This is a genomic window from Methanoculleus sp. (genome assembly GCF_036677455.1).
Classification (GTDB): domain Archaea; phylum Halobacteriota; class Methanomicrobia; order Methanomicrobiales; family Methanoculleaceae; genus Methanoculleus.
Genome location: NZ_JAVBWL010000022.1, coordinates 1 through 56,555, shown reverse-complemented (window position 1 = coordinate 56,555; position 56,555 = coordinate 1). Strand labels below are relative to the sequence as shown.

Annotated in this window: 58 protein-coding genes and 1 tRNA gene; 25 read left to right on the top strand and 34 right to left on the bottom strand. The window is 61.3% G+C overall.

Features of this window, described 5'->3' with window-relative positions:
* Positions 1-406 precede the first annotated feature (406 nt).
* Positions 407-1,000, bottom strand: a complete 594-nt coding sequence (locus tag V6K60_RS05600; protein WP_332449529.1) for a flagellin — start codon at positions 998-1,000, stop codon at positions 407-409.
* 10 nt (positions 1,001-1,010) lie between these two features.
* Positions 1,011-1,574, bottom strand: a complete 564-nt coding sequence (locus V6K60_RS05595) for an archaellin/type IV pilin N-terminal domain-containing protein (RefSeq protein ID WP_332449528.1) — start codon at positions 1,572-1,574, stop codon at positions 1,011-1,013.
* A 399-nt stretch (positions 1,575-1,973) separates the two neighbouring features.
* Here V6K60_RS05595 and V6K60_RS05590 point away from each other — a divergent pair, with 399 nt between their 5' ends.
* From V6K60_RS05590 to V6K60_RS05580, 3 genes are all read left to right on the top strand, one after another.
* Positions 1,974-2,645, top strand: a complete 672-nt coding sequence (locus tag V6K60_RS05590) for a hypothetical protein (protein WP_332449527.1) — start codon at positions 1,974-1,976, stop codon at positions 2,643-2,645.
* 518 nt (positions 2,646-3,163) lie between these two features.
* On the top strand, positions 3,164-3,442 hold the full coding sequence (locus V6K60_RS05585) for a type II toxin-antitoxin system RelE family toxin (RefSeq protein ID WP_332449526.1): 279 nt from the start codon (positions 3,164-3,166) through the stop codon (positions 3,440-3,442).
* 22 nt (positions 3,443-3,464) lie between these two features.
* A complete protein-coding gene (locus V6K60_RS05580) occupies positions 3,465-4,631 on the top strand; it encodes an RNA-guided endonuclease InsQ/TnpB family protein (RefSeq protein WP_332449525.1) in 1,167 nt (388 codons plus the stop codon).
* A gap of 121 nt (positions 4,632-4,752) precedes the next feature.
* Here V6K60_RS05580 and V6K60_RS05575 read toward each other — a convergent pair whose 3' ends face one another.
* The 14 genes from V6K60_RS05575 to V6K60_RS05510 form a co-directional block, all read right to left on the bottom strand.
* The gene (locus V6K60_RS05575) at positions 4,753-4,971 is read right to left on the bottom strand and encodes a hypothetical protein (protein ID WP_332449524.1); all 219 of its coding nucleotides are present in this window, start codon (positions 4,969-4,971) and stop codon (positions 4,753-4,755) included.
* 504 nt (positions 4,972-5,475) lie between these two features.
* Complete coding sequence (locus V6K60_RS05570; protein WP_332449523.1) at positions 5,476-5,679, bottom strand: hypothetical protein; 204 nt, start codon at positions 5,677-5,679, stop codon at positions 5,476-5,478.
* 156 nt (positions 5,680-5,835) lie between these two features.
* Positions 5,836-6,246, bottom strand: coding sequence for a HEPN domain-containing protein (locus V6K60_RS05565; protein WP_332449522.1), 411 nt, complete (start codon positions 6,244-6,246; stop codon positions 5,836-5,838).
* A gap of 3 nt (positions 6,247-6,249) precedes the next feature.
* Positions 6,250-6,567: a nucleotidyltransferase domain-containing protein gene (locus V6K60_RS05560; RefSeq protein ID WP_332449521.1), complete on the bottom strand. Its 318-nt coding sequence runs from the start codon at positions 6,565-6,567 to the stop codon at positions 6,250-6,252.
* A gap of 199 nt (positions 6,568-6,766) precedes the next feature.
* On the bottom strand, positions 6,767-8,554 hold the full coding sequence (locus tag V6K60_RS05555) for a Na(+)/H(+) antiporter subunit D (protein WP_332449520.1): 1,788 nt from the start codon (positions 8,552-8,554) through the stop codon (positions 6,767-6,769).
* Positions 8,551-10,032, bottom strand: coding sequence for a monovalent cation/H+ antiporter subunit D family protein (locus tag V6K60_RS05550; protein ID WP_332449519.1), 1,482 nt, complete (start codon positions 10,030-10,032; stop codon positions 8,551-8,553). Before V6K60_RS05550 ends, V6K60_RS05555 begins: the two co-directional genes overlap by 4 nt.
* 1 nt (position 10,033) lies before the next feature.
* Entirely contained in the window at positions 10,034-11,521 is a 1,488-nt protein-coding gene (locus tag V6K60_RS05545) for a monovalent cation/H+ antiporter subunit D family protein (RefSeq protein WP_332449518.1), read from the bottom strand.
* Positions 11,518-11,895, bottom strand: a complete 378-nt coding sequence (locus tag V6K60_RS05540; protein ID WP_332449517.1) for a cation:proton antiporter subunit C — start codon at positions 11,893-11,895, stop codon at positions 11,518-11,520. Before V6K60_RS05540 ends, V6K60_RS05545 begins: the two co-directional genes overlap by 4 nt.
* Positions 11,892-12,299 carry an MnhB domain-containing protein gene (locus V6K60_RS05535; protein WP_332449516.1) on the bottom strand — a complete coding sequence of 136 codons (408 nt, stop codon included), beginning with the start codon at positions 12,297-12,299 and terminating at the stop codon, positions 11,892-11,894. The genes V6K60_RS05540 and V6K60_RS05535 overlap by 4 nt, the downstream gene beginning before the upstream one ends.
* Positions 12,300-12,316: 17 nt before the next feature.
* Positions 12,317-12,592 carry a hydrogen gas-evolving membrane-bound hydrogenase subunit E gene (gene mbhE, locus V6K60_RS05530; RefSeq protein ID WP_332449515.1) on the bottom strand — a complete coding sequence of 92 codons (276 nt, stop codon included), beginning with the start codon at positions 12,590-12,592 and terminating at the stop codon, positions 12,317-12,319.
* Positions 12,589-12,834: a hydrogenase subunit MbhD domain-containing protein gene (locus V6K60_RS05525; RefSeq protein ID WP_332449514.1), complete on the bottom strand. Its 246-nt coding sequence runs from the start codon at positions 12,832-12,834 to the stop codon at positions 12,589-12,591. Before V6K60_RS05525 ends, mbhE begins: the two co-directional genes overlap by 4 nt.
* Positions 12,831-13,148 carry a monovalent cation/H(+) antiporter subunit G gene (gene mnhG, locus V6K60_RS05520; protein ID WP_332449513.1) on the bottom strand — a complete coding sequence of 106 codons (318 nt, stop codon included), beginning with the start codon at positions 13,146-13,148 and terminating at the stop codon, positions 12,831-12,833. Before mnhG ends, V6K60_RS05525 begins: the two co-directional genes overlap by 4 nt.
* Positions 13,148-13,411, bottom strand: a complete 264-nt coding sequence (locus V6K60_RS05515; RefSeq protein WP_332449512.1) for a monovalent cation/H+ antiporter complex subunit F — start codon at positions 13,409-13,411, stop codon at positions 13,148-13,150. The genes mnhG and V6K60_RS05515 overlap by 1 nt, the downstream gene beginning before the upstream one ends.
* The gene (locus V6K60_RS05510; protein ID WP_332449511.1) at positions 13,408-13,872 is read right to left on the bottom strand and encodes a Na+/H+ antiporter subunit E; all 465 of its coding nucleotides are present in this window, start codon (positions 13,870-13,872) and stop codon (positions 13,408-13,410) included. The genes V6K60_RS05515 and V6K60_RS05510 overlap by 4 nt, the downstream gene beginning before the upstream one ends.
* Before the next feature lie 869 nt (positions 13,873-14,741).
* Here V6K60_RS05510 and V6K60_RS05505 point away from each other — a divergent pair.
* Positions 14,742-15,170, top strand: coding sequence for a nucleotidyltransferase domain-containing protein (locus tag V6K60_RS05505; RefSeq protein WP_332449510.1), 429 nt, complete (start codon positions 14,742-14,744; stop codon positions 15,168-15,170).
* A gap of 87 nt (positions 15,171-15,257) precedes the next feature.
* Here the strand turns inward: V6K60_RS05505 and V6K60_RS05500 are convergent, their stop codons facing one another.
* The 4 genes from V6K60_RS05500 to V6K60_RS05485 all read right to left on the bottom strand — a co-directional run bounded on the left by V6K60_RS05500 (position 15,258) and on the right by V6K60_RS05485 (position 17,238).
* Positions 15,258-15,500 (bottom strand): type II toxin-antitoxin system HicA family toxin, encoded by a 243-nt coding sequence (locus V6K60_RS05500; protein WP_332449509.1) that lies wholly within the window; start codon positions 15,498-15,500, stop codon positions 15,258-15,260.
* Positions 15,478-15,774, bottom strand: a complete 297-nt coding sequence (locus tag V6K60_RS05495) for a type II toxin-antitoxin system HicB family antitoxin (RefSeq protein WP_299954713.1) — start codon at positions 15,772-15,774, stop codon at positions 15,478-15,480. Before V6K60_RS05495 ends, V6K60_RS05500 begins: the two co-directional genes overlap by 23 nt.
* 209 nt (positions 15,775-15,983) lie before the next feature.
* Positions 15,984-16,859, bottom strand: a complete 876-nt coding sequence (gene speB, locus V6K60_RS05490; RefSeq protein ID WP_332449545.1) for an agmatinase — start codon at positions 16,857-16,859, stop codon at positions 15,984-15,986.
* A gap of 1 nt (position 16,860) precedes the next feature.
* Complete coding sequence (locus V6K60_RS05485) at positions 16,861-17,238, bottom strand: translation initiation factor IF-5A (protein ID WP_332449508.1); 378 nt, start codon at positions 17,236-17,238, stop codon at positions 16,861-16,863.
* Between the two features lie 91 nt (positions 17,239-17,329).
* Here V6K60_RS05485 and V6K60_RS05480 point away from each other — a divergent pair, with 91 nt between their 5' ends.
* The 7 genes from V6K60_RS05480 to V6K60_RS05450 all read left to right on the top strand — a co-directional run bounded on the left by V6K60_RS05480 (position 17,330) and on the right by V6K60_RS05450 (position 23,195).
* Positions 17,330-18,106, top strand: coding sequence for a bifunctional fructose-bisphosphatase/inositol-phosphate phosphatase (locus V6K60_RS05480; RefSeq protein ID WP_332449507.1), 777 nt, complete (start codon positions 17,330-17,332; stop codon positions 18,104-18,106).
* Positions 18,107-18,113: 7 nt separating this feature from the next.
* Positions 18,114-18,929 (top strand): NAD(+)/NADH kinase, encoded by an 816-nt coding sequence (locus V6K60_RS05475; RefSeq protein WP_332449506.1) that lies wholly within the window; start codon positions 18,114-18,116, stop codon positions 18,927-18,929.
* 72 nt (positions 18,930-19,001) lie between these two features.
* On the top strand, positions 19,002-19,718 hold the full coding sequence (locus V6K60_RS05470) for a DUF169 domain-containing protein (RefSeq protein ID WP_332449544.1): 717 nt from the start codon (positions 19,002-19,004) through the stop codon (positions 19,716-19,718).
* A gap of 109 nt (positions 19,719-19,827) precedes the next feature.
* Entirely contained in the window at positions 19,828-20,316 is a 489-nt protein-coding gene (locus tag V6K60_RS05465) for an amino acid-binding protein (RefSeq protein ID WP_332449505.1), read from the top strand.
* Positions 20,316-21,302 carry a homoserine dehydrogenase gene (locus V6K60_RS05460; protein ID WP_332449543.1) on the top strand — a complete coding sequence of 329 codons (987 nt, stop codon included), beginning with the start codon at positions 20,316-20,318 and terminating at the stop codon, positions 21,300-21,302. The genes V6K60_RS05465 and V6K60_RS05460 overlap by 1 nt, the downstream gene beginning before the upstream one ends.
* On the top strand, positions 21,286-22,413 hold the full coding sequence (locus tag V6K60_RS05455; RefSeq protein ID WP_332449504.1) for a helix-turn-helix domain-containing protein: 1,128 nt from the start codon (positions 21,286-21,288) through the stop codon (positions 22,411-22,413). The genes V6K60_RS05460 and V6K60_RS05455 overlap by 17 nt, the downstream gene beginning before the upstream one ends.
* Before the next feature lie 134 nt (positions 22,414-22,547).
* A complete protein-coding gene (locus V6K60_RS05450) occupies positions 22,548-23,195 on the top strand; it encodes a DUF2284 domain-containing protein (protein WP_332449503.1) in 648 nt (215 codons plus the stop codon).
* An 11-nt stretch (positions 23,196-23,206) separates the two neighbouring features.
* On the opposite strand, the gene V6K60_RS05445 is transcribed toward V6K60_RS05450, so the two are convergent.
* Positions 23,207-24,349, bottom strand: a complete 1,143-nt coding sequence (locus tag V6K60_RS05445) for an inositol-3-phosphate synthase (protein ID WP_332449502.1) — start codon at positions 24,347-24,349, stop codon at positions 23,207-23,209.
* A 210-nt stretch (positions 24,350-24,559) separates the two neighbouring features.
* Positions 24,560-25,309, bottom strand: a complete 750-nt coding sequence (locus tag V6K60_RS05440; RefSeq protein ID WP_332449501.1) for a hypothetical protein — start codon at positions 25,307-25,309, stop codon at positions 24,560-24,562.
* Between the two features lie 76 nt (positions 25,310-25,385).
* Between V6K60_RS05440 and V6K60_RS05435 the strand changes: the two genes are divergently transcribed.
* Positions 25,386-27,203 carry a KUP/HAK/KT family potassium transporter gene (locus tag V6K60_RS05435; RefSeq protein ID WP_332449500.1) on the top strand — a complete coding sequence of 606 codons (1,818 nt, stop codon included), beginning with the start codon at positions 25,386-25,388 and terminating at the stop codon, positions 27,201-27,203.
* A 57-nt stretch (positions 27,204-27,260) separates the two neighbouring features.
* On the opposite strand, the gene V6K60_RS05430 is transcribed toward V6K60_RS05435, so the two are convergent.
* From V6K60_RS05430 to V6K60_RS05410, 5 genes are all read right to left on the bottom strand, one after another.
* Positions 27,261-28,691 (bottom strand): amino acid permease, encoded by a 1,431-nt coding sequence (locus tag V6K60_RS05430; protein ID WP_332449499.1) that lies wholly within the window; start codon positions 28,689-28,691, stop codon positions 27,261-27,263.
* A 254-nt stretch (positions 28,692-28,945) separates the two neighbouring features.
* The gene (locus tag V6K60_RS05425) at positions 28,946-29,506 is read right to left on the bottom strand and encodes a methyltransferase family protein (protein ID WP_332449498.1); all 561 of its coding nucleotides are present in this window, start codon (positions 29,504-29,506) and stop codon (positions 28,946-28,948) included.
* 340 nt (positions 29,507-29,846) lie between these two features.
* Positions 29,847-29,918 (bottom strand) — tRNA-Gly (locus V6K60_RS05420).
* 169 nt (positions 29,919-30,087) lie between these two features.
* The gene (locus V6K60_RS05415; RefSeq protein ID WP_332449497.1) at positions 30,088-30,780 is read right to left on the bottom strand and encodes a PrsW family intramembrane metalloprotease; all 693 of its coding nucleotides are present in this window, start codon (positions 30,778-30,780) and stop codon (positions 30,088-30,090) included.
* A 111-nt stretch (positions 30,781-30,891) separates the two neighbouring features.
* Entirely contained in the window at positions 30,892-31,827 is a 936-nt protein-coding gene (locus tag V6K60_RS05410; RefSeq protein ID WP_332449496.1) for a DUF7544 domain-containing protein, read from the bottom strand.
* Between the two features lie 152 nt (positions 31,828-31,979).
* Between V6K60_RS05410 and V6K60_RS05405 the strand changes: the two genes are divergently transcribed.
* From V6K60_RS05405 to V6K60_RS05370, 8 genes are all read left to right on the top strand, one after another.
* Positions 31,980-32,606: a precorrin-2 dehydrogenase/sirohydrochlorin ferrochelatase family protein gene (locus V6K60_RS05405; protein WP_332449495.1), complete on the top strand. Its 627-nt coding sequence runs from the start codon at positions 31,980-31,982 to the stop codon at positions 32,604-32,606.
* Positions 32,599-33,870: a glutamyl-tRNA reductase gene (gene hemA, locus V6K60_RS05400; protein ID WP_332449494.1), complete on the top strand. Its 1,272-nt coding sequence runs from the start codon at positions 32,599-32,601 to the stop codon at positions 33,868-33,870. Before V6K60_RS05405 ends, hemA begins: the two co-directional genes overlap by 8 nt.
* Positions 33,849-34,832 carry a porphobilinogen synthase gene (gene hemB, locus V6K60_RS05395; protein ID WP_332449493.1) on the top strand — a complete coding sequence of 328 codons (984 nt, stop codon included), beginning with the start codon at positions 33,849-33,851 and terminating at the stop codon, positions 34,830-34,832. The genes hemA and hemB overlap by 22 nt, the downstream gene beginning before the upstream one ends.
* Entirely contained in the window at positions 34,819-36,066 is a 1,248-nt protein-coding gene (gene hemL, locus V6K60_RS05390; protein WP_332449492.1) for a glutamate-1-semialdehyde 2,1-aminomutase, read from the top strand. The genes hemB and hemL overlap by 14 nt, the downstream gene beginning before the upstream one ends.
* Positions 36,051-36,935, top strand: coding sequence for a hydroxymethylbilane synthase (hemC, locus tag V6K60_RS05385; RefSeq protein ID WP_332449491.1), 885 nt, complete (start codon positions 36,051-36,053; stop codon positions 36,933-36,935). Before hemL ends, hemC begins: the two co-directional genes overlap by 16 nt.
* On the top strand, positions 36,932-37,681 hold the full coding sequence (gene cobA, locus V6K60_RS05380) for a uroporphyrinogen-III C-methyltransferase (RefSeq protein WP_332449490.1): 750 nt from the start codon (positions 36,932-36,934) through the stop codon (positions 37,679-37,681). The genes hemC and cobA overlap by 4 nt, the downstream gene beginning before the upstream one ends.
* A 664-nt stretch (positions 37,682-38,345) precedes the next feature.
* Entirely contained in the window at positions 38,346-39,989 is a 1,644-nt protein-coding gene (gene ilvD, locus V6K60_RS05375; RefSeq protein ID WP_332449489.1) for a dihydroxy-acid dehydratase, read from the top strand.
* A 419-nt stretch (positions 39,990-40,408) separates the two neighbouring features.
* A complete protein-coding gene (locus V6K60_RS05370; RefSeq protein WP_332449488.1) occupies positions 40,409-40,990 on the top strand; it encodes a carbonic anhydrase in 582 nt (193 codons plus the stop codon).
* Here V6K60_RS05370 and V6K60_RS05365 read toward each other — a convergent pair.
* Both V6K60_RS05365 and V6K60_RS05360 read right to left on the bottom strand, forming a co-directional pair.
* Positions 40,987-41,331 (bottom strand): hypothetical protein, encoded by a 345-nt coding sequence (locus V6K60_RS05365; protein WP_332449487.1) that lies wholly within the window; start codon positions 41,329-41,331, stop codon positions 40,987-40,989. The genes V6K60_RS05370 and V6K60_RS05365 overlap by 4 nt on opposite strands.
* A 29-nt stretch (positions 41,332-41,360) precedes the next feature.
* Positions 41,361-42,242, bottom strand: a complete 882-nt coding sequence (locus V6K60_RS05360) for a flavodoxin family protein (protein WP_332449486.1) — start codon at positions 42,240-42,242, stop codon at positions 41,361-41,363.
* Positions 42,243-42,593: 351 nt separating this feature from the next.
* Here V6K60_RS05360 and V6K60_RS05355 point away from each other — a divergent pair, with 351 nt between their 5' ends.
* From V6K60_RS05355 to carB, 3 genes are all read left to right on the top strand, one after another.
* A complete protein-coding gene (locus V6K60_RS05355) occupies positions 42,594-44,111 on the top strand; it encodes a hypothetical protein (RefSeq protein ID WP_332449485.1) in 1,518 nt (505 codons plus the stop codon).
* Between the two features lie 310 nt (positions 44,112-44,421).
* On the top strand, positions 44,422-45,477 hold the full coding sequence (gene carA / locus V6K60_RS05350; RefSeq protein WP_332449484.1) for a glutamine-hydrolyzing carbamoyl-phosphate synthase small subunit: 1,056 nt from the start codon (positions 44,422-44,424) through the stop codon (positions 45,475-45,477).
* Positions 45,477-48,647: a carbamoyl-phosphate synthase large subunit gene (carB, locus tag V6K60_RS05345; RefSeq protein WP_332449483.1), complete on the top strand. Its 3,171-nt coding sequence runs from the start codon at positions 45,477-45,479 to the stop codon at positions 48,645-48,647. Before carA ends, carB begins: the two co-directional genes overlap by 1 nt.
* Positions 48,648-48,978: 331 nt before the next feature.
* Here the strand turns inward: carB and V6K60_RS05340 are convergent, their stop codons facing one another.
* From V6K60_RS05340 to V6K60_RS05325, 4 genes are all read right to left on the bottom strand, one after another.
* Positions 48,979-49,224 carry a hypothetical protein gene (locus tag V6K60_RS05340; RefSeq protein ID WP_332449482.1) on the bottom strand — a complete coding sequence of 82 codons (246 nt, stop codon included), beginning with the start codon at positions 49,222-49,224 and terminating at the stop codon, positions 48,979-48,981.
* Positions 49,225-49,341: 117 nt separating this feature from the next.
* Entirely contained in the window at positions 49,342-50,205 is an 864-nt protein-coding gene (locus tag V6K60_RS05335; RefSeq protein ID WP_332449481.1) for a glycine betaine ABC transporter substrate-binding protein, read from the bottom strand.
* A 409-nt stretch (positions 50,206-50,614) separates the two neighbouring features.
* Positions 50,615-51,457, bottom strand: a complete 843-nt coding sequence (locus V6K60_RS05330) for an ABC transporter permease (RefSeq protein ID WP_332449480.1) — start codon at positions 51,455-51,457, stop codon at positions 50,615-50,617.
* The gene (locus tag V6K60_RS05325) at positions 51,444-52,703 is read right to left on the bottom strand and encodes a quaternary amine ABC transporter ATP-binding protein (protein ID WP_332449479.1); all 1,260 of its coding nucleotides are present in this window, start codon (positions 52,701-52,703) and stop codon (positions 51,444-51,446) included. The genes V6K60_RS05330 and V6K60_RS05325 overlap by 14 nt, the downstream gene beginning before the upstream one ends.
* 433 nt (positions 52,704-53,136) lie before the next feature.
* Here V6K60_RS05325 and V6K60_RS05320 point away from each other — a divergent pair, with 433 nt between their 5' ends.
* A complete protein-coding gene (locus V6K60_RS05320; protein WP_332449478.1) occupies positions 53,137-54,324 on the top strand; it encodes an argininosuccinate synthase in 1,188 nt (395 codons plus the stop codon).
* 8 nt (positions 54,325-54,332) lie between these two features.
* Here the strand turns inward: V6K60_RS05320 and V6K60_RS05315 are convergent, their stop codons facing one another.
* Positions 54,333-54,737 carry a pyridoxamine 5'-phosphate oxidase family protein gene (locus V6K60_RS05315; protein WP_332449477.1) on the bottom strand — a complete coding sequence of 135 codons (405 nt, stop codon included), beginning with the start codon at positions 54,735-54,737 and terminating at the stop codon, positions 54,333-54,335.
* A 315-nt stretch (positions 54,738-55,052) separates the two neighbouring features.
* On the opposite strand from V6K60_RS05315, the gene V6K60_RS05310 reads away from it, so the two are divergent.
* A complete protein-coding gene (locus tag V6K60_RS05310; RefSeq protein ID WP_332449476.1) occupies positions 55,053-56,549 on the top strand; it encodes a methanogenesis marker 14 protein in 1,497 nt (498 codons plus the stop codon).
* Positions 56,550-56,555: the final 6 nt, after the last annotated feature.

Genomic DNA, 56,555 nt, shown 5'->3' with positions numbered 1-56,555 from the left:
AAAAGCAGGCAGGCAAGAGGGGGGACCGTTCCGATCAACCAGAGCACTCAGTTTGTTTCCCCTTATCATTTTATAGCCATCATAGCTGATCTAACCCCCTTTTTTCGCCGGGATATCCTTGATATCCGTTGCGCAGTGCGAGGGATCAATTTTTTGAATCTCGTACCGGATTGGAGCAGGTCGAGGAAGATCGCCTGGTACACCCCCTTATATAGTTCAAGGTGGTGCCGGTGAACTGTCGATTTGGTGCCACAGTTCGCCGGAACATCGTACCAGGTGCAGCCGGTAGTCAGGACGTACAGGGTGCCGTTAAACGGTCTGTTACCCATACCCGGAAAGTAGCATGGGATTACTCGGCTTGAGAATATCATACCCTCCATGAGGGTTCCGGCGTTCAGAAAAAAGTTTAGTTGAGTATATTAATCACATCGATGGCAGGTGGGACCGTCCTCTGGATCGGGTAAACAGCACCGGCAGACGGCTGCAGGTTCACCGAGAACGCCCCGTTCGGAGCAGGGTCCACAACATGTATACCCAGCACAAACTGCTCTCCAGGTTCAAGGAGAGTATTTGCGGTTACGTTGTTGTAGAACTCAAGAATCTTCCAGTAGTTGCCGCTTTTCAGCTCTGCCTCAGTCTTAGCTGCGTCGTACGTCATTTCTTGACGGGTGTCCTCGTCGATATAGACGACCACCATCTGGGTAACATCAATCGGCGTGCCGCCGGCTGTGTTTCCTACTGCAAACTTGATGTAGCCTAGGCCCGGGGTCGCGTCTCCGACAACGGTACTATTGTTTACGCCATAGACGTTGCCGATGATCTCCATGCTGGAACTTGCCTGCGATACACCGGTGTGAACGACTTCCTGGCTCTTCTGTGTTGTGAAGAACCCGGCGCCAAGCACCACATACGAGAACACCGCGGCTACGACAACGAACGCGATCAGCACGATCGCCGCCTCAAGCCCGGTAAATGCATTTTCGTTAAAGTTCTTTCTCATTCTCGCCACCTCAGTAGACCTCATAGAACTTACCGTCTGCCATATCCGGCGGGGCTACGCGAGATATCGGGTAGGAAGCACCGATATCGGGTTTTATTTCTGCGGTGAACCTCACGTTCGGGCCAATGATTACGTCATTCCCGACAGGTACGTCGACGCGCACTGTCTCAAACTTATCCAGAAGAGCATTTGCCGTCTGGTTATTGAACCATGTCAGTGTAACATCGTTACCCTGATTATAGGTATACGTTGCCAGATCATCCTTTGTCGAGACAGTATACGTGACTTTTGACATGTCAACCGGGGATCCGCCCGCTGCGAGTTGCAGGTAGAACGAAATATTCTCAACCGCAGTCGAATTTGCTGCCTCGAGTATTACCGGTCCGGCTACCTCCATGTTCGAGCTCGCCTGATCTACACCCGTGTGCACAACCTCCTGGCTCTTCTGTGTTGTGAAGAACCCGGCGCCGAGCACCACGTACGAGAACACAGCCGCGACGACGACGAACGCGATCAATACGATCGCCGCCTCGAGGCCGGTAAATGCATCTTCGTTTCTCACGAATTTACTCATGAAACGTTTCCTCCTGTTACCGGAGCCCGAATGAATGCCTCACGAGTGAGTGCCCCATGAATGAGCGCCTCATCCGGGCTATTACGGTTCAGTGGAGACTATATGTAAACTAGCATATAAAAGTATCCTTATTATCCGGGATTCAAGAACTCCCTATTCTCTTAAATAATGATTATAATCCACTTTTTGCCGCACCGGGCCAGAATCAGCAAATATTTGTATCCGGAAGTGCAATAGTAAGGATAACGGAAAATATCGTGCGACGAGCCCCCGATTTCCCTGCGGATCGTTTCCGCGCAGGAAATATCCTGCACCGGCCCCGCTGCCGGGGAGGGGGCGGGCGGGGGTGCCGCACGGGCCGGTGAAGAGCACAGACTGTTCCGGGGAGAGGTCGAGGTCATGGTGGAGAAACAGGATTTCATGTATGTCGTTCTGGCGGTCGCGATCGTCCTCGTGATCGCACTCGTCATCAAACCGGTGGCGACCGGCGAGGTGCCCCCGTGGGCCGGGGAGCCGGAGCCGACGACGGTCACCCCGGCGTGGACACCCACCTTCGCCCCCACGACGGCAATCCCCACCCCCACCCCGGTCCCCACCTGGGACGGGAAGCCGCAGCCGATCGGGTTCGTCGACCCCGGGACCTACCGGGTTCCGGCCGGGGCGACGCCTCACCAGAACCTGACCAGCCCGCCGCCGGTGAACGCCTCCACCCCCGCCCGCTGGGTGACCTACGCGACGATCGAGGGGCAGTGGTCCGGGACCACCGGGATCGTCCGGGTCCCGTTCCCTCTCTGGCGGCTCGACTATTCTGATATCACGACCTCAAACGACGAGATCCCGTTCTTCAACTGCCAGATCGTGGATGCACAGGACCCGAACCGGTTCGTCAAGATCGTCACCCTCCGCCTCTCCGAGTTCCTCTCGGCAAAGGAGAACCCCGACCTCAAGAAGCAGCAGTGGGTGCACACCTTCTACGAGGGGAACCACGACTACTACTTCGTCATCAACACCCGGTGCATCGACGGCTACCACCTGAAGCTCCAGGTGCCGGAGACGTACGTGAGCGACTAAGATGGATCGGGGAGCGGTTCTTTCCGGCGCCGGCGGATGACGCCCGGCGGTTCCAGCACTACCTGGACCACCTCGCCGACGCCGATGACGGCCGCGATCTGATCCGCGAAACCACTGTTCTCGCCCGCGAGATGCGGTTGTGACCAAAAATTATCCTTCGATCGTCTTTTTATTCGCGATGGGGAGAGCCGTGCACAAGTGACAGGCGAGGTCGGTATGGAACACAAAGAGGTGCACTCGCCCGGCAAGCCTGCGAGATCGAATACCGGAGTGCCAGGGGCCGGGAGCCTCACCATCTCGCCTGTGTAACTGGCATTGCCCGGACCCACATGAGAGGCCGGATTATCCTCAGTGTGAGTCGCCGCAATCCGGGGGGGCCTACCATTGTCACCGCGTCGGTCGTCCTCGTCATTGTGGGGCTTCAAGGGCATTTTTCCAACTGCAAAACCGACGGTATTCTATGGCGGATGGGGGATACGGTAGTATACCAGTTACAAAGACATTCTGGAGAAAATACTATGAAAAAAATCGAGATAAAACGAGATGTGGAGAGATATCTTGAAAAGAACCTCTCAATTGAGGAAGATATTATCGATAAAATCAAAAAATGCCTTGGCGAATATCTGGTTGTGAATATAAATTCCTGCAATAAACACGAATTAAAAGGAAATTGTAAGGGATTCTGGCGTTTACAGATCTGGGGTTCAAGGGGTGCAAGAAAGCCCCCGGCTTTAGCCGTGGGGATGAATTGCACCCCTTGGTCTGTTCACTTTCACCCTGCACGAGATACCTTATAGACGGATGAGACCCCATTAACCTGTGGAGTTCTTCATGCGCCACGTCACCCGGTATCGGATCTACCCCTCGCAGAAGGTTGCAGGGCGGCTGTTCAACGGCTTTGCGAGGTGTGCCTTTGTCCGGAACTGGTGTCTTGAGAACAAGGTCTATCGGGACTCCTGTCTGCCGAAGCTGAAGGAAGAGCACCCCGAGCTGAAAGAGGTCCACAGCAAAGTGCTGCAGAACGTGGTTCAGCAGATCGTCCACAACCTGATTGCTCTGCGGAGACTGAAAGCGAAGGGGCGAAAGGTCGGCAAACTGCGGAAGAAGTGGGTCCACTCCATGATCTACGAGCAGACGGGGTTCAAGCTCACGGGCAACTGTCTCTGGCTGAGCAAGATCGGGGAGCTGCGGATCGAGCTCAGCCGCCCGGTGCCGGGCCGGATCAAGCAGATCGTGGTCAAGCATACCCCGGCCCACAGGTGGTTCGTGGCGATCATCTCCGAGACCCCGGATACCCCGGAGCCGACTGCCGGGACCCGGGCGGTCGGGATCGACCTGAACCTGGAGAACTTCTCCACTGACACCGACGGCACAGTCTTCCCGCACCCGCACAATGTCCAGAAGGCCGCGAAGCGGCTCCGCCGTGCTCAACGAAGACTCTCCCGGGCCGTGGACGGCAGCCGGAACCGCAGGAAGCAGCGGGTCCGGATTGCCCGGATCCACGAGCAGGTCGAGAACCGCCGCAACGATTTCCTGCACAAGTGGAGCCGATACTATGTTGATCACTACGACTACATCGCCCTGGAACACCTGAACATCAAACCGATGGTCGAGTCCTTAGAGTCGAAGATCCGCGGCAGATCCAAGTCTATTCTCGATGCCGCGTGGTACAAAGCAAGAGCGTTCATACAGTACAAAGCTGCGAATGCTGGTACGTATATCCATATTCTCGATCCGGCCTACACGACCCAGGACTGTTTCCTCTGCGGGCACCGTGAAAAGAAAGACCTCTCGCAGCGGACCCATGCCTGCCCGGTCTGTGGGTATACCGTCCCGAGAGATCTGAACACCGCACAAAATATCCTGAAACGAGCTTCCGTAGGGTGGGGCACACCCGAATCTACGCTTGCGGAGATCGGGGCCGCTACACCGCCAATCCCGGCGGTGCAAGTCCCGGTCGGTGAAGCAAGAATCTCCCGGCTTTAGCCGCGGGGAGTGTCAAATGTCCCTCATGATCACGTTGTGATTTATGTCATTGAAGGGACTGGGCCGAATAGGTATGCAGCAGTCCTAAAAATTATGACCGAAAAAAAGTATCACAATTGGATTAAATCCTGTTAGATGCCAATTTTATAGAAGCCAGTCTTTTTTCAACAACCGATATATCAGATCCCGGCTGTCTCCTTAACCTCTCCAGCTCATCAGCTGCCGCACATTTTTTGACAGGTTTTAACTCACGCTCAAGGGTCTTGCTTATTGATTCCCTCCCCTTTCTACGCGAGAGAATTTCCTGATAAATCGTATCGGATACTTCTATCGTCTGCATACACATGGTGTCTACTTTCCAAGGGGATATACTTTACGAGGTAGGTGCGAAATTTCCCCATTCCGGGGAGCATTCGCTCATCCCAGCATGTAACTTTCGCATGCCTCCATCTGCTCTGTTGACATTCTCCGGCTAAAGCCGGAGGCTTTCTTGCACCCCTCGAACCCCGGATCTGTAAGTTCCCCCGATTTTGTCCCGGTAGATGAAACAAAACACGTTCCAGACCAACTACAGGGTTAAAAACGTCCATACCGCTTGTGCGCCCGCTCTATCGGCATCACAGCGAGAACATGAACTTCTTTCTCCGATTCGTAGATGCGATAGAAAGCCGTGAATGTGCGGTTTATGTGAAGGCGATAGGTATCCTCCCGTCCCTGAACATATAGGCACTCTTTATCGCCCCCGCTGCCGGGGAACGGATCCTCCTGGAGAGTTTCCAGTTTATCCATGATGACCCGCCGGCTCTTCGGATGGATACTCTGGATGCTCTCAAGAGCCTTGCGGTTAATCAGTATCCGAAACGGCAAAGTCCAGCTCCACAAAATCCCCTTCCGCCTCGATACGATCCATCTCTTCAATGAACCGGCGCTTCTTCTCCTGCTCCACCATCTGTGCGAGAAGATCATCAAACGTCTGCCCCGGGCGCTTGAGATCGGAGATCTCTTCCCATACTTCCTCTGAGACTGGGATCCGCTTCGTTGCAGTCATGATAGCATTGTAAGTGTTTATCATATTTACACTATGTGAAGGATCTTCCGGTTCATGGGAACGTCGTTCCTGCGGTGCCCACTACGCTCGCGGTTCAAAACCGGCGGCGACCATCAGGCGGGAAGCCCCACCTTCAGGGCGGGGTAGTTGACGGAATCAGGAAGATGGCTCGTTCGTATAATCCTCTGCACAGATCTGTTCTGCACACGTAACGAAAGCCGTTGCCTTGCCAATGACCGACACCACCTCTTCCCGCATAATCTCCCGGCAGATCGTGTAGTCCACTTCTTCCCGGAGTTCTTCGATCAGGTTCAACGCCCGTCCGTGTTCTGGAGCAAGTTCCCCTGTCTTTACATAGAGGGAACCGATAGTCGAGATCAACCCGGCATGAGTCTTTGTTGTCTCCACACCTTTTCGGTACAAAAGAGCAAGAGCTGCAAGGTACATTGCATAGTAGGCCCTGTTGATCGAATCCTCATGGTGGCCCTGGGTGCAGAGGATGCGTGCTGCATCGAGGCGCTGATGCGATTTCCTGAGAAGCGCCGTTATTACTGGCCGGTCACTCATCCTCTAAACCGCCACGCCATCCTGGAGAACATGTTTGACAAAGGGATACTGCCGGTGCGCCGCAACATCGGCACGGGAGAGTACTTTGACCGAGAGCCGTTCACCCGTCTGGATCAGCAGATCAAAAGCAAGTCCCGTGAGGAATTCACGAAGACGGAAATCCTCCCCAGACGTAATGACGAGGATATCGATATCTGAGTCGGACCGATCATCTCCCCGGGCCACAGAGCCGAAGAGGATGATCTCGTCGATTGCGTCTCCGCACGCCTCTCGCGCCTTTGCCGCGAACTCATGGACGATCAGCCGCCTCACCGATGGCATACGACGGAGTAGTTGTGGATACGCGACTATAATGGTTACTGCTCCAGACATTCATCGGAACAGGGGGGCATAAGACGCCTCTCCTCAACGCCGGGACGGTGCAACCGGCCGGTGACCACCAGACAGGATGCTTTGGGTATGACCCGGGCGGAGCGTCTCCTCCTGAACCGGGCCTGGCTCCTCACGAACTGTGCCTTTCCTACCCGATCAGGGAGAGGACGACAAAGTAGAGGATGAGGAAGAGAGCGACGAGCAGGAGCCCGTACCCGGTCCCCCACATCCGTGCGGGGTTCCCGGGATACCTATCTTGCGCCCGCACGAGGCCCTCCTCGAAGGAGTCCGCCCGGGCACGAGGGAGGACGGCCCGCGCCACCGGCAGCAGGGCGGTCCCCGCGAGGATCGTTGTTGCCATGACCGGGTCCTGAGCAAACCAGCCGAGTCTCGCGATCGCGCCCCGCCGGGCGGCGGCGAGCGCATCGGAGACCCGGTTCACCGCCGTCGTGGAGAGTCCGAGAAGCCCCCTGCCGCCCAGCCGGTAGACCTCCATCAGGTCCGGGAACGGCTTCTCCTTCGGCTTGAAGAGATTCCACCCGGAGAGGAGGATCACGGCCGCGACGACGACGATCCCGCCGGTCTCGATGAGGTGGCCTGCGGTGAACGGGTGGTAATCGACGGGGATGGGGAGGATCGCAAAGAGCAGGCCCGGATACATCCCGAAGAGGATGCAGCAGAACGCGGTGACGACCATCGCGATCAGCATGGGAAGCGGCGCCTCCCTGGCCTCGATATCGTTGTTTTTCTTGAAGAAGACGTAGTACGTCAGTTTGGCGAAGGAGAGGAGCGTCCCTACCGCACCCAGGGTCAGGAGAAGCCCGAGGCCGGTCATCTCCATCGACGCGGCCGCATCGATCACCATGCCTTTGCTGATGTAGCCGTTGAACCCGGGGATTCCCGAGATGGACGCCGCGGCGATGACGCAGGCGATCATGGTCACCGGCATCCTGCGTGCGAGTCCCCCGAGGTCGGTGAGGTTGTGCCTGCCGGTCGTGTAGATGACCGCGCCCATGCACATGAAGAGGAGCCCTTTATAGAGGATATGGTTGAAGAGATGGGCGATGCCGCCGCTGACCCCGAGCGCCGTCCCGATGCCGATGCCCACGACCATGTAGCCGACCTGGCTGACGATGTGGTAGGAGAGAAGCTTCCGGACATCGTTCTGCAGGAGCGCAAGGGAGACGCCGTAGATGACCATCAGCCCGCCCATGTACGCGACCGCCTCCGCGCCCGGGAAGGTCCGCGCAAGGAGGTAGATGGCGGCCTTCGTCGTGAAGACACAGAGGATCACGCCTCCTGCGACCGACGACCGGGGGTATGCGTCTGGAAGCCAGACGTGGAGCGGGATGAACGCCGCGTTCATGCCGATCCCGATCAGGAGGAGAAGCGAGCTGATGCCGGGTGCGACCTCTCCGACGGCCATGCTCCCGGTCGCTGCCACATGCAGCGCGATGCCGCCGAGGAGGCAGCCCCCGCCGAAGATATGGAGCAGGATGTAGCGCATGCCGGCGCCCCGGGAATCCTCCCGCCCCCAGTACCAGATCAGCGCAAGCGATGTGATGGCAAGCGCCTCCCAGAAGAGGTAGAGCGAGAGGAAATCCCCTGCGAATACGATCCCGAGTCCGCTCCCGATCTGGATAAGCGCGGCCATATGGTGGCCTGTGCGCTCTTCACGCATCCCGTAGACGACGGCGATGACCCCGATGAAGGCGAAGATGTAGCCGACGATGAGGCTCAAGGAGTCGACGTGCAGGAGCGCAAGGTCATACCCGAGGAAGGGGACGGTGAACGTGGACCCGGGTGTCAGCACGAGCGTCGCGGCCAGTGTGGCGACGCTGACCGCGAGCAGGTACGCCTTTCGGGCGTTCCCCGAGAGGAGAGGCACCAGGAGGGCGCCCACGATCGGTATGAGCGCCGGCGGGACCTCGATCATGGCAAGACCCCCGTAAGTTCCCCGATCGCGACCTCGACGAGCCGCAAGAACGCCACGTCGGGGGTGAGGAAGAGGAGGACCGAGCCGACAGCGGTGATCGCGAGCGGGACGAGCATGGAGAGCGGGGCCTCCCGCACGCCCTCTCTCCCGCTCTCCGGCTCTTCAAAGAACGCGGTGTGGATGATCGGGAAGAAGTAGAGAATGTTGAGGACGGAGCTCGTGATGAGCACCAGGAAGGCGGCCAGGTTGTGGGCCTGCATGGCACCGAGGACGAGATACCATTTGCTGATGATCCCGCAGACCGGGGGGAGGCTGCAGATCCCGATCGCTCCGATCGAGAACATCAACATCGTCACCGGCATCCGCCTCCCGATCCCTTTCATATCGCTGACATACTCCACTCCCGCGGCGACGATCAGCGCTCCCGCACAGAAGAAGAGCGTGATCTTCATGAACGCGTGGAACGGGACATGAAGCATCGCTCCGGTGATGCCCATCGGGGTCAGGAGCGCGACGCCGAGCAGGATGTAGGAGAGCTGGCTCACCGTCGAGTAGGCGAGACGCTGTTTCAGGTTGTTCTGCTGGAGCGCAAAGAGCGATCCGATGATGATGGTTGCCCCGGCGATGACGGCAAGGAGCGTGCCCATCCCGATCTCCGCCGTCAGTTCGATGCCGTAGACGTAGCAGACCACCCGGACGATCCCGAAGACCCCCGCCTTCACCACGGCGACGGCGTGCAGCAGGGCGCTGACCGGCGCCGGCGCCACCATCGCGGAAGGGAGCCAGCCGTGCAGCGGCATCCACGCCGCTTTTGCAAATCCTATGAGGAAGGTGACGAAGAGGATCTGCTGCAGGATCACCGGCCCGGTGCCGGCGAGGATCCCGCCGGGCTGAAAGTCGGTCGTGCCGGTGAGGAAGTAGGTCAGTATCACCGAGAAGAGGAAGAAGACCCCGGCAGTGAGGAGGTATGCTAAGTACTTCCTGCCCGCTCTTCTTGCTTCCTCCGTCTCCGTATGGGCGACGAGGGGGTAGGTGGAGATCGTCAGGATCTCGTAGAAGATGAACATCGTCAGGAGGTTCGCCGAGAACGCGATCCCGAGCGCCGCTGCAATCGCGACGGCGAAGCTGAAGAAGTAGCGCGTCAACGCGTGCTCTCGAAGTGCTCGCATGTAGCCGATGGAGTAGATCGACGTGACGATCCAGAGCCCGGAGGCGGTCAGGGCAAATATCATGCCGAACGCGTCCACCCGGAAAGCCATCTCGAGCCCGGGCAGGAGCTCGATGAGCGTGCACGCCAACCGGTCTCCGGCAAGGACCTCCGGGAGGAGGGAGAGAACGATGAGGAAGTTGGCGGCGGCCGCGAGGATGGTCCAGCCCTCCCGGATCTTCTCGTGCCGGCGGGAGAGCAGGATCAGGACTGCGGCGGCGAGCGGCACCAGCACGGCGTAGGCCGGAACGATGGAGTGGATGGTAGCCACTCTACACACCTCCGAGCAGGTCGAAGACGGCCGCATCGATGATGCCGAGCGGGATCGAGACGAGGAAGAAGAAGACGACGCAGCCTGCGGCGAGCACGAGCATCGGGACGAGCATGCTTGCAGGGACGCGGCTCTCGAGATCGGGCACCTCCGTATCGGCATGCCTGAAGTAGGCGTACTCGAGGACCCGCCAGAAGTAGATCGCGTTGAGCAGGGTGCTTGCCAGGATGACCACGACGAAGAACCATTCTCCCGCCTCGATCGCCCCGAGGGTGAGGTACCATTTGCTCATGAACCCGACCGTCGGGGGCAGGCCGATCATCGAGAGGGCCGCGATGAAGAACGCCGCGCAGGTGTAGGGCATCCTCCCGGCAAGCCCCTTGAAATCGTTGATGTCACGGAGCCCGACCCGGTAGATGATCGCCCCTGCCACCATGAAGAGGCAGCCCTTGATCAGGGCGTGGTTCAGGATATGGAGGACTCCCCCGGTCATGGCAACGCTGTTTGCGATCCCTATCCCGAGAATGATGTAGCCCATCTGGCTGACGCTCGAGTACGCAAGCATCCGTTTCAGGTCGGTCTGCGCGATCGCGAGCACGGACCCCGCGATGACGGCGATTGCAGCGACCCAGGCAAAGAACTCCAGGATCGGGAGATGGTCGATGATGAACCCGACGGTAAATACGTCAAAGAGGATCCGTATGGTCGCATAGATGCCCATCTTCGAGATGACGGTCGAGATGAGGACGCTGACCGCGGACGGGGCGTGGGAGTAGGCGTCCGGCAGCCAGGTGTGCAGGGGGAAGAGCGCCGTCTTGATGCTCAGCCCGACGATGAAGAAGATGAAGGCGGTATGGATGATCGTTGAATCGTACAGCGGCGGCAGCAGTCGTGCGAGGTCCGCCATATTGAGTGTACCGGTGACGACGTAGAGATGGCCGATCCCGATGAGGATGAAGCAGGCGGAGATGGTGCCCATGATCAGGTAGTTGAACCCTGCAAGCAGGCCCTTTCTCTCCCGTCCGGATGCAACGAGGGTATAGGCAGCGATCGACGAGATCTCGAGGAAGACGTAGAGGTTGAAGATGTCGCCGGTGACCGTGATCCCGCATACGCCCACAACGAGCAGGAGAAACATCACATAAAACGCGACGGTCTTTTTGGGATCGATCTCCCTCCTCATGCCCCGCTTCGCGTAGATGCAGGAGAGCAGGCTGAGAAAGACGAGGATGACGAGGACGTAGGCGCTCAGGCGATCGACGACGAGCTCGATCCCCCACGGGGGTGCCCAGTCGCCGAGGTAGTAATGGATTGTGCCGCCTAAAAGGACCTCCCGGAGGATTGCAAGCGAGAGGCCGAACTGGAGAGTAAGAACTGCAACGGCGACCGGATAGCAGTATCTCTTCTTCGCCCATCCGGCGAGGAGGACGGTGAGGGCGCCCACCAGGGGTAGGACGACGGCCAGGACGGGGAGGTGCTCGGAGATCACTGGGGTTCGCTCCCGAGCTCCAGCAGTTCGTCCTCTTCGATCGTACCGTAGGACTGATAGATCCGTATCGCCAGCGCATAGGCGACCGCCGTTATGCTCACCCCCACGACGATCGCGGTCAGGATGAGCACATGCGGGAGAGGGTTGACGTAGACGACGTCCGTTCCCGGCACAAGGATCGGTGCGGTGCCCCCCTCCACATCGGCGATCGATATATAGAAGAGGTAGATGGCGGTCTGGAAGATGTTGAGCCCGATGACCTTCTTTATCAGATTGCTCTTTGCGATCATCGCGTAGAGCCCGATGAGCATGATGATGACCGCCATGTAATAGTTGTAGCGCGTGAGAAATGCGACAAAGAGGTCTTCGATCATTCTCCCTCCTCCTTTGTGGCGACGTCGTAGAAGATGGAGGTCATCACCGCCATCACCGTGATGCCGATGCCGATCTCGACCGCTTCCATCATCAGCCCCCGCACGCCGGGCGTATCGAGGGGGAGCGGGATGGCGGCGTACCCGAGGAAGTTGGCGCCGAAGAGGATGCAGAGGAGCCCGATCCCGATGAAGATCGATATCCCGAGGATGCTCGCTATCGTCCGGACTTTTTCTCGGATTCTCCGCTGCGTTTCATCGAGCCCGAAGGCGATGCCGATAAGGATGAACGCAGATGCAACGATCACCCCGCCCTGAAATCCCCCACCGGCCCGGGAACTGCCGTGCAGGATGATATACAGGCCGAAGACCAGGATGAACGGTACCGTCAGTCGACTGACGGTCATGATCACCACGTTCTCCCTCACAGCCGCTCACCCCGCCTGAGCAGCAGGAGCACCGATATGCCGGCGGTGAGGATCACAGTTATCTCGCCGAGCGTATCGAAACTCCGGTAGTCTGCAAGGATGGCGGAGACCAGATTGGTGGTCCCGGTCTCCTCGGCGCCTTCTTCAATGTAGCGCGGGGCGACATGGGCGTGCGCAGGCGCATCGGGGTCTCCGAATGCCGGCATGTCTCCTTCCGCCCAGAGGAGGAGGGCGCCGACGACGATCACCGTAAAAAGGGCCAATTTCTTCAATCTTTCGACCTCCGTGTCGTCCGTGATACCGCTGCGATGGAGAGGACGGTGGTGATGCCCGCACCGATCGCCGCCTCGGTCAGGCCCACATCGACGGCGTTCATCTCCACCCAGAGCACCGTCATGATCAGGGAGTACGCTGCAAGGATGACCACCGCGGAGAGGAGGTCGCGCACGGTGATCGCGGCGATGGCGCAGATGATCAGGAGGATGAGGAGCGCGAAGTTGAACTCCCAGATCATTCCCGCTCCTCCCCGCGCTTCCAGGGCTTCTTTCCGTGGATGTAGGCTGCCCGGACGATCGCGTGCGTGGCGGTCGGGGTCAGGATATAGAGCATGACCATGATGAGGACGAGTTTCACGGTCTGGGGGCCGAAGTCCGTATAGAGGACGAATCCGAAGAGCATCAGGGCTTGACCGAGTGCATCGCATTTTCCCGATGCGTGCGCCCGGGTATAGATATCCGGGAGGCGGATCAGGCCGAGTGAGCTGGTGATCATGAAGAACAGCCCGAGAAGGATCAGGGTCACGCCGAGTATGCTGAGGAGTTCGATCATCAGCAGATGCACCCCTGCTCGTAATATTTTGCCATGGCAAGCGTTGCTATGAAGTTGATCAGCGCATAGGCGAGCGCGATATCGAGGAAGACTGGCCGCTCGTAGATGAACCCGATGATGACGAGTAAGACGATCGTCTTTGTCCCGATGACGTTTACCGCGAGCAGCCTGTTCGAGGCTCCGGGACCGACCACCACCCTGTAGAGGCAGAGAAACGTCGTGAAGATGAGGACGAGACCGGAGATCATGAAGATGTCGGTCATGCGTCCTCCTCGTAGATCGCTGCTACCCGCTCCTGTATCGTCACGTCATCCGTGGTGGTGAAGCCGCTCGCGAACTCAGGGGTGAGAGCATGCACTACGTATCGCCCCCCCTCTACGTCGATCGTTGCCGTCCCGGGGGCGAGCATTATGGCATTGGCGAGCGTGGTCTGTGCGAGGTCGCTCTGGAGCGACGTCTCAACGATGATGATGGACGGGTCGATGGGGAGAGCCGGGTGGAGGACCCGGTATGCGACGTCAAGGCTCCCAAGGAGTACCTCGAAGAGGAGCCAGGGAATGAATACGATGAACCTGACTGTCTTTCTGAGGACATGGTGACCCTTCTTTGGGACGAACAGGTCGTGCGACATGATGGTGACGGCACCAGCGCAGAGGATCCCCGCTATCAGATGGAAGGCATCAAAATATCCGGACAACAGCACCCAGAAAGTGAAAAGGGCCATGGACATCAATACTTTACTCGGTGTTCTTCCCTTCATGGTCTTCCCCTGCTTCTGCGATTTTCTGTCCGGTCATACAGATACAAATTACGTTTTTTGGCTGGTAGGTAAAACATCGTTCTGGTTTCATCTATGAGCCAAAGGCCCATGGCGCGCTCGGTTGAGATGCTTCCGACACCCCTCTCGATATTGCCCGGTTATCAACGCGGGTACGTTGGGTGACATCCCTTAAGAGGTTTTCAACAGACCCGGCTTTGAGCGTCAATCCAGGCGGTTGCGCAAGTGGTTCGGAGCTGGCCGGGTCAGGTTCAGGGATGAAGTCGGGCACCGGTTCGTTCGTAACGGTGACTGTGATCTCTTCTCCCTATCCGGTCTCGCCTTCGAGAGAGTGGTCGGGTTCGCGTGCAACAACCTCTACGCAATGCGTCTGACAGGTTCCACACAATATCTTTCAAACGCTCTCGAATCCCGGCGGAAGGCAACGCTTTCCACCGATACTTCACACGAGCACCAGATGATAGTGGAGGGCAAAGACCGAATGCGCCGACGTATCAGGTCTTATACCTCATATTGGGTGCTTCTTAATTGGGCACGCATGAAAGTATAGGTATCGGAAAGATGAAGGGACTCCACTTCACGGGAGATGCTTCGTTTCTTCCGGTCAGGCATAACCGGGTTGTGCCGTGTCAGCCCCGGCCTCTCGACCGTGGATTTCCCGCTCGTGCCGCCGCTGGACCCCCTCAGGTTAAAATATAGTGCCGATACCGGGTCAGGCATTTCACGGGGTGCATTCCCGCAACGGGAAAGGGGGGCTCGGCTGCCGGCGGGAACCGGGAAGGGATGATATGCGATGCGGGAAGATATACGACGGTATGAGGCGGCGCCATCTGCTGGGGGCAGAGGAGAAAGAAGAGGTTCTCCATATCATCCATACGGTCCTCGCCGGATGTGACGAGATAGAGATGGGGTACGTCTTCGGCTCGTTCTGCAGGGAGGATTTTGGCGACGTGGACGTGGCGGTCCTCGTCACCGGAGAACCCGCCCCGTACCAGGCGATGCGGTTCGCGAGGAAGATCGAGCGGGAGCTCGAACGAGGGTTTTGTTATCGCTTTGAGGCCGATGTGAAGATCCTCAACGCCGTTCCCATCTCCTTGCAGCATGAGGTCATCAAGAGCGGCAGACTCATATTCTCCCGCGACCGGGAGAGGAGGATCCGGTACGAGGCGGGTGTGCTCTCCCTCTACCTCGACTATGCGGAGACGCTCGACTGGTTTGACCGGGTTCTGCTCACGAGGGCCTGATATGGATGAAGGGATCCTCGGGCACCTCCGGGAACTGGACGAGGCAGCCGAAAGCCTCCTTGCTACAATCCTTTGGAATCAGAGGGGTTATCTGATTGCCTCAATCAACTCATTCCGGGGTATTCCAGTTGCTTTTGAGACCTCGTCGAGTATCGAATACAGTGTTCCGACCCTTAGTTCGTTGTGCAGGGGAACGACGACATGAAAATTTCTGTCGCCTTTCCGGGTAACCATCTGAACATGGCTTCCTGTCTGCCTGATATATGTGTAACCAAGAGATTCGAGGAATTTGACGAGCTTGAATCCGCTAACAACCGGTCGCCTTGGCATTGCGATCGACGGTGAACTGGCATTCAAAGTGCTGACTGAGTGGTTCGGGGTCACCTTCGTCGAGTTCGAGGATGAAGTCGGGCACCGGTTCGGTCGTAACGGTGATTGTGATCTGCTCTCTCTCTTCTATCTCGCCTTCGAAGTAGAGTTCTGTTGCCTCTATGATGTTATCGACAAGTTCGCCGATAGTCTCTCCCTCTGTGATGATACCGTGATCTGTAGCACGAGCGGTCCACCCTCCATCGTAATAGAATATTTTAAACTCGACTAACATGGCGCTCACCTCAAATCATTTGAGATGTGTGCAGTTCGGTATAATAAACGTAGTGCCGATACCGGGTCCGGTGTTCCGCGGGGTAGCGTCCTTCTGCTCTGGCACTCTCCCCGGGCTAAAGCCCGGGGGTTTTCCTGCACCCCGTAGACCCCCCGACCTTCGACGAGGTGTGGCGAAAACAGACCGCCGAAAAAGAGCCCGGGGCCCCTTCACCGCACGGCAACCCAGTGCCGTGCGATGAACTCCCGCACCATCTGCGCCGCCACCGCCGCCGTCTGGCCGGCATCGAACGGGGCGACCTCCACGTAGTCGAACCCGGCGGCCTGCGGGGCAAGGGTCCGCACGACCTCGCGGATATCGAGCGGCGTCATCCCGAACGGCTCGGGCGTCCCGAGGCCGGGGGTGAAGCAGCAGTCGATCGCGTCGGCGTCGATCGAGAGGTAGGTCCTCCTCTCCCCGATATGCTCCCGCACCTCCTGGAGCACGGCGCCGATCCCCCGCTCCCGCACCGTATCGGCGGTATACAGCCGTGTCTCCTCGGCCGCAACCGCGAACTGCTCGGCATCGCCGCTCCGGGCCCCGATGATCACCACGTCCTCGACCGTCTCAAGGACGCGCCGGGTGACGCAGCCGTGGCTGTAGGGCGTCCCGTCGAGTTCGTCCCGGAGATCCAGGTGCGCGTCGCAGACGACGTAGACCTCCGGCGCCACCGCCCTGACCGCACCGACCGTCGCGGTATGCTCGCCGCCGAGCATCACCGGGACCTTCCCGTCACCGACGATATCGGTGGCGACGTCCGCCACCTGACTCACGAGGTCCTCCGGCAGCCGTGAGACTGCAAGGTCGCCGAGGTCCGTGATCGGCACCAGAGAGAAGTCTATCCCGGTCGAGGGCTCGTAGGCCTCGAAGTTGAGCGAGACCTCCCGGATCGCCCGGGGGCCAAACCGCGTCCCGGGCCGAAACGACGTCGTGCTGTCGTAGGGCACGCCGAAGATGGCGTAGCGGGCGTCCTCGTAGGACGCATCCGCATCCGCAAAATGGATATGGGCAAGCTCGTGCATGCCCGTCTTCGAGAGCCAGAACACGTCACTCAAGTTTCTTCTTGCCCAGGGATGAGATGTACGCGATCTCCTGGCCGGGTTCGAGGCCGCTCGCCTGATCCTCGGCTACCGCGAGCTCGAACATCTCGAAGTCCTTGACGTCCATGAGCTGGAGGGTCGTGCCGGCGATCGATATGACCTGTGCCATCTTGCGCTCCACCACCGGGACATACGTCTTCGCCGAGACCGGCTGGACGACCGAGCGCTTGACACCGTCAAAGATGCCGATACAGTCGATCCGGGACTTTGCCGCCCCGTGCTTCCCGGGTTTGGAGATAGCGATGGAGACAATCCTGCAAGGCTCATCCTCGATGACTACGTAACGTCCCTCTTTCAGCTTCCCAACTTCTGTCTGTTCCTTCATATTGTCTCACTCGATAAAACGCGTGATTAATGTATCACGATTGCATTACATAAATACACCGCAGAACAAAGTATGCAATGAGGAGTTTTTGATGGAGTTTATCCGGGCGTGCGACGATCTGGCGGGGGCTGTCTCTGACGCAGTGGTCGGCATGGTCGGGACGCCGGAAGCAGGAGAGTTCGTGAAGATGGGCGCGGACGGTACGCCCACGAAACTGATCGACCAGGTCGCAGAAGATATCATCGTGGACTACTTCCAGTGCCACGCATGTTGCCGGCAGGTGATCAGCGAGGAACTCGGCTGTGCCGATATGGGCGGGGAGAAGGGCACCATCTACCTCGACCCGGTCGACGGCACCTACAATGCTGTGGTCGGGATCCCTTTCTACGCCCTCTCGATAGCCTACGCAGAAGAAGGTGTCGTCCAGCAGGGATACGTCCGGAACCTTGCGACAGGCGAGACGTTTTACGCCATCAGGGGGCAGGGCGCGTTCCTCGACGGGCATCCCATCCACGTCTCGCGGACGGCCCTTCTCGAAGAGAGCGCCATGAGCATCTACGGCCGGAAGTTCGACCCGACCCGGATGTTCGAGATCGCCCGGAAGATCCGGCGGTTGCGCCTCCTCGGGGCATCGGCGCTCGAACTCTGCTACGTCGGGTGCGGCCGCCTCGACGGGTTCATCGACCTGCGAGGGACGCTCCGTGTCACCGACGCGGCGGCGGGGCTCCTGGTCTGCGAGGAGGCCGGCGGGACGGTCTCCGATCCCGAGGGGGGCGTACTCGCCTTCCCCGACGAGGTCGCCGCCGGGAGGAGCCTCGTCGTCACGAACGGCGTCATGCACAACAAGATCATCGAGTACCTGAGGTGATCCGCGCATGAAGATCGTGCTGGTATCCCGTATCGATAATGGGGACGCGCTCCGCTACACCGCGGAGCTTGCCCGGGACCTCGAGGGTATGGGCCACGACATCGCCTTCGAGGAGGGTACGGCGCGGCATATCGGGAGGAAGGGGGGCATACCGTTTGAGGACCTCGCCGGCGATCTCGTCGTGGTCGTCGGCGGCGACGGGTCGGTCCTTCTCACCGTCCGCCTGATGAAGCAGCAGGTCCCGGTCCTCGGGATCAACTGGGGTGAGGTGGGGTTCCTCACGGACCTGGAGCCCGAAGAGGCGCGCGCGTTCTTTGCCGCCCACCCGGACGGGTTCTGTGTCGAACAGCGGATGCGGATCAGCCTCACCGCAGACGGGAAGTCGTTCGGCGACGCCCTCAACGAAGGGGTCATCGTCACCGATCGGCCGGCGAAGATGCTCCGGTTCGCCGTCTACGTCGACGGGACCCCCGCAGAACGGGTCCGGGCCGACGGCCTGATCGTCTCGACCCCGACCGGGTCGACCGCCTACGCCATGAGCGCGGGAGGGCCGATCATCGACCCGCAGATCGAAGGAATCCTTCTCATTCCCCTCGCACCCTACATGCTCTCGTCACGGCCTCACGTCATCAGCACATGGAGAAATCTCGAGATCACTCTCGAGACCGAGAAACCGGCGCACCTCGTCATCGACGGGCAGAGCACGTTCGAACTCGAACGGGAGACCACGATCACGGTCAGAAGATCGGGCGAGCCCGCCCTCTTCGTCGCTACAGACAAACCCTTCTTTGAGAAGGTGAACCACAAACTCCGCAACCTCTGATCCCGTCCTACCCCAAACCGAGGCTTTATGAGCGGTGCGGGGACTATTCTCCACATAGGAGTGAGCACGATCATGGAAGACCAGATGCGCACCAGGATCCCCTATGCGGAGATCGCAGAGACGCTGAAGACGACCCTCGAACTGCGGGGCTCACCGGTCGCGGTGAAACTCGCAAAGAGCCCCGAGGGTATCCCCGAAGGGGTCGGACCGATCGAGGAGACGGTCCGCCACTGCCAGATGATCAGCAGGGCCCGCCTCGACGGCGAGATCTTCTATGCGACCGCCGAGAAGCATGTCTGCATGGGGGGCGGCTGGGCCCTCGGGCTGAAGGAACTCACGCCGAGCCTCCGTTCGGGCGAGTTCTACTACAAGCTCGGCAAGTTTGAGAGCTGGGCCGCCTGCATGCGGACCATCCAGCAGGTGCCGCACGTCCCCGAACTCGAGACCTACGCGACGGTCTACGCCCCGCTTGAGAAGGCGCCGTTTGACCCGCATGTCGTTGTCATCGTTGCAAACCCGCGGACGATGCTCAAACTCGCGCAGGCCACGCTCTACCAGCTCGGCGGACGGATAGAGTCCACGATGTCGGGGATCCAGTCGGTCTGTGCGGACGCGACCGCGCAGCCCTACCTCACCGGCAGGATCAACTACTCCCTCGGGTGCGACGGCTCGCGCCGGTTCTCCGGCATCGAGGATGGCGAACTTGTGATGGGCATCCCTGCCGAGATCCTCCCGGAGTTTGTCCGGGCGCTCACGATCGTCACCGGGGCGCCCGGGTCGGTGCGGTGAAGATCCACCGTCACCCTCTCTTTCTGGCGTACCCCTGTTGTTTGGCAGGGTACAAGGCTTATCTCCCCGGCCGGTCAACTCTTCAGCAGGTGGTCTTTTGCAGGTATCCATGAAGCTCGAGATGAAGGACCGGCCCGGACAGCTGGTCGCGGCACTCAAACCGATCTCGGCCGTCGGGGGAAACATCAAAGCGGTCATTCACCAGAGGGAGACCCCGGCGGACACGGAGACGCTGGACGTCCAGATCGTCCTGGAACTCCCCGAGGGGCGTCTCCCGCGCCTCCTCGATCTCTTCCGGGAGCAGGGTGTCAGCGTCGTGCGGATCGACGAGGAGCGGCTTCTCTACGAGTGTACGCTGATCATGATCGGTCACTTGATGCACACGGACCTCTCCGATACGGTCGACTGTATCGACCGGACCGGTTCGGCCGAGGTGACCGGGCTCTCCCTGGTCATGCCGGCGATCAACGCCCCGTCTTCGGCCCGCATCACCATCCGTTCGACCAACCGGGCGGAGATGAAGAGGGCGATCCAGATCCTGCGCGGCGTCGCGGAGCAGAAGAGTCTCCTCATCATTGAGCCCCTGGAGGGTGCATGATGCGGATCGCGCTCCTGGGACTGGGTTCCGTCGGCCGGGGCATCGCCCGGACGATCCTTGCAAAAGACCTCGATATCACCGTCACCGGCCTTGCCGACTCGCACAGCGGGATCATTGATGCCGCCGGGATCGACATTGCGGCGGTGCTTGAGAGAAAAGAGGCGGGCAGTCCCTGCGGCAGCCCGGACGTCAGCCCCGCGGACGTGGTGGCGAAGGCGGAGTACGACGTCCTGGTCGAGGTGACCCCGACGAACGTCAAGACCGCCGAACCGGCGCTGGGCTACATGCGAACGGCCCTCCGGCGGGGTAAGCACGTCGTCACCTCAAACAAAGGCCCGATCGCCGTCGCCTACCCCGAGCTCCGGGCTCTTGCGAAAGAGAACGGCGTCTTCCTGAAGTACGAGGCGACGGTCTGCGGGGCGATCCCGCTCATTCACGCGATGACCGAAGGGCTTGCCGGAAACACCATCTCCCGGCTCTCCGGCGTCTTCAACGGCACCTGCAACTACATCCTCACCCGGATGGCCGCAGAAGGCCTCACCTACGAGCAGGCCCTTGACGAGGCGCGCGAACTCGGGTACGCCGAGGCGGACCCCACCTACGACGTCGAGGGGATCGATGCGGGCGTTAAACTCGTCATCCTCGCAAACGCCGTCCTCGATATGCATGCGACGCTCGACGACGTGGAGAGAACGGGGATCACCCTTCTTACGCCTGACGCCCTCGAGCTTGCCGAGGACCAGGACTGCACCATCCGGCTCATCGGCGAGATCATCCCGGGCGCCGGGGTGCTCCGCGTCTCCCCGCGGATCATCGCGAAGGCCCACCCGCTCGTCGTCGAAGGAACGCTCAACGCCGTCACGGTGGAGGCGGACCTCGCCGGGGACCTCACGTTCATCGGGAAGGGCGCGGGTTCCATCGAGACCGCCAGTGCCGTGATCGGCGACCTCCTCGCTATCCGGGAGCGGCATGTCCAGGGTTCTTGAACGGAGAAGACAGTACCTGCGCTTGATGCGCCAGCTGACGCTTGAGAGAGGCTACTTCACGGTTGCTGACATTGGGGAGGCCTTCGATACCCCCCGGAGCACCGTTCAGGACTGGGTGAACCGCCTCATCGAGGAGGGGTGCGTCCTCCTCACGGAGGAGCAGCGGGGGCGGCACGCGGCCCGGTATGCGGCAAGCAGCGTGATGCCGGAGAGCGCCTGCCGCCGGGTCTTCACCACCGTCGACGGCAGCGAGGTCGAGATCTACCACGAGTGCATGAGCGGGGGCTGCGCCGCCTTCTGCGAGTTCCACCATGCCCGCGCCGGCGGCGCCCTGCAGTCGGTCCATCGCGACGGGACCCTGCTCCGGGAGCGGGCGCTCCTCGGCCGTCGCGACGTCGCCGTCGGGCTCGACCCGGCGCCGGCGGTCGGGATCGTCGGCGTCTTCCATGACGATGGCTACGTCCACCAGTACATCAGGTGCATCGGCGGTCCGGCCTACTCGCTCACCGATATGATGTCCTTTGCAGAAGGGGTCTATGGCGTCACCGTCCACCGCGAAGGAGCGGTGGTCGAGGGCGAGGTGATCACCCGGGCGCTCGCCTACGTCGCCATCGGGATCGACGACACCGATGTGGAGGGTGAGGGCGCGACGTTCGCCCTTGCCCTTGCCCTCCTCCAGCACCTCGCGAAACTCGACGGCGTCATGCCGATCGGCCACCGCGTGGCGATGCTCAACCCCCGGCTCGAAGGCGCGACCGCCGGAAACTCCTGCAGTTACATCGAACTCGCGGTGGAACCCGGGATAGTGCCGCAGATCGAGGAGGCGGCCGTGCGGTTCGTCGCCGGCGAGGCGGTCTCCCCCGGCTGGGGGATCGCCGTCCGGCAGGGGTTCCGGACGCCCGGTCCGCTCCGGGCTTACGGGAGGAGCGCGAGAGAGACGGTGCTCACCCGGGAAGCGGCGGAGGCGACCGCCGAACGGTTCGGCATCCGCCTCCACGGCGGCCGGGGCGTCATCGGGGCGCTCGCGGCAGTCGCGCTCATCGGGCTCCCGCACGACGTCCTCCTCGACCCCGGGCGCGACGTCTGCGCCGGGTGGGAAGCATCGACGTGAGGGCCCGTTCCTTTTATTCAATCCGTCGTTAACCGGCGGCATCCGTCCCAAAAAGTCGGACCCCGACCCCCACCCCCCTCGCGCTACCTATAAATACCCGGGTACGGCAGATACCCTCACTGAGGCGAAGCACGGTGAGAAGCGAACTTGAGGAAGAGATCGAGAGGCTCTCCTCCCTCGCCCGGGAGCGTGGTGCGGAGGCACGGCGGATAGCGGCCCGCGATGTCGTCGTTGCGGAATGGGTGCGGTTCAAGTGCCGGTTCGGGTGCAAAGGCTACGGGAAACACATGTCCTGCCCGCCGTATGCCCCCGCACTCGACGAGACCCGGCGGCTGCTCGCTGAGTATAGCACCGGTATCCTCCTCCGTTTTGAGGGCGTCCCCGGCCACCCGGACTTGAAGCCCGACGAGATCCCCCTCGACTTCCACCCGTTCTTCCGCGACCTCATCCTCTGGGTGAACTCGACGGTACACCTTCTTGAAAAGACGGCTTTCTACGACGATTTCCCGAAGGCGTTTGGGTTCGGGGGATACCCCTGCATATACTGCGAGCACCTGCACTGTGTCGCCGAGGAGCACGAAGGCGTCGTCGACGAGAGCATCCGCAGGCTCTGCCGGCACATGGACCTCGTCCGTCCGACGATGGAGGGCGCCGGGATCGACGTCTTCTCCACCGCCCGGAAGGCCGGGTGGGACCTGCACGTCATCCCGTGCAGGGACCTTGAGTACGGCAAGATCGTCCACGGCGACATTACGTCGGTCGGCCTCGTCCTCATCGAGTGACGCCCCGGCCTTCACTCGCGCCGCAGGCCCTGGATGAACTCCTCGGTCATCCGGCAGGCATCGTCGTCCCTGACCTGGACCGGCGGATGCTTCATGAAGTAGGCGGACGGAGACGTCAGCACGCCGCCGATACCCCGGTCAAGGGCGAGCCTGCAGCACCGGATCGCGTCAATGACGATCCCTGCGGAGTTGGGCGAGTCCTCGACGGAGAGGCGGAGGTCGAGGTGCATGGGGACATCCCCGAAGAGCCTCCCCTCCATCCTGAGAAAGCAGACCTTGTTGTCCTTCTGCCAGCAGACGTAATCGCTCGGACCGATGTGGATATCGTCGTCGTCGAGCGGCACCTCCAGGACCGACTGCACCGCCTCGGTCTTCGATGCCCGCTTTGAGGCGAGACGGTCCCGGTTGAGCATATTCAGAAAGTCCGTGTTGCCGCCGGTGTTGAGCTGGTAGGTCCGGTCCAGTTTCACCCCTCGCTGCCGGAAGAGGTCGGCGAGGACCCGGTGGGTGATCGTCGCGCCGAACTGGGCCTTGACGTCGTCGCCGATGATGGGGATACCCTTCTCGCGGAACCTCTCCGCCCAGGCGGGATTGCTCGCGATGAAGACCGGCATGTTGTTGACGAGACCGATGCCCGCCTCGAGAGCACACCCGGCGTAGAACCGTGCCGCCTCCTCCGACCCCACGGGGAGGTAGTTGAGCAGCATCTCGGCACCCGAGTCCTCGAGTTCCTGCACAACCTCCTTGCGTGAGGCCTCCTCCTCGTCGGCGAGGACGAACCGGTGCTCTTCGCTGTAGTCCTGCATGTGCGCGGGAAACCCGTCCAGCACCCGCCCCATCCGGACGGTCACCCCGGTTCCGGGTATCACGGGACAGAAGGCGGTGGTGCAGTTCGGGGGGGAGAAGATGGCCTCCGAGAGATCCTTCCCGACCTTCCTCGCATCGATATCGAACGCCGCGGCCACCTCGATATTGGACGGCAGGTAGCCTCCGAGGTTCCAGTGCATCAGCCCCGTTGCGGCGTCTTCGCTTTTCCCCCGGTAGTATTCGATACCCTGGAGCAGCGAACTGGCACAATTTCCAACGCCCACGATTGCAATCCTGATCGAGTCCACGACGGTCCCCCAATAGATCCGGTATGCCGGATAGCGCACTACTCTCAGACGATGCGTCCGGCACCATGTAAGACGGCACAACCCTGAAGGCAGGTATGCGTTCGACATAATACGGAGCGGGAGATATAAGGGTATGCTTCGGGAAGCGCCAGGGGCCATGCTCCGGAGAACGGGGTGGAGCGCCGGATCCCCGTCGCTGCTGCCGGTCTGGAGCGGTTGCAGGGCGGTTGCCCGGAGGGGGCCTCCCCGTTATGCCAGTAACAGGATGGCGGCGTACCCGAACGCGCCGAGAACGAAAGGCACGATCCGGCTCTGGCGCTCTTCGGGGAGTTCCTCTTTGAGCACGTTCAGGATGACGCCTCCGGCGAGGAGCGCGGTGAGGACGGCGATCCAGATCTCCGGGAGGCTCGCCAGATAGCCTGCCGCAAGGCCGCCGATGAGCGCCGCGGAGAGTGCCCAGCGCCCGATCCGGTCGTAGTCCTGGCGGTGGTCCTTGCGCAGCCCGTAATCGGTGACCAGGAAGTGGAGGGCCATTGCGACGGTATAGAAGGCGAGGCTGACGGGGCCGGGCCGGATGCGGTGGAGCAGGAGGTAGCCGATCAGGCTGTTGTAGGCGGCAAAGGATACGATGTGGAGAACAAAGACGCCCGGCCCGGTCGTCGTGCGCTCCGACTCCCGGCCCCGTGGTTGGTGTTTCTGCGACGTCCTGACGACCCGCTCAAGTCCGTAGAAGGCGACCAGGCCGGCGAGGGCTATGAGGTAGATGTGGTTCCCGATGCTTGCGAGCACCCCGCCGACGATGGATGCCCGGATAACCTCCTGGCCGGCGCCCAGTTCAGGGAGCAGGCGGACGAAGACGTACGCTACGGAGACCCCGCCGGCTACCGAGAGCCAGCGGCTCCGCGGTATGACGTCGAGGAACCGCAGCCTGCCTGCGGCCAGGTGCACGGCTGTCATGACGGCGGCGGCAAGGAGCGGGAGGACCGGGGTAGGGGTCATGCCTCCCCGTCATCGTGAGGATGAGAATAAATGTATGCTCGTGCACAAGATCCGCTCCATACCATCGAGGTGAGGTGTGAACGGCCATGACAGCCATCCCTGGCAGGGTATCCTGAAATCCATGGGCCTTGTCTTCGGGGATATCGGGACGAGCCCCATCTACACGCTCACGGTGATCTTTCTCCTGATAGAGCCCACAGCCTCGAACGTCATGGGCATCCTCTCTCTCCTTATCTGGACGCTGATCATCCTCATCACGGTGGAGTATGCGTGGCTTGCGATGAGCCTGAGCAGAAAGGGCGAAGGAGGCACCATCGTCCTCCGGGAACTCCTCACCCCCTACATCAGGTCCAGAACGGCTGCGGCTATCGTCTCCGTGATGACCATCATCGGCGTCGCCCTCCTCATCGGCGATGGGGTCATCACCCCGGCGATCAGCATCCTCTCTGCCGTGGAGGGCATCGCCCTGATCCCGGGGTTTGAGGCGACCGCGGAGAGCACGCTCATCCTGGTCGCCGCGGCCATCGCCATCGGGCTCTTTGCGGTCCAGCAGAGCGGGGCCGAGCGGGTGGCCTGGTCGTTCGGACCTATCGCAGGACTCTGGTTTCTGGCGCTTGCTGTCTCCGGTATCATTGGGATACTCTCGGCCCCGATGGTGACCCTCGCGGTAAATCCCTATCACGCCGCACGGTTTCTCCTGGTGGGGGGATGGCCCGCGTTCTTTCTCCTCTCGTCGATCATCCTGGTGGCTACCGGGGGTGAGGCCCTCTATGCGGACATGGGTCACCTGGGGAGAAAACCCATCGTCAATGCCTGGTATCTCGTCTTTGTCGCCCTGGTGCTCAACTATCTCGGCCAGGGGGCCTTCCTCCTCACCCATCCTGACGCGCACTTCATCCTCTTTGAGCTGGTCAGGAGTATATCACCCCTGATCTACGTCCCGTTTCTCGTCCTCTCCATCCTGGCCACCGTCATCGCCTCCCAGGCGATGATCAGCGGGCTCTTCTCGATCGTCTACCAGGGGATTACTACCCGGATGCTTCCGATGCTGAGGATCGATTACACGTCCGCGAAGCTCCGATCTCAGATATACATCGGCTCCGTGAACTGGCTCCTCCTCTTTGCCGTGCTGGCGGTGATGTTTCTGTTCCAGTCCTCCGCCCGGCTTGCAGCCGCGTACGGTCTCGCCGTCACGGGGACGATGACGATTACGGGCATCCTGCTCACCGCTATCCTCTTCCACAGGAGGCTGATCATCCCCGGGTTTATCGGTATTGGAGTAACCCTGGTGGACATAGCATTCCTCGTCGCTGCCACCTCCAAGATACCCGCGGGGGCCTACGTCGTCCTCCTCATCGCCTCGGTGCCGCTTGCGGTCATCCTCATCTACCGCGCCGGCCAGAACCGGGTCGCTCGCTCGTTCCGTCCTATGGATCTCTCGGCGTTCCTCGCCATGTACCGGGACCTCTATCGGGAGGCCTCAAAGATCCGGGGCACGGCGCTCTTCTTTGCGCGCGACACCCGTATGATTCCTCCCTATATCGCGCTGACGATGTTCACGAACAACATCATCTATGAGGACAACATCATCATCTCCATCATCATCCCGGACAACCCCTTCGGGGTGAAGAGCGGGTTTAAGAGGAGTCTGGCACCGGGACTCCGGGTCTTCGAGATCGAGATCGGCTACATGGAGGTTGCAGACATTAAAAAGATCCTGCAGGATGCCGGTATCCAGGAGAAGGCAATCTTTTACGGGCTTGAGGAGATCGTCACCGACAACATCGTCTGGAAGATATACGCTGCCGTAAAGCGCCTGGCCCCCTCGTTTGTCCAGTTCTACAAGTTACCTACGGACAAGATTCATGGTGTCCTCACCCGGATGGAGTTGTAGGCCCGGGTGGCAGCAGGCTACTCCGGCCTGCTGACGGCAGTCTGCCGCATCATGGGATCAACGCGGGTTCTCTTCGGACTTGCGGCTGCCCAAACGCCGGATCCTCCTGAGGGCCGTGCGAGCAAGATCCAGGAGGTTTGCGAGGTAGGTCTCCCGCGCCTCAAGCCTTCGAACGAGTACGGCCTCTTCGGAGAGGAAGAGTCCCTTGAGATGGCGTATATCCTCTTTTGGGGAGTAGAAGAGGTATATCGGGATACCTGCCAGGATGACCAGGGCTCCTGCGACCTTATCGAAGGTCGTGGTGGAGAAGAGGAGAAAGAGGCAGATGCCGATCCCGGCAAGGGGGAGGAGGTGCTGGCCGCGGAGGTTTGCGGCCCGGTCGCTCCGCAGCACGATGAGCGCAAAGCAGGTGAGCAGGAACGAGAACGCAAGGTTGAGGACGGCGAAGGATATCAGTCCCGGGAGGCTTCCTATACTGGAGAGGACGAACGCAATGACTCCCTGGACGATGAGGGCCCCGTAGGGCGTGTTGTAGCGCGGGTGGAGCCGTGCGAAGGCGCGAGGAAAGAGCCCATCGATCGCCATCGCATACGCGAGCCGTGCACTGCCGAGCATCCCCGACTCGTCCGACCCCGCCACCGAGAAGAGGGCGCCGACCGTCATGATGATCGCCCCTGCCGACCCGAAGAGGACGGTGCCGGCGACGACGAGCGGCACGGTGCTCTGGCTGAGTTCGGTCCAGTTGACGAGCCCGAAGAGGACGAAGTTCGTCGAGACATAGAAGAAGGAGACGATCAGCATCCCGGTGATGATGGCGCGGGGGATGGCCTTTCCCGGGTTCTCGATCTCGCCGGCCGGGAGCGTCCCCAGCTCGAACCCGGCGTATGCCCAGAAGACCAGGACCAGGGCATGGGCTGCGTTACCGAGACCGAGGGGGAGCAGGGGGGTGTAGTTCGCGATGACTGTCTCCGGCCGGACGATGAAGATGCCGAGCCCGGCAACGATGAGGAGGAGGAGCGGAAAGAGTTTGATGAGCGTGAGGGCATCGTTCAACTTCCCTGCGGCCCGGACGCCGACGATGTTGACGAGCGTCAGGGCCGCGACAAAGAGCGCTCTCACGACGACCTCTGCAGTCGGGGTGAGGGGGACCAGCGCCTGGAGGTAGTTCGCGAACGCTATTGCAAAGACCGGGAGGGCAAGGAGTTCGGCGATCCACATGCTCCAGCCGGTGAGAAACCCGTAGAAGTCGTCGAACGCCTCCGAGACGTAAGCAAACGGCCCGCCGACACGGGGGACGTAATAACTGCAGCAGGCAAAGACCATCGCGATCGTTGCTGCAAAGAGCCCGGCCACCACCCAGAGGACGATCGAGAACGGGCCGACCAGGCCCGCGGTGAGAGCGGATGCGATGTAGATGTCGGCACCGACGATCGCCCCGACGATGATGTTCGTCAGGTCGAACTGCGAGAGTCCCCGTTGCAATCCCATTGCAGCGGGAAGGGAGACGGTGGCGGATATAATTGTTCCGAACCGGAGCACATCCGCTGGTTTCATCCCACCTGCGAACTGCGCGATCTCCGGGCAGAGAACTTCTCTACGTGGGCTGTATCAGGCGGAAATGGTGGAGAGGATATCGGCGGCAGGGCAATAAGTCGCCGGGCTGGTCCTCGCATACCTCTGCTGCCGGCCGCGCTCCCGCGGCCGGTTCGTCGCCGATCATGTAATCTGGTCCTGGGCAGCAGTCAGATGTATCGTCTCACGCGATGGCAATACTCCTCATACTCTTTGCCAAACACTTTTTGCATATGGTTTTCTTCGGCTAGAGTGATCCGGTGATGGACGGCGGCCACGAATATCCCCAGCGCAATGACTAAAGGACTCATCGTATAGAGGGCGGATGCGAGGATTGTTGCGTAAATTCCCAGATACATCGGGTTCCTGCTGATCCTGTACAATCCCTCTACCCTGAGGTTCGCGCTCTCTCTGGCTGTTCCGAGACGGAACGAGGTTCCGAGCTCGAATCGTCCGAGAAACAGGAGCGCGAATCCGAAGAACCAGAAGAGCATCGCAATCCACCGGAGAATGGCGGGTACTGCGATCAAGGAGATCCCGATACCCCATACCTGGAGCACCATCGCGCCCCAGAGGACGAGCACCGAATATTTGCTGGCGTAGAAAAGCGTCTTGCTGATGGGAGCTTCCCCATCCTGATCAATGTTCTGGCGTTTGAAGAGCGCACCTCCGCCAAACAGAAGAATCAGGAATGCTACCGGGACGATCGTGATCAGAATAGACTCGATCATACCTATGCTCCAATCATTCACTATCTACATAACATTTTCCCGGATGGGTTTTACCCCTGGCTCTGTTAGGTCATAGGATCAGGGCATTCCGGGAGCACCTTCCTGCGCAGGAGACAAACACAGGCCGACTTTGCTGTGACCCCGCATGCAGGCAGCCGGCGTTCCTGCGACGCCCCGAGGATCCGCTCAAATCCGTAAAAGGCGGCGAGGTCGATGAAGTCTATCGGGTAGAGATTCGATCAGTGCTGTTTCGTTGTTGGCAGCATCCTGTATGCTACGATAATGCCGCTCTGCTCCAGGCAGAAGATAGTAGAGAAGGAGGATCGAACCGATCTTCGGATGCGCCGACCGGGACTCGAACCCGGGTTTAGGCGTTGGCAACGCCTAGTGATAACCACTACACTATCGGCGCACGACTGTGCTTTCGCACTGTGTGCCTTACAAAGTGGGATTTTCTGACTAATAAGCCTATCGAAGCGCGACCCGGATCGGGCGGTGCCGTCGTTGCAGGATCGTGTCCCGGGGCGGATTTTCCCGGGGCGAATCCCCGCTATGATGGCGGTTGCACCACGGTCGCGCGCCTACCGCCCCCCGTGGTCGAGCGCACTCTTGATGTTCCTGTTCGCGAGCAGCCAGAGCCCCGGTATCAGGACCAGGACGAATACTGCCAGGGCGTAGGTGACGATCTCGGCGGAGAAGAGCAGGAAGTTGAAGATGCCGTGCAGCACCATCCCGAGGACGAGCCCCCGAAGGACAATCCTCGAACGCTCTCCTGCGGGCGCAAACTTGGCCCGGCCGAGAGCATAGCCCCAGACGCCGGAGAAGAGCGCGTGCCCGGGGACCGAGAAGATCGCGCGGACGGCTATCGTGCTGAGGGCGAGCGCCGGCGACGTCACGTATGCCGCAAAGACGTAGAGGACGTTCTCGAGCGATGCGAGCCCGAGAGCGGCTGCTGCCGCGTAGACGATGCCATCCATCGGCTCATTGAACTCGGGGTTCGGGTAAGCGAACCGTCGGACGACCAGGAACTTCCCGTACTCCTCGACGATCGGCGCAATGACGGCGCCCATGATCAGCGCCGATGCGATGAAGAGGCCGAAGAACCCCTCGATGAAGGCCACGGGGAACGTGATGAGGACGCCGAGGAGGAAGATCTTCACGATCAGTGTCGCCGGTTCGGGGTTGTATTTGTCCCTGTGGTAGAAGTACCACACCCAGAAGACCCCCGGCGCCAGCGCCAGGGCAAGGATTACCAGCGGCTCAATAGCGACCATTGCTGATCGTGGTTCATGGTTTACGAGCGGAAGAGTCTTTCCCTTCCACTGGCAGCTCTGCCGACAGGCCGTGAAATGGTCGAAATTGTTCTTCTCCCGGGAGAAAAAAGGTTATTCGGGGAGAAGACGGTACTCCGGGGCGAACTTCTCAAGTACCAGCAGCCCGTAGTACCGGAAGAACGTGACGAACGGCACCGCAATCAGGAGCGCGACCGGGATGGCGATGATGAGGTAGGGGATGAGGAGGGCAAGCAGCAGCACGTAGTTAGCCACGGCTGCGGCGAGGAGGACGATCCCGATGAGCACGAACGGTATCGCGATGATCAGCATCGCGAGGATGACCAGGACTGCCTGCACGATCCCGGCGACGAGGCCGAGCACGAACCTGGTGACGATGTAGGCGACGGTCTGCCAGACGTTTCCTGAGATCATCCCGAAAAGCCGCTGCCAGCCCTCAATGACCCCGCAGTCCTCATGGATCATGATCGGGACGACGAAGTCGTGGGTCAGGAGGAAGATGATGCCGAAGAGGAGGGCTGCGACCAGGATGAACGGAATGAACAGGAGGATGAACGCAACACCGCCGCCACCCGACCCCCCGAGCCCGACGAGCATGAGGATGAACGCTATCATGGCGAGGATCAGGATCAGCGTGAGGGCTGCCTCGAAGAGGAAGAGCCGCGCCCCTTTTCCGAGCCGTTCTCCAAAGAACGGCCTGACATGAATATCACCCGTCCGGAGCATATCGACGAAGACGAACTGCATCACCGTGCCGATGATCCACCAGATGAGAGCGAGCGCAAGCACGACGAGGATGAGCACCACGACGATCGCCGTGATCCCGGGGAGGGCTCCTTCGACGCCGGGCGGGAGGTCGCCCTCTCCAAAGTTGTATCCGGAAGTGTTCGGGAGACTGACGCCCCCTCCCACAAAGAGCGCGATCAGGGCCAGGCGGAGCCAGACACCCCATCGGAAGGGCCAGAGCAGGCTTTTCGTGCGATGGAGCGCATCTTCCAGCCTGCTGAATGCATACGTCTCTTCAGCCATAGTTGTCACGGAGAACTGGATGTTTCTACCATTAATACCTTCTTTGGGCGAATCGGCCTCAACGTTCGGGTTCAAAGACCCGTGGCCGTCAATTCCCGGGAAACGGGTCTTTCAACACCTTAATCTAGTCCGTTCACCACAGTATAGAAGGAATGATCCCTCTCATGCTTGACCTGACGGGCAGGAGGGTGCTCATCTTCGGGGGAGGCGACGTCGGTGCCCGAAAGGCTGCGTATTTCTCGCATGAGGCGGAGGTGACGGTGATCAGCCGTTCGTTCTCACCGGACCTCGATGGTCTCGCGATCCGGCGGCAGGAGGCCGACCTCTCGGCCTTCCCGGATCCGGCGCTCCGGGCCCTCCTCGAGGGCGCGTTCCTCGCGGTGGCCGCGACACCTGACCCGGACCTCAACGACCGTATCGGACGGGTATGCGCCGGGTCCGGCGTCCTCTTCAACAACGCCGCAGGCGAGCCCGGGGACGTCATCATCCCCTCGGTCGTCCGGGGCGGCCGCTACCTGGTCGCGATCAGCACCCACGGGAAGAGCCCCGCCGTATCACGCTACCTCCGCATGAGGCTCCAGAAGGAGTATGCGGACCTGGACCGGATGATCGACCTGCAGGACGAGGTGCGCTCGATGCTCCGGGAGACCGAACCGGTGCAGGCAGAGCGGTCCCGCATCCTCTGGAGCATCCTTGAGGACGACGAGGTCTGGGAGGCGCTCGCCGCCGACTACGGCCGGGCACGCGCACTGGCGATCGAGAGGCACCTGCATGCCTGAACCGCTCACGATCCCGCTCGCGCTCGCGGGCGTGAACCACCACACCGCGAATATCGCCACACTCGAAGCGTTCCGGTTCCCCGACGAGGCGACGCTCCTCCGTGCGGCGCGGGAGCGGTTCAAGGGCGCCCTCCTGCTCCAGACCTGCAACCGTGTCGAGATCCTGGTGCAGGGAGACGCGCGGAGCCTTGAAGGGTTCCTGCAGGAGCAGGGCAGAGACGGCTTCGCGGTCCTCGAGGGCGAGGCTGTCCCCCGCCACCTCCTGGAACTGGCCGCGGGCATCGACTCCCTGGTCGTCGGCGAGGACCAGATCCTCGGCCAGCTCAAGCGAGCCCTCGCGACCGCAGAGGAGGCGGGGGCCGCAAGCAACGTCATCTCGCTCTGCGTCAACAAAGCGGTGCACGTGGGGGTCAGGGTCCGGCGCCAGACACAGATCAACCGGGGCGCGGTCTCCGTCGGTTCTGCAGCAGTGACGCTTGCAGAGAAACTCCTCGGCACCCTCGGCGACCGGCACATCCTGGTCGTCGGGAGCGGGGAGATGGGAGTCCTGGTGACGCAGGCGCTCGCCGCGAAAGGCCTCACGGCCATCTACGTCGCGAACAGGACCTACGAGCATGCCGTGATGCTTGCAGAGAAGATCGGGGGGCGGGCGGTCAACTTCAAGGACCTCTACCGCTACATTGCGCTCTCAGACGTCGTCATCTCCTGCACCGCGGCGCCGCACCCGGTCATCCGGGAGGAGGATATCCGGAAGGTGATGGAGGAACGGCTCTGGCCGCTCGACCCGCACCCCCGCCACCTGATCCTCATCGACATCGCCCAGCCCCGCGACGTCGAGGAGGGGGTGCGGTCCATAGAAGGCGTGCACCTCTTCACCATCGACGACCTCAAAAGCGTCAACGACGCCGCGATGGACTCCCGGAGGAACGAAGCGGACCGGGCACGAGGGATCATCGACGAGGAGGTCGACCACTTCATCCGGCTCCTCCGGCGGACCGCGGCCGACGAGACGCTCGCTCTCCTCTACACCTGGGCGGAGTCGATCCGGGCGCGTGAGCGCGACCGGGCGCTCGCCCGCCTGGGGCCGGGGGACGACCACACGGCGGAGGTCATCGACGACCTGACGCGGGCGCTCACGAAGAAGCTCCTCGCAGATGCGACCGCATCTATACGGGCGTGTGCGGAGTGCGGCGATATGGCAAGAGCAGAGGCCCTGATAAGGGCGATCACCCGGGGAGAACCATGTTTCCAGAACGACGAATGAGACGGATACGGAGGCGGATCATCCAGCCGCTCCTCCGCGAGACTGAACTTCGGAAGACCGACCTTGTCGCGCCGGTCTTCGTGGATGAATCGATCAGCGCACCGCTTCCGATTGCATCGATGCCGGGGCAGTTCCGGCACCCGTTAGACGGCGTCGCCGACTACTGCGAACGCCTCGGGAAGGCCGGCATCCGGGCGTTCCTCCTCTTCGGGATCCCGGCCGCGAAAGACGGCGAGGCGACCGGGGCATACGCAGAGGGCGGCGTCGTCCAGCGGGCTGTCCGGAGCATCAAGGAGCGATTGCCGGAGATGGTCGTCATGACCGACGTCTGCGCCTGCGAGTACACCGACCACGGCCACTGCGGCATTGTTGGAGAGACCGCCGACGGCCCCGACCTCTTAAACGACCCCTCGCTCGAACTGATGGCGCAAATAGCCGTCTCCCACGCAGAGAGCGGCGCCGATATCGTCGCGCCGTCGTGCATGCTCGACGGGATGGTGCGGGCGATCCGGCAGGCTCTCGATGCCGCCGGATACCAGGACGTCCTGATCGTCTCCTACTCCTCGAAGTTCGCGAGCGCTCTCTACGGGCCGTTCCGCGACGCGGCGGACTCGGGATTCTCGTTTGGGGACCGGACGACCTACCAGATCAACCCGGGCAACGCCCGGGAGGCGGTGATGGAGTCGGAGCTCGACGCGGCCGAAGGGGCCGATATGCTGATGGTCAAGCCGGCCGGGATCTACCTCGACATCCTTGCAGCCGTGGCGGACCTCGGCCTGCCGGTCGCGGCCTACCAGGTCAGCGGGGAGTACGCGATGATCAAGGCGGCCGCCGAGCGCGGGTGGCTGAACGAGCGGGCCGTTGCCCTCGAGAGCCTCACCGCCATCAAGCGGGCCGGGGCCGACCTGATCATCACCTACTTTGCCGAAGACGCAGCGAGGTGGCTCGATGAAGAGCAGTGACCTTTTCGCTCGCGCAAAGACCCTGATGCCGGGCGGCGTCAGCAGCCCCGTCCGGGCGATCAAACCCTACCCATTCTATGTCGAGCGCGCCGCAGGATCGCATCTTTCGACCGTCGACGGTTCCGACCTCATCGACTGCTGCCTCGGCTACGGCCCCCTCATCCTCGGCCACGCGCACCCGGAAGTCCGGGAGGCGATCGAACGGCAGCTCGAGAAGGGGTGGCTCTACGGGACGCCGACGCCGCTTGAACTCGACCTCGCGGTGATGATCACCGGCGACCATCCGGCGGTCGATATGGTCAGGTTCGTCTCGTCGGGATCTGAGGCGACGATGGCCGCGATCCGGCTCGCCCGCGGCTACACCGGAAAGCAGGACATCATCAAGGTCGAGGGCGGGTTCCACGGCGCCCACGACGCGGTCCTGGTGAAGGCCGGGTCGGGGGCGACCACCCTCGGGGTTCCCGACTCCGCGGGCGTCCTCGCGGACCTCGTGGCGCATACCCGGCAGGTCCCCTACAACGATCCCGAAGCGCTCGAGACGCTTCTTGCCGAAAACGACGACGTCGCCGCGTTCATCCTCGAACCGATCATGGGCAACATCGGCCCGGTCCTCCCCGACGACGGCTACCTCGCCGACGTCCGGGAGATCACCGCCGCCCACGACGTCCTCCTCATCCTCGACGAGGTGATCACCGGCTACCGGGTCGGGATCGGCGGCGCGGAGGTGCTCTACGGGGTGAAACCGGACCTCGCCACGTTCGGCAAGATCATCGGCGGCGGCCTCCCCATCGGGGCGTTCGGGGGACGGCGCGATATCATGGAACTGGTCGCCCCCTCGGGGCCGGTCTACCAGGCGGGGACGTTCAGCGGCAACCCGGCGAGCCTCGCGGCGGGGTATGCGGCGCTTCGCCACCTCCACGAGCACCCGGAGGTCTACCGGCGGCTCGACGAGGCCACGCGGGCCATCGGGGAGGTCGCCGCGGACGCGGGCAGAGGAACATTCGTCAGGATAGGCTCGCTCTTCAAGCACTTCTTCCGGGACTCGGCCCCGCGGAACTACCGGGAGGTCAAGGAGTGCGACACGGCGGCGTTTTCGCGGTTCTGGAAGGCGATGCTCGATCACGGGGTCTTCTTCCCGCCGTCGCAGTTCGAGACGAACTTCCTCTCCGCTGCGCACACGGAATCGGATATCAGACAGATAATGGACGCATACGAATCATGTCTCTTCGCATAGGCACACGGGGAAGCGCGCTTGCGCTTGCGCAGACGAACAAGGTGGTCGGCATGCTTGCCGACCGTGGTATCGAGGCCGAGATCGTCACGATCGCGACCGAGGGCGATGCCGCGACGAACGTCCCGCTCCACGCCATCGGGGGGCAGGGGGTCTTTGTGCGGGCGCTCGACGACGCGATCCTCCGCGGCGAGATCGACGCCGCGGTACACAGCATGAAGGATATCCCCGCGGAGCGGCCGGCAGGGCTTGTCTGCTCCGCGGTGCTTGAGCGCGACTCTCCCGCCGACTTCCTTGCACACGAGGGCCCCCTTGATGTGGTCCGCGTCGTCGGGTCGTCGAGCACCCGGCGCCGCGCCCAACTCCTCCGCGACGACCCCACATTATCGGTGAAGCAACTCCGGGGGAACGTCGATACCCGGATACGGAAACTCCGCGAGGGAGAGTACGACGCCATCGTGCTCGCCGAAGCGGGACTCCAGCGCCTCGGGCTCACGCTCCCGGGTGAGCCCCTCCCCACGGACCGGTTCGTCCCGTCCCCGAACCAGGGGACCGTCGCGGTCGTCTGCCGCGACGATCCGGCCGTCACCGGTCCCCTCGCCACCCTCGACCATGCGCCGACCCGCCTCGACGTGGAGATCGAGCGGGCCGTCATGGAGGAGGTCGGCGGCGGGTGCTTCACCCCGCAGGGGATCTACTGCCGGGGCGGCGACCTGATTGCCGAGGTGCTTGCGCTCGACGGCTCCCGGTGGGAGCGGATCGAGCGGCGGATCGCGACCGTCGACGAAGCCCGGGAGTGCGGGCAGGGACTGCGCAGGCAGGCGGGCGGCCTTATTCGGGAGGCCTACGCGGCCCTCGGGGTGAAACCATGATGGGAAAAGCATATCTTGTCGGGTCCGGCCCGGGCGGGCTCGGCCTCATGACGATACGGGCCCGCGAGGTGATCGACTCGGCGGACGTGGTCCTCTACGACCAGCTCCCCGGCGAGGAGATCCTTGCGACGCTCCCGGAGAGCGCCGAGCGGATCGACTGCGGGAAGTACGGCGGCAGCCACACCCTCGAGCAGCACGAGATCGAGGCGTTGATGGTCGAGCGGGTGAAGGCGGGCAAGACCGTCGTGCGCCTCAAGGGCGGCGACCCCTTCCTCTTCGGCCGCGGCGGGGAGGAGATCGAGACGCTCCGGGAACACGGGATCTCCGTCGAGGTGGTGCCGGGGGTGACGAGCGCCATCGCCGTCCCGGAGATGGTCGGGATCCCCGTTACCCACCGGCGCTACGCGTCTCAGGTGACGTTCATCACCGGCCACGAGGACCCGACGAAGCCTGAGTCCGCCCTCGACTGGGAGGTCCTCGCACGCCTGAAGGGGACCCTCGTCATCCTGATGGGGGTCAAGAACCTCCCGGCCATCGCGGCGGCCCTCACGGCGCACGGGAAAGACCCCGCGACCCCGGTCGCAATCATCGAGCGGGGGCTCCGGCCCGACCAGCGGGTGACGGTCGGGACCCTCGCCGATATCGCCGAAAAAGCCCGCGCCGCAGGTGTCCGGCCCCCGGCGGTGATCGTCATCGGGGGCGTGGTGGAGTTGTACGTTGGGGGCGAGGGGCAGGCGACCCCCTGAGATAGTCTCTCTCAGGTAGAGTCCCGTAGTTGGCGTGGGAATATCGCCCTTGGGAGAGGCGGCTCGCCCCTCGCCTGTCTCCATCGCGTAAAACTCTCTCCATTCGTAGCCCCCACCCCCGGGGGCGGGGCAGTGCCCGGGTGTTGCCGGAGAGGAAGCCATGTTCGGGGAGGGGAACCAGAATTACGCCCTTTCCAGTGTGTCCCCATGCTGTGGACCGTGAAGGTATCGCCACTGGGGAGGGGCTGACGGGGAGGGGGGAGCATCCCCCCTCCCCTGTCTCTACCTATCCAAGGGTATCTGTAACCCCCACCCCGCCCGGCCTTCGGCCTCCTCAGTCGCACCTAACGGTGCTCATGCTCCGGACTCGAAGCCTGATGGCTTCTCAAGCTCCTGCCGTTCCGGCAGTCGCACCCATCGGCCCGTCGCACCCCGCCCCTTGGGGCGGGGGCAGTGCGTGGCGATATCCATCAGAAATCCGTGTCAGGGTCCGTTTGGCCGATAGGATACGGGTTTCTGAAGGGTGTTTAATGGAAGCGTTCTCAAACGTGAGATGTCACTCGCTCCTGTTGTGCAGAAATCTCTTCTACCTATCTGCACCACCTCCCCGCCCAACCGGAATCCTCTTCTCCCCCTGCGCGTGTACTCTCCTACGAGGATTACCATGCGGAGTGAGACGGTAAAGAAAGGCTACCAGCGTGCCCCGAACCGGGCGCTGCTCAGGTCGCTCGGCGTGACCGACCGGGAGATGGATCAGCCCTTCATCGGGATAGCAAACGCGTATAACACGATCGTCCCCGGGCACATCCACCTCCGGTCCCTCTCGCAGAAGGTGCAGGAGGGTGTCGCGGCCGCGGGCGGCGTGGCGTTTGAGTTCGGGACCATTGGGATCTGCGACGGGATCGCGATGGGCCACGAGGGGATGCGCTACTCGCTGCCCTCACGGGAGAACATCGCCGACGCCGTTGAACTGATGGCCGAAGCGCACCGGTTCGACGGCCTGGTCTGCATCGGCACCTGCGACAAGATCGTCCCCGGGATGCTCATGGCGGCGGTGCGGTGCAACATCCCGACGATCGTCGTTACCGGCGGTCCGATGCTCCCCGGCTACGCGGCGGGCCGCGAACTCTCCCTGATCGACATCTTCGAGGGCGTGGGCCGCGTCGCCGCCGGGACGATGAGCGAAGACGAACTCGGGGAACTCGAGTGCGCGGCGATGCCCGGGTGCGGCAGCTGCCAGGGGCTGTATACCGCAAACACCATGGCGTGCGTGACCGAGGCGCTCGGCCTCTCCCTCCCGGGATGTGCGGCCATCCCCGCGGTCGATGCGGCGAAACTCCGTATCGCCCGGGAGAGCGGGGAGCGGGCGGTCGGCATCGCCCGGGAGAGCATCCGCCCGCGGGAGATCGTCACCGAGAAAAGCCTTGCAAACGCGATACGGGTGGACATGGCGCTCGGGGGGTCGTCGAACACGGTCCTCCACCTGATGGCCGTCGCCCGGGAGGCCGGGGTTTCCCTTGACCTTGAGACCTTCAACGCCGTCGCCGAGGCGACTCCCCACATCTGCCACATGCAACCCGGCGGCCCGCACTCGATGCTCGCCCTCTACCGGGCCGGAGGCATCCCTGCGGTCCTCGCGATGCTCGAACGCTATCTCGACGACGCACCGACGATCTCGGGCCGGTCGATCCTTGAGATTGCAAAGAACGCCCGGGTCGCCGACCCCGACGTCATCCGGACGGCCGAAGCCCCCGTCAGCCCTGCCGGCGGCCTGAAGATCGTGCGGGGAACGCTCGCCCCCGACGGCGCCGTCGTCAAGTGCGCCGCCGTCCCGGAAGCGATGTGGCGGCACCAGGGCCCGGCACGGGTCTTTGACGGCGAAGCGGCGGCGATGGAGGCGATCCTTCACCGCGAGATCGCGGAGGGCGACGTCGTCGTGATCCGCTACGAAGGGCCCCGGGGAGGCCCCGGGATGCCCGAGATGCTCTCGCCGACATCCGCGCTGATGGGCCTCGGCTACGCCCGGGTCGCCCTGGTGACCGACGGGCGCTTCTCGGGCGGCACCCGGGGGCCGTGCATCGGCCACATCGCCCCCGAGGCCGCGGTCGGCGGGCCGATCGCGCTCGTGGAGGACGGCGACGAGATTGCGATCGATCTCTACGCAAAGAGCCTCGACCTCCTGGTCGATGCTGAGACTCTGGAAGCGCGACGCCTGGCCTGGAAGCCGCCGCACCGCCGCCTCACCGGCGTGCTCGCCCGCTATGCCGCGACGGTCGAGCAGGCGAACCTCGGCGCCGTCCAGAGGTAACCTCTTTTTTCAGCGGGGATCCCGCATCCGATCGGGCTCAAAATTTCTGTTGGTTTTGCTAAATAGTGCGATCTGACAGAGATTTCCTTTCTTCTCCGGGGGGAGCGCATATACCTCGGTGGCATTGCGACTCGATGGGTGATAATTCGTTATAAACAATTTAGGTTTGTCAACCACGTACCACCCAGTGCTGTGGTACATGCAGTCCCCTGTACTCCAATCCGGGCGCTGATGTCCAGGGCCGATCCCGCCTTTCGGACACTTTCCGGGCCCGGATTCCACCTGTCAATTCCGGTCCTGCAACGCACCTCTCACCGCGACTTCCAGCCATATACCTTTTTTAAGGCCAAGATGCAACCCATTTTTCAGAGGCGCAACCGTCAGGGACGGCCGCCCACATCGTCTATGGAGTATAATGGATGATAGATAAGTTTCTTGAGGGTAACAAGCGATTCCTGGAAGAAGATTTTGCAAAAGCCCCTGAACACTACGGCCCGCTGGCTTCAAGCCAACATCCTGTGGTCCTCTGGATCGGGTGCTCTGACTCGCGCGTTGACCCTGAACGTATCACCGGTTCTCAGGCCGGTGAGATCTTTGTGCAGCGCAACATCGGCAACATCGTCCCGGTCCATGACTGGAACTTTGCGACTGTACTCGAGTACGCGGTCAACCACCTCAAGGTCGGAGATATCGTCGTCTGTGGACACTCGGACTGCGGCGCCATAAAGGGCCTCGACCACGAGAGCACGGATGCGTACATTCCGCTCTGGCTCAACAACGCGATGGAGGCGAAACGCCGTGTCGATGGCAGGATGCCGGTGCCACAAAGCCCCGAGGAAGAGAAGACCCGGCGGCGGCTCATCGAGATCGAGAACGTCGGCCTGCAGCTTGAGCACCTCCGCACCTATCCACCGGTCAAGGCTGCGGAAAAAGATGGACGGGTCCGGCTTCACGGCCTGTACTTCGACCTCGCGACCGGAGAGTTGAAGAAGATCTTCTAAGATTCTTCAAGAGCATACTCAATCTCTTCTTTTATCAGGTCGAACGAGACCCTTCCGATAGATGTAAGCCGCCCGTTGACGAGGACGATCGGGATAGGCGGGTGGCGTTCCTCGATGAGCTTCCTGATGTGGTCGGGCATCGCATCGTCAAGCAGGGTCGTCTTCACCTCGACCCTATCGCCATACAGGTCGAGGAGTTCGTCGCGCAGGGCGCCGATGGCGTCCATAAGGCTATTCGATGGGTAACAGGTCTCGAGGCCGCAGGATCGCGTCTCGTCGCAGGGGAACGGGCCGCATTCGGACTCCATAAACCCGGCAATTTCAACAGTCACTTCTGCCATGTATCATCGGTGGGAGATTCGAGAATATATTATCCTTCGTCCCGGGGAGCAAGCAGCGCACGCACCGCCGCCTGAACGGTGTCGCGGAGCCCTGCGATCGTTTCCACGTCCCGGATCCGGTCGAGGTTGCCCGCCAGCACCGGCGCGGCGGGACGGATGCCCAGGTTCTCCATGAACATTCCGACCACGCGTGTTACGCAGACGAACGGCTCGGCCCCCCGCCGTCCCGCGACGGCGACGAGCAGGCCCCGGGCATGCACCTCCCTCTCCAGCACCTTCTCCCGGGCGTGAAGCCACTGGCAGCGGTCGATCACCGCTTTGAGGCCCGACGGGACGGTGCCGGTGTAGACCGGCGTGCAGACCACGAGGACGGAAGCGGATTCAAGTGCCCGGATGATCGGGGGCATATCGTCGTCGACCGGGCAGTAGCCGTAGTTGTAGCAGGTGTAGCAGCCGATACACGCCCGGATATCCATCTCCTGGAGGAAGAAGACCCGGGAGGAGAGGCCGGCCCGGGCGGCTTCTTCGTCGCACCACGACGCGATCCGGGCGGAGTTCCCGAACCGGCGCGGGCTCCCCTGCAGGATGACGACGTCGGGTGTGCCGCTGCCCGGGAGCGGGCGGGTGAAGACCCGCGGCCGGGCGTAGCGCTCCGGCCGGGACGCCACGTCGTGCGCGAGCCGGGAAAAGACGATCTCGGCCGCCTGTCGGGCGTCGATGAGGGAGCCGGGTGGGACTTCGTATGAGTTGACGGCATAGGTGTAGACCGTCTCGGCGCCGCGGGAGGCCTCGACGGTGTAGCGGATCATCCCCGGATAGATCTCTCCCAGGTCGTCGAGCGCGAGCCTGATGGTGAACGTCCCTTCAGGTGTCTCGATCGATCGAACCTTTTCTGCCGTGTTCTCACTCATCGCGCGTCACCTGGTATAGCGGCCTCCTTCAACATTTCGGGCAAGCGTGGGGATAGGCCTTTGGTATGTGTATTGGCTCCAGTAGACACAGTCCCGCACAATGGATAATGCGTGATCTGGGTTGTAAACTCCGATCGCGCCACACTTTCCGGGGAAGTGGCGGCGAAATGGCCCTCTCCCTCAGGCCTCAACTCCCCTGTATCAAGCGTGGTTGATCAGTCTGCGTAGCGAATCGCTCCTCATTCGGGTTCGATGATTGCCTGCAAACATATATATTCACAAGCATGTATTCGGGGTAAAATATATGTGTGGCCGAATTTTTGGAAACACGAACCAAATGGGGTTATAATCATGAAACAACCGGAAATCATCGTTGGGATCGTTTTTGCCCTCGCTCTGGCTGTAGGCGTTGTTTACGCCACTGGGGGGTTTGATGAATGGGTATTGGACAATACAACGGGAATGGATTCTGTTATAGTGAAAGACACAGTTGTCTCTCAGACTATTGATAATACGACGAACCCGGCCGGAAATGTGACCAATGCGAGCGGAATGCCCACCCTTGGAGAGGAAAATGAGCGAGAGCCCGGGATTGTCAACGAGATCAAGGTATTGATCTCAAACGTGGTAAACGCATACAGTTCTGGCGGTTCAGCGACCTCTCGATCGTCCTCTTCAAGCGGGAGCAAATCGTCCTCTTCAAGTCGCAGCAAGAGTAGCAGTTCTTCAGCCATACCCACGGTCACCCCCTCACCAACGGCAACAACCTGTCCAATCACCGACCCAACCTGTGAACCCACGGCAAACGTGACCGTTACCCCTACATGCACGGAGACGGTAACCACGGCCCCAGCCTCGAAACCAACCACCAACCACCCAACGACGACGGCAACCCCTTCTCCCACGGCCACCACGACGGCTACACCGGACCCTACCCTTACCCCCGAACCTACCCCTGAGATCATCCATTTGACCGGGACGGGAACGGCGGGCGTTCATCGGGATTATTACATCATCTTCGACCATTCCGCCGAAACGAGTGATATCATCGTTGAATCAATGTTTCCGCCGGAAATCTCAGGAGAACAATCGTTATCTACAATAACTAGCATTTACCACTTTGCTACGGTGGAATTGAGGCATATTTACCGCTATTTCGTCGAACCGAATGCAGGCGAGAACGGAGTTGGGACTGGCGGTTGGAATCTTGGAAATCGGCAAGGGATTGCGAAATTCGGGTATGAATATTATTATTACCCGATTGTAAACACAGCGATTCTCATTTACTCCGATGATGTCCCGTTTTATGTGGTAAGCACGGCAGATTTTACCGCAACTGGTCTTGGTGGATATGGATATGATCCGTATTCGGGAGAATCGCATTATATCCCGTGTGAATTCTATCGTCTCGATTACGAGGAGACGATTCCTAAAACGGACCCGTATGAACCGAGGTATTACAATTTACCGCACAAGGCACCCTCTAATGAGTTCCATCCCGAATATTATACACCCAATCCCTACCTCCCGGCCACACCGGAGCCCGACCCGACTTATCTGTCCGAATCACCGCAAGAACCCGGGCCAACACCACCACCGCAGGAACCCGAGTTCACGCCCGATCCGGTTGATGATCCCGGGATGGACGGCGTTACTCCACCACCACAAACACCCGTTGATGAGCCGGTTGATGAACCAACACCCGTTGATGAACCAGAGGATGAATTAGAGGATGAGCCCGTTGATGAATTGGAGGATGAACCCATTGATGAGCCGGAGGATGAATCACCCGAGGAAGAGGATATCCCGCCAACCTTGGCGAGCGATCCTTCAATTGGCGAGAATCTACCCGTAGAGAACGAAACATGAACCGGAGAGTTTATCAGCTCTCCAACTCTCTATTTTTCCCGTAGTCCCGTAGTGTAGCGGTCAATCATGCTAGATTTTGGATCCGAGCATTGAGAACCGGAACCTCCCCGCACCGCCCCCGCAGATTACATGGGAACGATGGTATCGTTGGTCCTTGAAGGTTTATCTCCGGGTTTGGGAGGTGCTCAAATCGACGATACACAGGTGGTCCCGGGATGGCCTGGTTTCTCGATTAAGGCCGTGAACGACCTTGAATTATCATCATGCTACTGTATTATTAAGGAATCTGATCCACATGATATGGTAATTCATGAAGGCGGTTCTGGGTCTTGAAGACGGAACATTTGTTGTAGGGAATGGTTTTGGCGTTGAGGGGGCATGTTCCGGAGAACTCGTCTTTTCCACACAGATGACCGGGTACATGGAGGCATTGACGGACCCCAGTTATGCCGGGCAGATCCTGATGTTTACGTACCCCCTCATCGGGAATTATGGGGTGGACCACCAGAATTTTGAGAGTCCGCTGGTTCACGCGCAAGGATGCGTCGTGCGCGAGATCGCACGCGTGCCAACAACGCAGCCATCGGTTGCAGACTATTTTGAAGAGAACGGTCTTTTCGGGATATCGGGCGTCGATACCCGCAGCCTGACGATAAAGACCCGGACGGTCGGCACACTCAGGGCATCCCTCATCGTCGGCAGCGATGACGGGGACGAGGCGGTCCGGCGCGCCCGGGCAGCATCTCCGATCGGTGAATTAGACCTGATCGGGAGCATCTCGTGCCCCGGGCCCTACCGGATCAGCGGTCCCGGGAAGCGGATCGCCGTCATCGATCTCGGGGTGAAGCGGCATATCCTCGAAAGCCTCAGTTCCCGTGGCGCCGACATCCACGTCTTTCCGCATACCGCCGCACCGGACGAGGTGATGGCGGCAAAACCAGACGCGCTCTTCGTCAGCAACGGCCCCGGCGACCCGAAGAGGGCGACAGACGCCATCCGGTGCGTCAGGGACCTCGCGGGCGAGGTGCCGGTCATCGGGATCTGCATGGGCATCCAGGTGGCCGCACTCGCGCTCGGTGCCGAGACCTACAAGATGAAGTTCGGCCACCGGGGAACCAACCAGCCGGTCCGCTACCGGGACGGGAGCATCTACATCACCACGCAGAACCACGGCTTTGCCGTGGACGAAGGGACCCTGCCGGAGGGGTGCGTGGTCTCCTACCGGAACGTGAACGACGGCACGGTCGAGGGGTTCGAGAACCCCGACCTGAAGATAACCTGCGTCCAGTTCCACCCGGAGGCGCACGGTGGGCCCCGGGATACAGAGATGCACTTCTTTGACCGCATATACAAGGAGATCCCATAATGCCGAAGAATTCTCGGATCAAGAAAGTCCTCATCATCGGTTCAGGCCCCATCCAGATCGGGCAGGCGGCTGAGTTCGACTTCTCCGGGTCGCAGGCCTGCCGGGCGCTCCGGGAAGAGGGCGTCGAGGTCGTCCTCGTCAACTCAAACCCCGCAACGATCCAGACCGACCCCGATACCGCGGACGTCATCTACATCGAGCCCCTGAAGGCCGATATCATAGCAAGGATCATCAAGAAGGAGAAGCCGGACGGGATCCTGAGCGGCATGGGCGGCCAGACCGGCCTGAACATGACGGCGGAACTCGCGGAGATGGGTGCGCTCGAGGGCGTGGAGATCCTCGGAACGCCGCTCGAGGCGATCTACCGGGGAGAGGACCGGGAGCAGTTCCGGGACCTGATGAATGAGATCGGCGAACCTGTCCCCCGGAGCATGATTCTCGGGAACATGAACCAGATCGACGAGGCGATCCGCGAAGTCGGTCTTCCTGCGATCATCAGGCCGGCATACACCCTGGGCGGCTCGGGCGGCGGCGTGGCGCACACGCCTGAGGAGATGCGGCGGATCATCGAGCTTGGTCTCGCCCGCTCCCGTATCCACCAGGTGCTCGTGGAAGAGAGCGTCGCCGGGTGGAAGGAGATCGAGTTCGAGGTGATGCGGGATGCCTCCGATACCTGCATCATCGTCTGCGGCATGGAGAACGTCGACCCGATGGGTGTCCACACCGGCGAGAGCGTCGTCGTTGCGCCCATCCTCACCCTGCGGGACGATGAGTTCCAGACCCTCCGGACCGCCGCGATACGGATCATCCGGGCGCTCGACGTCCAGGGGGGGTGCAACGTCCAGTTCGCCTTCAAGGACGGCGACTACCGGATCATCGAGGTGAACCCCCGGGTCTCGCGATCGTCCGCACTCGCGTCCAAGGCGACCGGCTACCCGATCGCCCGGGTGGCGGCGAAGATTGCGATCGGCCTCCGTCTCGACGAGATCATGAACCCGGTCACCGGTGTCACCCCGGCATCCTTCGAGCCTGCCATCGACTACGTGGTGGTGAAGGTGCCCCGGTGGCCGTTTGACAAGTTCAAGTCCGCAGACCGGACGCTCACCACGGCGATGAAGAGCACCGGCGAGGTGATGGCGATCGGGCGAACAGTCGAGGAGGCGTTCAAGAAGGCGCTCCGGTCGCTCGATAACGACATGCAGCGGCACACGAGTCCGAGCGAGATCCGGATGATCCTGACGTCCCCGACGGACGAGCGGTTCGGGTGCCTCTTTGACGCCTTCCGGGAGGGGTTCACGGTCGATGAGGTTGCGAGCCTCACCGCCATCACGCCGTTCTTCCTGGAGAAGATCAAGAACGTCGTGGACATGGAGCGCAAACTCCAGACCGCCTGCGAGCCCGGGGATATCAGGGCCGCGAAGCGCTGGGGCTTCTCGGACGAGGACCTCCTGGCGCTGACGGGAAAGACCACCGACGAGATTGCGGCCCTTACGGGAGCCCCGACCTACAAGATGGTGGATACCTGCGCCGCCGAGTTCCCGGCCACAACGCCCTACTTCTACTCCACGTGGGAGGACGGGTGCGAACTGACCCGGGACGGCGCGAAGAAGGTGTTGATCCTCGGCTCCGGCCCGATACGGATCGGTCAGGGGATCGAGTTCGACTACTGCACCGTCCACGCGGTGATGGCGCTCCGCGAGGAAGAGGGGGTCGAGGTCCATATCATCAACAACAACCCCGAAACCGTCTCGACCGATGCCGACACCTCCGACCGGCTCTTCTTTGAGCCGATGCAGCTCGAGGACGTCATGAACATCCTCAAGAAGGATGACTACTACGGCGTCATGGTCCAGTTCGGCGGCCAGAACTCTGTGAATCTGGCCATGCCGCTGGAAGCGGAGATCAAGCGCCTCGGCCTTGCGACGAAGATCCTCGGCACGTCACCCGACGCCATGGATATGGCGGAGGACCGCGACCGGTTCAGCCGGCTTCTCTCCCGGCTCGAGATCCCGAGCCCGGCGAACTCCTCCGCCTACTCAGAAGATGAGGCGAGAACGATGGCCCGGGCGATCGGCTACCCGGTCCTGGTCCGGCCGTCCTACGTCCTCGGCGGGCGGGCGATGGAACTCGTCCATGACGAGACGGAACTCGAGAGTTACATCAAAGAGGCCGTCCGGGTGAGTAAGAAGCACCCGGTGCTGATCGACTCGTTCCTCCAGAGCGCTGTCGAGATCGATGTCGACGCGGTCTGCGACGGGACCGACGTTCTGATCGGCGGCATCATGGAGCATATCGAGTGGGCCGGTGTCCACTCCGGCGACTCGGCCTGCGTCATCCCATCGCAGTCCCTCTCCCCCTCGGTGATCGCACGGGTGCGCGACTACACGAAGAAGATCGCCCTCGGCCTCGGGGTCGTCGGGCTGATCAACATCCAGTATGCCGTCCGAAACGATGTCGTTTACGTGCTCGAGGCGAACCCGCGGGCGAGCCGGACCGTGCCGTTCGTCGCGAAGGCGACGGGCATCGCGCTTGCGAAGCTCGCGGCGAAGGTGATGGTCGGCAGGAAGCTCGCCGATCTGGGCGTCACCGAGCCCGAGATCGAGCACGTCGCGGTCAAAGAGGTGCTCCTGCCCTTCAACAAACTCCCCGGCGTGGACACCGTCCTCGGGCCGGAGATGAAGAGCACCGGCGAGGTGATGGGGATCGACTACGACTTCGGCCGTGCCTACTACAAGGCATCCACCGCCGCAGACAACACTCTGCCGACGACCGGAAACGTCTTCATATCGGTGACGAACGAGCAGAAAGAGGAAATCCTGCCGATTGCGCGGAAACTCCGGGAACTCGGCCTTTCGCTCTACGGCACGAGCGGGACGGTCGAATACCTCACCCAGAACGGCGTCGAGGCAAACCTGGTGCGGAAGGTCCAGGAAGGTTCCCCGAACGTCATCGATGCCATGCGGTCCGGGAGCATCCGGCTGATCATCAACACCCCGGCGGATAAAGCGTCCCGGCAGGACCACATCCAGATCATGCGGGCCGCCGTCGATTACTGCATACCCTACATCACCACGCTCCAGGCGGCCCGGGCAGCCGCAATGGCGATCGACGCCATCAAGCGCGAGGAGATCACCCTCGAGCCGCTTGGGCATTACCACGGGCTGGCTTAACGCGCCTCTCGTGTACTTTTTTTTAATCGAACTTCCCGGCTTCGCGTGCGATTACATGATTCCCGGCGTTATTACTGCTGATTCTATTGCTATCCCATCTTGCGAGACCTTTTGCCGTTTAAGAAATGTGTATCATCTGCGTTGTTCGTGACCTCATGTAGGGAAGCACGGGGGAGACTATGAAGAAGAACCATGCACGGCTTCCCACCGGCTATCGCCATGACTGCCCCCGCCCCTGGTGTGGGGTGCGACGGGCCGTAGGGCCGGAGCATGAGCACCGCAGGTGCGTCTGAGGAGCGCGAAGCGCGGGCGGGGTGGGGGCTACAGATGTTCAGAATGGGTAGAGACAGGGGAGGGGGCGTGCCCCCTCCCACCTGACGGTGGTCGAGCTCCGGGCGTTCCGCCCATCGCACTCCCCGTCGGCCCCACTTCGCACCTTCGGTGCTCGAACTCCTGCCGTTCCGGCAGTCGTTCCCCCAATGGCGATAGCCACCACGGTCCACTGCACGGGGAGATGCTGGAAACGAACAGGGTTCCGGCTCGCTACCGGGATACAGCTTCCTATCAGCATCGCCATGGCTGCCCCGCTCCTCAGGAAGGGGAGGGGGCCGAAGGTCAGGCGGAGTGAGTACCACCAGATAGCAAGCCGCCAGGATACGCAAAGCTGTTAGACCAGGCTGAAAAAAAGAGTGGGTTATGCGTTCCCGAGCCAGAAAACGACCCTGTCGCGGTTGGCGTCGATCCACTTCTGCGCGGCTTCCTCTTCGGGCATGCCGCCTGCGATATCGGTCATGACCGAAGCGATATCCTCACCGGTCCACTCGAATCGCTCAAGGATTCCATAGGCCTCCGGGTCGTCGGTCGCGAGGCCCTGCCGTGCGAGGGTCACGATATCCTCGGCCCCGCCGTAGACCCCCTTCGGGTCGTCGAGGAACTTGAGGTCGTAGCGGCCGAACTTCCAGTGCGGCGACCACCCGGTCACGGCAACCCACTTCTCATCGCTGATCGAGGAGCCGAGTTCCGCCGCCATGCCGGCGCTGCTGCTGGTGACAAGGTTGTAGTTGAGGCTGTATTCATCGATAGCCTGCTCGGTCCGGGCCACGACGCCCGCACCGGGTTCGATGCCGACGATCCTGCCGCCGAATTGATCAGCGACACCGTTCATCTCCTCGATCGAGTCGATGGTCACGTAGGTGGGGACGACGAGTCCGATACGTGCCGCTCCGGGAATGTTCGGTTTGACGTAATCGATCTGATTGCCATACTGCTCCCAGTAACTCTCATGCGTGTGCGGGAGCCATCCGGTCGTCGTAGCGTCGACGTCTCCGCGGGCAAGCGCCTGGAAGAGCGGTCCTGCGTCGACGGAGATCAGGTCAACGTCGTATCCGGCTTCTTCAAAGACCAGTTTCATCACGTTGCTGCTCGCGATAGCACAGTCCCAGGTGACGTAGCCGATGCTGACCTCTTTTTCGGGCTCGGTCGCTTCCGTGCCGGTGCAGCCGGCGGAGAAGAGGCAGAGCATCAGGACGATACCTGCCAGTACGAGTGTGCTTCTCATCTTATGAACCATATAATCACCTTATCGTTTTTGCCGCTTATGGGCGGCTAAATGGCGTTCAGAACCCGGTTGTGTGGGGTTCCGGGTTCTCACGAACCGTTCGGGACGGCAAAGGTGCCGGTGACCCGAACATAGAGCAGAGGTGGCGGTATGCGCCACTCCTGGCGTGTTTGCACCCCAGGGCAAAAAGGCCAGATATGACCGCTTCAACATATGGGCCCAACCTTATTTAGGTTTTTCGAGTCCTGATTGAAGAACTGAACCCTTTTGAAACCCGGATTGAACGGACGTATGACGACAAAACCCTCTTTACTCTACTGTCTGTCCGGTCTCTCTTCGACCGATACGACCGTGCATGCCGGAGGATGGGCCGGCCACTCGTTCCCCTCAAAAATAGTATTGAGATGGGTCACCGGGTCTCATACTGCGGCACAAGGTTCTGGGTGATCCGGTCGAGGATGATCGCGATGATCACGATGGCAAGCCCTGCCTCGAAGCCCATGCCGATATCCACCCGCTGGATGCCCACGAGCACCTGGTACCCGAGCCCCCCTGCTCCGATCATCGATGCGATGACGGTCATCGAGAGGGCGAGCATGATGCACTGGTTCACCCCTGCCATGATGGTGGGGAGCGCGACCGGAAGTTGCACTTTGAAGAGTTTCTGGCGGGGCGTGGAGCCGAAGGCGTCCGCGACCTCGATCAACTCGGCCGGCACCTGCCGGATCCCAAGGTTCGTGAGGCGGAGCGCCGGCGGCATCGCAAAGACGACCGTCGCGATGATGCCCGGCACGTTTCCGAGACCGAAGAAGATCACGGCGGGGATGAGGTAGACGAACGAGGGCATCGTCTGCATGAGGTCGAGGACCGGCCGGAGCGCGGCGTTGAGTGCGTCGCTGCCTGCAGCCGCGATCCCGACCGGGATCGATATCGCGAGTGCGACTATCGTCGAGACGAGGACGAGTGCCAGGGTGAGCATCGCGAGATTCCAGAGCTGGAGGTTCCAGATAAGCAGCAGCCCGATCGCCGTGAGCACCGCCAGCTTGATATCACGCCGGGTGACGAGCCAGACCAGGACGGTCGCGATGAGGATCAGGACCGGTACCGGTATGGCGAGCAGGAGATCCTGCAACCCGCTGATGAGGAACCCGAGCCCTTCGCTGATGCCGTCAAGCAGCCAGCCGAAGTAGTCATCGATCCAGTCGACGAGCACCTCGACAGCCTCTCCCACGGGGAGTTTAGGCAGATCCATTAACATCCCCTCCCTTTCGTGCCAGTGCACCGAGGATGGCGCCCCGGAATACTAATCCCTGAAGCTTGCTTTCGTCATTGACCACCGCCACAGGATAGGGACTCCCGGCGATCAGCGATATGATATCGGTGAGCGGTGTGTCGAGTGCCACGGTCGGGATCTCGGTGGTGATGATCTCCTCAAGTCCCCTGCCCGCTCGTACAGCCTCAAGAGTATCATCGAGCGTAACAAGGCCCTTGAGGCGGCGCTCGCGGTCGACCACAAATACGCTCCCGATATCGTGCTCCTCCATGAGGTGCAGGGCAACCCTCGGGCCCCCGGTGCACCGGGCGACCGGTTCGGGGTGGCGCATCACGTCGCTTGCCGAGAGAACCCTTGTCAGGTCCACATCGGCGACGAACCTCTCGACGTAGGCATTCTCCGGGTTGGTCAGGATCTCCTCCGGCGTGCCGACCTGCACGATCGCGCCGTCCTTCATCAGGGCAATACGGTCGCCGAGTTTCAGGGCCTCGTCGAGGTCGTGGGTGACGAAGATGATAGTCTTTTCCAGCCGCTGCTGGAGGTCCAGCAGTTCATCCTGCATATCCCTCCTGATGAGCGGGTCAAGAGCGCTGAAGGCCTCGTCCATCAAGAGAATATCCGGGTCGCTCGTGAGCGCCCGGGCAAGCCCGACCCGCTGTTTCATGCCGCCGGAGAGCTCGTCAGGCATGCTCGCCCCGTAGCCGCCGAGCCCCACCATCTGGAGCACCTCTTCGGCTTTCTTACGGCGCTCGTCTGTCGGAATACCCTGGATCTCAAGACCAAAGGCGACGTTGTCGAGGACCGTCCGGTGCGGAAGGAGAGCAAAGTTCTGGAAGATCATGCCCAGCTTACGCCGCCGGGTTGCTCGCAGTTCCTCCTGGCTCATCCCGACGAAATCTTCACCGTCGATCAATATTTTGCCTTCTGTAGGCTCGATAAGCCGGTTGATGCAGCGGAGAAGCGTTGATTTTCCGCTCCCGGAAAGCCCCATCAGGACGAACGTCTCGCCCCGCATAATCTCGAATGAGACGTTGTTGAGGGCCAGCGTCGCCCCGGTCTTCTTGTGGATCTCGTGCTTTGAGCGACCGGACCGGTGTAGTTCCAGCGCTTTTTCGGGATCCTGACCAAAGACTTTGGTCAGACCCTGTACGCTGACAATTGGTTGTAGTGCTGTTGAGTCTTCTCTGGGTAACTTCTCAAAAATGACGGAACCCTCCAGCTTCACGATTTCTATTTTATCTGTTTTATAATTTCTGTTTTCGGAAATCTCATGATATTGGAGGGAATTCTGGTTTTTCCAGAAATTTGCGATGCATTTTGGGATAGGGTGTTGGTGTGCCGCGAGTTCTGTGATTTATCGTCAGTTTTTCGATTATTCCTCGCATAACGTTCATTCTCCCGGATCCTGCTCTTGTGTTTCTCCACCCGGAAAGCCCGGCCGCGCCGGGGCTGCAGGTGCCCTCACAAAGGATGAGCCGGCACCCCTCCGACCCCCTGTCCCCGCCATCTTCCGGCCCCAGAAAAATACCGGTAACGGTTCCGGTTCCTCCCGGTACGGCCGCTCATACCATGTCTTTTATTGGGTGAGAGGTCATAACAATGTAGATTACTCCAGACTGTCTGTTTGACAGATACCAGGAACGCGGAGATCAGTAACCATGGAAAAGGGAAAAGTCGTCCTAGCATTTTCGGGAGGTCTCGACACCTCCATCTGTATCCCCCTCCTGCGGGAACACTACGGGTTTGACGAGATCGTCACCGTTGCCGTCGACGTGGGTCAGCCCGAAGCGGATATCGCCCGGGCAACAGAGAAGGGCCGGAAGCTTGCGGACAAACACTACACCATCGACGCCAGGGAGAAGTTTGTAGCGGACTACATCTTCCCCTCGATCAAGGCGAACGGGTCCTATGAGGGCTACCCGATGGGCACGGCGCTTGCTCGGCCGCTGATCGCCGAGGAGATCGTGAAGGTCGCAGAGAAGGAAGGCGCCTCAAAGATCGCCCACGGGTGCACCGGGAGAGGAAACGACCAGCTCCGGTTCGACTTCATCTTCAGGTCCGCCGGGTACGATATCGTTGCGCCGATGCGGGAGATGAACCTGACCCGCGAGTGGGAGATCTGCTACGCACAGGAGCACAACGTCCCGGTGACCGTGGCAAAAGACAAACCGTACAGCATCGACGAGAACTTCTGGAGCCGGAGCATCGAGGGCGGCAACCTCGAAGACCCGGCTTTCCACCCGCCGGAGGAGATCTACGCCTGGACGGTATCGCCGAAGGACGCCCCTGACGTCATGGAGGAGGTCCGGATCGAGTTCGAGCAGGGTGTCCCGGTCGCTCTCAACGGGAAGCGGCTCCCCGGCATCGCCCTGATCCAGGAACTGAACCAGATCGCGGGGCGGAACGGCGTGGGCCGCAATGACATGATCGAGGACCGGGTCCTCGGCCTGAAGGCCCGGGAGAACTACGAGCACCCGGCCGCAACCGTCCTCCTTGCCGCACACCGCGACCTCGAGCACCTCGTCCTGACCCGTTCGGAACTTGCGTTCAAGCATATCGTCGACGACAAGTGGTCCGAGCTCGCCTACATGGGGCTCGTGCATGAACCGCTCTTCTACGCGTTGAACGCCTTCATCGACAAGACCCAGGAGCGGGCGAGCGGCTTCGTGGACGTCGGCCTGTATAAGGGCAGCGTCAGGGTGCTCGGCCGGAGTTCGGACCTCGCACTGTACTCGGACGACCTGGTCTCCTTCGACTCGACGACGATCGACCAGAACCACGCCGTCGGGTTCTCGAACTACTTCGGGCTGCAGGCGCGTCTCTTCCAGAACCTCAAGAAGCGCTGAAGAGGTGCTTAGAGCACCTTCTTCCCTGCCTCTTTTCCCGGCGTGCACTCGAAGACATCGGTGATCGTGATGACGATGAGTGATTTCGCCGGATACTTGTGGTTCTTCGTCCTCACCTGGTCGCGGAACTTCTCGTAGTCGGGGCCGGACGTCTTGATCTCCGTTGAGCCTTTTATCTGGAAGCAGCGCTTGGTCTCCTGGTCGTAGAAGTAGAGAGCCACCACCGGGTTCTCTTTGAGGTTATCGAGCGTCTTTGCCATGTAGTTGTCCATGATCCAGACGGTGTCGTCGTTGACGAGCTGGATCGACGCCATCGGCGCCACGTTCGGGACGCCGTCTTTTGAGGCGGTGGCCATCGGAAAGACTTTGGTTCTGGTAAATATTTCCTTAACATCTCCTGAAAGCGCAACCATACGGTTCACCAATCCCTGGAAGCGGAACGGGCGCTCTCGGGCGCCGGAACCGTTCCGGTAACGAGTTTATCCGCGCCAAGCATATATAAGGGCTCTGTAAGGGTCGTGCAATGGCGACGGACTCCGGAGATTCGAGACGGGTGGCGGCCTCCAGAACCGGAACCCTATCCGAATCACGAGACCCCTCCCTGGGAACCGGTATATGGCCGCCCGCCCCCTCTCTGGGCTTCCCGTTCTCTCACGTGCTCTCCCGGGTTCCGGACACCGTAGTGGAGTATGGAAAAATATAAGCCGCGAGACGGGGAAAAGACTACTATGTGTGCCCGCTTTCTGGAGCGCTTTTTCAAACCTACTCCGCATATCGTCGAAAGCCCGCCTCCACCGTCACTCTCCCATGGGCCGGGCAACGGTGTTCCCGAATACCGGGTGAAGCCCTATTTTATCGTGGCGTCTGTGGAGATGGGTAATACCACGACAAAGTGTATCCTGACCGGCACGAGCCTGGAGACGGGAAGGTCGTACATCATCAACAAGACCGTGACCATGAGCCGTGACGTCCGGCCCCCGAAGCCGGGCGAGACGGTCTTCGGGGCAACCCTGGACGGCACGGAGTTGACGCGGGAGTCGGTTACGGAACTGGTGCGCGACACCCTGATCCAGTGCCACAGAGATGCTCACCTGAGCATCAAGGACGACCTGGACTTCGTCGTCAGGAGCACCGGCGTCGTCGCGGCGATGGACTCTCCTGACCAGGTCGGGGACTTCATCGTCGCTCTCGCGAACGGCTGCCTCGAAGCCGGGGTTCCTCCCCGAAAGATGACGCCGCCGATGTCGATCGAGAACCTCCCCCCGAAACTCCGGCAGTTCTCGTTTGCCGACAAGGTGGTCTTCGTCGGGGCGGTGGCCGGTGTCGTGCCCCCGGTCGGGTGTACCGGCGTCGAAATGGTGGCAAACGAGATGGAAGGGGAACTTGCGATGGCCGGCATCAAGGAAGGCGCCAAATGGACGCAGGTCGACTTCCGCAACCCCTGCATATCCATCGACTTCGGGACCACGCTTGACGGGCGGATCACGAGCGATGTCGCCCCGGATGATCCGAACCCGTTCGCCCAGACGATCGGGAACTTCTGCGGTCTTGCAGGTGCCATACCGGATGCGATCGTCCGGGGTACCGGGCTCGTGAAGGACCGGACGGGGACCGCCCTCGACCTCTTCGGCGACCACAGCATCAAGGGCGCGTTCGGGGGCAGGAAGCGTTCCGTCGTCGATGAATATGTCGACCGGTGCCACGAGCACATCGATATCCGGATCGTCCCCCCCGACCGGACGAGGTTCGGGCGGGTGCCGGTCTGTGCCGACGTTGCCGATAAGTCGGGCGTTGCCCTCATCGGGTGCGACTCGGGCGTCAACGGGAGTGAGATGCCGGCTCTCGAGGAGATCGGGCACGAGATCCACGAGAAGCACGGCATGGGCATGCTGACCGAGGTCGTCGACCGGGTCTGCGCAAAGATGGCGCTCAGGCTCATCGATGTCGCCATCGAGAGAGGACTGGTCCCGCCGAACTCATCGATCGGGTTCACCGGACGGGCGGCGATCTCGGGAAGGAAGCCCGAGTACATCGTCGAGGGTATCACCGCGCGGAACCTCTACGACGTTCCGAACGATCACCTGGTCTTCGTGGACGACGGCCTTGCCCGGGGAGCGGCACTGATGGGGCGGTGCATGAACTCGCTCGGGAAGCCGAAGGCCCCGCTTGGCGGGGTGCGGGGCGGGCCATGTATTATGTCTCGCCGGATCAAAATAGGAAAGTAGGATATG

Coding starts and splice junctions, on each gene's coding strand:
- V6K60_RS05315 (WP_332449477.1), bottom strand. CDS start 54,737: ATGGTTGCGCTTTCAGGAGATGTTAAGGAAATATTTACCAGAACCAAA.
- V6K60_RS05370 (WP_332449488.1), top strand. CDS start 40,409: ATGATAGATAAGTTTCTTGAGGGTAACAAGCGATTCCTGGAAGAAGAT.
- mnhG (WP_332449513.1), bottom strand. CDS start 13,148: ATGATCGAACTCCTCAGCATACTCGGCGTGACCCTGATCCTTCTCGGG.
- V6K60_RS05335 (WP_332449481.1), bottom strand. CDS start 50,205: ATGAGAAGCACACTCGTACTGGCAGGTATCGTCCTGATGCTCTGCCTC.
- carB (WP_332449483.1), top strand. CDS start 45,477: ATGCCGAAGAATTCTCGGATCAAGAAAGTCCTCATCATCGGTTCAGGC.
- V6K60_RS05470 (WP_332449544.1), top strand. CDS start 19,002: ATGGAAGACCAGATGCGCACCAGGATCCCCTATGCGGAGATCGCAGAG.
- V6K60_RS05460 (WP_332449543.1), top strand. CDS start 20,316: ATGCGGATCGCGCTCCTGGGACTGGGTTCCGTCGGCCGGGGCATCGCC.
- V6K60_RS05405 (WP_332449495.1), top strand. CDS start 31,980: ATGATCCCTCTCATGCTTGACCTGACGGGCAGGAGGGTGCTCATCTTC.
- V6K60_RS05600 (WP_332449529.1), bottom strand. CDS start 1,000: ATGAGAAAGAACTTTAACGAAAATGCATTTACCGGGCTTGAGGCGGCG.
- V6K60_RS05455 (WP_332449504.1), top strand. CDS start 21,286: ATGTCCAGGGTTCTTGAACGGAGAAGACAGTACCTGCGCTTGATGCGC.
- V6K60_RS05555 (WP_332449520.1), bottom strand. CDS start 8,554: ATGATCGAGGTCCCGCCGGCGCTCATACCGATCGTGGGCGCCCTCCTG.
- V6K60_RS05515 (WP_332449512.1), bottom strand. CDS start 13,411: ATGACCGACATCTTCATGATCTCCGGTCTCGTCCTCATCTTCACGACG.
- V6K60_RS05430 (WP_332449499.1), bottom strand. CDS start 28,691: ATGGGATTGCAACGGGGACTCTCGCAGTTCGACCTGACGAACATCATC.
- V6K60_RS05560 (WP_332449521.1), bottom strand. CDS start 6,567: ATGCCATCGGTGAGGCGGCTGATCGTCCATGAGTTCGCGGCAAAGGCG.
- V6K60_RS05565 (WP_332449522.1), bottom strand. CDS start 6,246: ATGAGTGACCGGCCAGTAATAACGGCGCTTCTCAGGAAATCGCATCAG.
- V6K60_RS05485 (WP_332449508.1), bottom strand. CDS start 17,238: ATGAAGGAACAGACAGAAGTTGGGAAGCTGAAAGAGGGACGTTACGTA.
- V6K60_RS05320 (WP_332449478.1), top strand. CDS start 53,137: ATGGAAAAGGGAAAAGTCGTCCTAGCATTTTCGGGAGGTCTCGACACC.
- V6K60_RS05355 (WP_332449485.1), top strand. CDS start 42,594: ATGAAACAACCGGAAATCATCGTTGGGATCGTTTTTGCCCTCGCTCTG.
- V6K60_RS05425 (WP_332449498.1), bottom strand. CDS start 29,506: ATGATCGAGTCTATTCTGATCACGATCGTCCCGGTAGCATTCCTGATT.
- V6K60_RS05500 (WP_332449509.1), bottom strand. CDS start 15,500: ATGCCAAGGCGACCGGTTGTTAGCGGATTCAAGCTCGTCAAATTCCTC.
- V6K60_RS05505 (WP_332449510.1), top strand. CDS start 14,742: ATGAGGCGGCGCCATCTGCTGGGGGCAGAGGAGAAAGAAGAGGTTCTC.
- hemA (WP_332449494.1), top strand. CDS start 32,599: ATGCCTGAACCGCTCACGATCCCGCTCGCGCTCGCGGGCGTGAACCAC.
- V6K60_RS05475 (WP_332449506.1), top strand. CDS start 18,114: ATGAAGATCGTGCTGGTATCCCGTATCGATAATGGGGACGCGCTCCGC.
- V6K60_RS05340 (WP_332449482.1), bottom strand. CDS start 49,224: ATGGCGATGCTGATAGGAAGCTGTATCCCGGTAGCGAGCCGGAACCCT.
- V6K60_RS05570 (WP_332449523.1), bottom strand. CDS start 5,679: ATGACTGCAACGAAGCGGATCCCAGTCTCAGAGGAAGTATGGGAAGAG.
- V6K60_RS05575 (WP_332449524.1), bottom strand. CDS start 4,971: ATGCAGACGATAGAAGTATCCGATACGATTTATCAGGAAATTCTCTCG.
- V6K60_RS05510 (WP_332449511.1), bottom strand. CDS start 13,872: ATGGCCCTTTTCACTTTCTGGGTGCTGTTGTCCGGATATTTTGATGCC.
- hemC (WP_332449491.1), top strand. CDS start 36,051: ATGTCTCTTCGCATAGGCACACGGGGAAGCGCGCTTGCGCTTGCGCAG.
- V6K60_RS05310 (WP_332449476.1), top strand. CDS start 55,053: ATGTGTGCCCGCTTTCTGGAGCGCTTTTTCAAACCTACTCCGCATATC.
- cobA (WP_332449490.1), top strand. CDS start 36,932: ATGATGGGAAAAGCATATCTTGTCGGGTCCGGCCCGGGCGGGCTCGGC.
- V6K60_RS05495 (WP_299954713.1), bottom strand. CDS start 15,774: ATGTTAGTCGAGTTTAAAATATTCTATTACGATGGAGGGTGGACCGCT.
- V6K60_RS05590 (WP_332449527.1), top strand. CDS start 1,974: ATGGTGGAGAAACAGGATTTCATGTATGTCGTTCTGGCGGTCGCGATC.
- V6K60_RS05535 (WP_332449516.1), bottom strand. CDS start 12,299: ATGACCGTCAGTCGACTGACGGTACCGTTCATCCTGGTCTTCGGCCTG.
- V6K60_RS05410 (WP_332449496.1), bottom strand. CDS start 31,827: ATGGCTGAAGAGACGTATGCATTCAGCAGGCTGGAAGATGCGCTCCAT.
- V6K60_RS05440 (WP_332449501.1), bottom strand. CDS start 25,309: ATGACCCCTACCCCGGTCCTCCCGCTCCTTGCCGCCGCCGTCATGACA.
- ilvD (WP_332449489.1), top strand. CDS start 38,346: ATGCGGAGTGAGACGGTAAAGAAAGGCTACCAGCGTGCCCCGAACCGG.
- V6K60_RS05540 (WP_332449517.1), bottom strand. CDS start 11,895: ATGATCGAAGACCTCTTTGTCGCATTTCTCACGCGCTACAACTATTAC.
- hemL (WP_332449492.1), top strand. CDS start 34,819: ATGAAGAGCAGTGACCTTTTCGCTCGCGCAAAGACCCTGATGCCGGGC.
- V6K60_RS05585 (WP_332449526.1), top strand. CDS start 3,164: ATGAAAAAAATCGAGATAAAACGAGATGTGGAGAGATATCTTGAAAAG.
- hemB (WP_332449493.1), top strand. CDS start 33,849: ATGTTTCCAGAACGACGAATGAGACGGATACGGAGGCGGATCATCCAG.
- V6K60_RS05480 (WP_332449507.1), top strand. CDS start 17,330: ATGGAGTTTATCCGGGCGTGCGACGATCTGGCGGGGGCTGTCTCTGAC.
- V6K60_RS05465 (WP_332449505.1), top strand. CDS start 19,828: ATGAAGCTCGAGATGAAGGACCGGCCCGGACAGCTGGTCGCGGCACTC.
- V6K60_RS05365 (WP_332449487.1), bottom strand. CDS start 41,331: ATGGCAGAAGTGACTGTTGAAATTGCCGGGTTTATGGAGTCCGAATGC.
- V6K60_RS05360 (WP_332449486.1), bottom strand. CDS start 42,242: ATGAGTGAGAACACGGCAGAAAAGGTTCGATCGATCGAGACACCTGAA.
- V6K60_RS05525 (WP_332449514.1), bottom strand. CDS start 12,834: ATGATCTGGGAGTTCAACTTCGCGCTCCTCATCCTCCTGATCATCTGC.
- V6K60_RS05595 (WP_332449528.1), bottom strand. CDS start 1,574: ATGAGTAAATTCGTGAGAAACGAAGATGCATTTACCGGCCTCGAGGCG.
- V6K60_RS05415 (WP_332449497.1), bottom strand. CDS start 30,780: ATGGTCGCTATTGAGCCGCTGGTAATCCTTGCCCTGGCGCTGGCGCCG.
- carA (WP_332449484.1), top strand. CDS start 44,422: ATGAAGGCGGTTCTGGGTCTTGAAGACGGAACATTTGTTGTAGGGAAT.
- V6K60_RS05330 (WP_332449480.1), bottom strand. CDS start 51,457: ATGGATCTGCCTAAACTCCCCGTGGGAGAGGCTGTCGAGGTGCTCGTC.